We start from the raw sequence: 57,671 nt of genomic DNA, 5'->3' as shown, positions 1-57,671 counted from the left end.
CGGGACGGCGTGGAGCGCGTCGAACCGCTCCGGATGGCACAGCCGCATCGTGCAGCGCAGACCGTTCGTTTTCGAGGCCGCGTCGAACCCCGCCGCGATGGGCAGTTGGGCCACGGCCACCAACCCGCCGAGGTTCGGCATTCCGGTCGGGGGGACGGCGCGCCGACAGCGTCCGTGGTCCGGGGGCGTCCATCCGCGGGGAGTCGGCACTGCGGGCGCGAGGGGCGCGAGGGCGGCCCGTACACCGGCGTGGCGGGGCAGCGCCACGGCTCGTATCCGCAGGGGAGCCGGACGCGGGGCGGCGGCCCGTCCCGCAGCTCGGCGAGGAAAGGGGGCTGATGCCGTCCGGCCGACGCAGCGGGAACTCCGTCAGCGGTGCGGGCGAGTTGACCATCAGTGCCCCTTGAGGAAGTTGCATCACCAGGAGCGACGCGTTCGACCTTGAACTCTCAGCCCCCCCAGGCGAAAATGACAATCGCCTTTATCTACAGCCCGGAGGGTGACCGTGCTCGATCCGTACGAACGCTCCGCCGAGTACCTGCACCTGCTGATGGCCGGGGCCTGGCAGTCCCTTGCCCCGGCGCTGACCGGACTGCTCCGCGCGGTGGAAGCGGAAGCCGGACCGGTGGTGGACCTCGGAGCCGGTTCCGGCCGCGGGGTCGCGGTCATCTGCGACGCGCTGCCCGGCGACGAGCCCGTCCTCGCGGTCGAACCTTCCGCCCCCATGCGCGCGGTGCTCCTCGCCCGTGTCCACGACGCCCCCGAACTCCGCGGCCGGGTCACCGTGCTGGCGGAGGACGCCGCGCGCGCCGCCCTCCCGGAGGGTCTGCGAGCGATCGTCGCGCTGAACATGCTGGGCCACCTGCCGCCGGCCGAGCGTCGGGCCCTGTGGGCGAGCGCCGCACAGCGGCTCGCGCCCGGCGGCGCCCTCATCGTCGACGTCAGCCCGCCCACGCGGCCGGAGCGCGTTCCGCGCACCCGGATGGCTTCGGCCACCGTGGGCGCACTGCACTACGAGGGGTGGGCGAGCGCGGAGCCCTCGGGCGACGACGAGGTCACCTGGCGGATGGACTACCGGGTGCTGCGGGACGGTCTTCCGCTGTCGGAGGTCACGGTCGACTACCGGTGGTGGGTGGCGAGCGAGAGCGAGCTGGCCGAGGAGGCCTCCGAAGCCGGGCTCGTCATGCGACCCGCCGGCGATCCCCAGCTCGGGCTCCAACTCCTCACCCGTCAGGGCGATTAGGGCGTGTTTCGAAAGTAGCGTCGTCCGCCCGGTGGGCGGAGCCTGCGGCGTCTGGTGCGGTGCATCGCAAGGCGGAGGGCCGTCCGCGTACTGGGCGTACGCCGATGATCCCGACAACGCGGCGTGGGGGCACCTCCCGGCCGAAGGCTGGGGGAGTGCCGTGCCAGGCGTCGCGGGCCAGACGGGACTTTCGAAACACGCCCGCGCCCCGGCATCCGCCGACCGAACACGCCCCTGTCGGCCCTGAGCCCCGAGTCGTTCACCGCCGGCCGGCTGCGTCGGCGGATCCGTGAGCGCGCGGTCCAGGCCGCGACCCGCACAAGTGGTGACCGCCCACGTCATCCGGCACGCGCAGGAGCAGCGACCACGCCGCGCCCGCGCGACGCACGCCGCTCGGCACGCGGGCCTTCCGCCCCCGCTCCCCCTTCGGACCTCATGGATCCCACACAACTCCTTGGCAGATCTTTTGAAAATGATTACCATGTGACTTGTCTGTGCGCCTTCAAGCAGGTGCGCCTTCTGTCCCCGGGGGGGGGAGCTGTCTTGCATGCCATCACACGCACCCTGACCGTGCGTCGTCCTCTCCGTGCCGAAGGCCGCCGGCGGAACGGTGTCCACGCCGGACTGAGCATCTGCGCCGGAGGCACCTCGAAGTCCGTCACAGAGATCTCCACCTTCCTCGTGACGGACTGACCACCAATCCTTCGCTTCTCAACGATCCTTAGGGGGATCATCTTGCGTACCCTGACCCGCGCTCTCACCCTTTCGGGTTCCCTCGCTGCGGCCGTCGCGCTCGGCGGCCTCACGGCCACCCCGGCTCTCGCCGCGACCACGCTCAGCAGCGGCCACGTCGACGTGGTCGACGCCGAGTGGGACGGCACCGACCTGCACCTGCACGTCCACGACGAGGAGAACGACACCGAGTACGAGCCGGCCGACGTGACGCTGTCCGTGCCGGCCGCCGCGAGAGTCACCAACCCGGGCTACGGCTTCCTCGGCACCGGCAGCCAGATCTGGCTGCTCCCCGACACCGAACTGGAGGCCGACGCGGCCGGCGTGCTCTTCCCGGGCATCTCCGCCGAGCACCTGCCCACCGGCGTCTTCGCGAACGACTCGGTGTCGTACAGGCTCGTCAGCGCCACCCGCAACGGCGCCCCCACCGACGACTTCAGCGTCTACGAGGGCGCCGGCACCCGCTGGTACGACAGCAACACCGCCACCACCAGCTTCAAGTCGAAGACCTTCGGCGTCGGCACACACAACCACGCCAACTGGGCCTTCGAGGAGGCCGGCACGTACCAGCTGACCTTCCGTGTCCAGGGCACGGTCGGCGGCGTCACCGAGTCCGCCACCGCGACGTACACCGTCGTCGTCAGCTCGTGATGGGAGCCCTGACGCGCGGAAGACGCGCCTTCACGGCCGCTGCTCTCACCGCGGCGACCGCGGTGCTGTTGGGCGCGGCAGGGCTGGTCGTCGCCGGCGGCAGCGGGGCAGCCCGCGCCGCCGGCGGTGCCGTCGTCCTCGACGAGGGCGAGATGGACTTCGTACCCCGACTGGTCGACGGCGGGCTGCAGTTGCAGATCGATGACCGCAGCGGGGCCACGACGGTCACGCATGAGCCCTCGACCGTCGTCCTGCACGCCGTGCAGGAGTCCCTGCAGACCACCCTCAGCCCGGTCGCGGACGCGCTGGGCACCACCGACCTGGCCGCCTGGCAGCTCAACGGCTGGAAGGCCGCGGACATCTTCGCGCCCGAGCCCGGCTGGAAGGGCACCGAGGCGGGCGCGGACACGGAGGTGACGCTCGCGGGGTACGACGGCCCCGGGGACTTCGGCTTGGCCACATACACCCGGGAGATGGACTCCTCGGACATCCCGGCCGAAGCCCATCTCGGCAACACCGCCACGGCGCCGCGTTCCTTCACCCTGTCCGGCGGACAGGAACGGATGCTGCCCACCTGGTTGTTCACGGCAGAGGGCGTCCACCGGCTCACCTTCACGGTGACCAGCGGCGGCGCCACCGACACCGAGACCCTCGCCGTGGTCGTCGGCGACGACGTCGACCCGGCCGACGTGCTGCCCGGAGACGGCTCCACCCCGACAGCCACCCCGACCAGTTCGCGGCCCACGAGCCCGTCAGCCACCGCCCCGGCGGCGCACGTCATCGCCGAGGGCCATGTCGACATGGCGGCCCGCCCGGTGGACGGCGACCTGGAGTTCCAGTTCAAGGAAGGAACCGAGACCCAGTACGAGTGGTACGAGCCGAGCAAGGTCGTCCTTCATGTGCGGCCCGCAGCCAAACGGAAGATCCAGGAAGGGTACGAGTTCCTGGGGACCGCCGGTGACGCCGTGTGGTGGCTGCCCTTGCAGCAGCAGGCCGGCCTCCTGTGGCCCGGCTGGAACACACAGGAGTACGCCAGGAACGACATCGCCGACAGGATCTCCTTCCGGCTCGACTCCGTGCAGGGACCGGGAAACGTCGCGATGTTCCACACCAACGCGACGGCAACCACGGTCGTCTCGCTCAACAGCGGTGACGGGCTGCCCGACGCGCACACCCTAAAGCCGGGCACCCACAGCCACTTCAACTGGGCCTTCACCGCCGAGGGCGTCTACCGCACCACCTTCACGGTCAGCGCCACCCTGGCCGACGGTACGAAGGTGAGCGACAGGGAGACCATCGCCTGGGTGGTCGGGGACGATGTCGACCCGGGGACCGTGACGCCGGGAACGGGCGACGAACCGACGGCGACGCCGACGACCACGCCCTCGGTGACACCGAGCACGACGGCGTCCGCATCGTCATCCGTATCGCCCACGGCGCCTGACTCGGCAACGCCGAGTGCGTCGGACGACGGCAACTCGCCAGTGAGCGACGGTGGTTCAAGCGCGGCCGGCGGTGCCGGCAGCGGTGTCGACCCGTCGGCGTCCGGCCCGCTCGCCTCCACCGGCGCTCAGGTCGCCGTACTGGCCGCCGTGGCCGCAGCCGCCGTACTCGCGGGTGGCGGCGCGGTGTTCCTCGCCCGCGTACGGCATCGGCGTACAGCCCCGTGAGAGCGCGGGGACGGCGGACCGCCACCGGCAGCCACCCGGTCCGCCGTCCACGCACCACCCTGTTCGAGAAAAGGAGGAGCCCCATGCGGGGCCACCCCACAGGCACCATGACGGCCACGCTCACCACGGCCTGCGCACTGCTCGCCGCGGCGGCCACCGGGTGCAGCGGCGTCCGGTCCGGGTCGTCCGACGCCGCATTGACCGTTTCGGCGACCACAGCGATCATCGCGGACCTGGTCGAGCAGGTGGGCGGCGACCGGGTGGACGTCACCTCGATCGTGCCGCGCCACGGCGATCCGCACTCCTACGAGCCGAGCCCGGGCGACGCCGCCAAGGTCGCCGACGCCGACATCGTGTTCAGCAACGGGCTGCTCCTCGAAGAGCCCGGGATCATGAAGATGGTCCACAACAACGCCCCCAAGGACGCTCCGAAGGTCGAAATCGCCGAAGAACTGGAGCAGTACGGCGGCACGGTCATGAAGCTGGAGGAGGACCTCGGGCTCGATGTCCTCTGGCTCGGCTGGGCCGTCGAGGGCCAGGTCGCGGGCGACGGCTCCCAGGTGCGCACGACCGCGACGAAGCTGGAAGGTCCCGGTGAACTGCGCGTGTACCTCACCGATACCCTCGGCAGACCGAAGGTGTACGTCGACTCCGCCGACGGCCTCGACGCCAAGGACTCCTTCGCCCTGCCGCCCGAGGCACACACCCACGTCAACTGGGCCTTCAGCAAACCCGGTACCTACGAGCTGACCGTCGAGGGCCGGACCGAGACCCTGGACGGGAAGACCGAGAGATTCGGCAGCGGCACCTTCACCTTCACCGTCGGCGACGCCGCCGAGGCCCCCAAGGACGCGACCGTCCTCGACGGCGGGCACGCCGATGTCGCCCTCAACGCCGAGACCGGGAAGGTGTACGTCCGCGCGGACGAGGACAAGAGCGGCGAGCGCACCCGGCACCCGGCCTCGGACGTGGTGCTCAACGTGCCCGACCGGGCCAAGGAGTCCGTACCGGAGGAGAAGCCGTACGCCTTCCTCGGCAAGCCCGGTGAGGACCTGTGGGTACTCCCCCAGGCCGTCATCGGCAAGCACGTGCACGGCGACATGGACCCCCACGCCTGGGAGGACGTCGCCAACGCGGAGGCGTACGTCCGCCGCATCGAGGCCGAACTGATCAAGGCCGACCCGGACGGAAAGACGACATACGAGAAGAACACCGCGGCATACCTGAAGACGCTCGGCGCGCTCGACCAGGAGGTGGCACGCACACTCGCGACCATCCCTGAGGAGAACCGCGAGCTGATCACCACGCACGACGCCTTCGGCTACCTCGCCAGGGCGTACGGCATGCAGGTCGCCGGCTTCGTCGTGCCGGTGCCGAACCGAGAGCCGAGCGCGGCCGAGGTGGAGGAACTCGGCACCACCATCCGCGAGAAGCGGGTCCCGTCCGTGTTCCTGGAGCCCAACCTCGCCGCACGCGCCGACGTGCTGAAACGGGTCGCTCAGGACCAGGACGTCGCGGTCTGCACGATCTACGGCGACTCCTTCGACGACAAGATCCACGACTACCTGTCGATGATGCGGCACAACGCGAACGAGCTGGCGAAGTGCCTTGGAAAGGACGCCTGATGAGACACATGCCGACAGGACGCCGGGAACGCGTCGCCGTGGCCGTGGCACTCGCGGCCACGCTCGCGGGAAGCGGAGGCGGAGTCGCGGTGGCCGACGAGGGCAGTACCGGGCCCCGGCTGGGCCGGATCGCCTATACGGACGGCGCGTTGAGCCTGGATGCCGTGGCGGGGTCCGACGGTGCCACCGCCCACGTCGTCGAAATCCCCGACGCCCGTCCGGCGGACGCACCGGCACCCGGCTGGGACACCACCGGTGTGCCCGAGGCCGCCGTGGACCAGGGCACCGTGCGCTGGTCGCTGACCGGGCTGGACGGGCCGGGCGATCTGAAGGTGTATGCGAAGGCCGGCAACGGCGAGACGGATCCGCTGCTGTTCGACAGCGCGGACGGGCTGCCCGACGGCTACGAACTTCCTGCGGGGCAGGAGGGTTCCACTCGCTGGGCGTTCACCGCCGAAGGGACGTACCAGGCCATTTTCACCGCCGAGGCAAGGACGGTCGACGGACGGGAGCTGTCCGTGGGAACCGTCTACACGGTGCTGGTCGGGGACGCGGCCGTCACACGGGCAGCCGAACCCCCGGTGGAGGGCACGGACAACGCTCCCCCCGGCCCCACCACGGCGCCGACGGCGGGGCCGAAGGCGGGGCTGCACAACCTCATCGCACCGGCCGCCAGGACGGCATCCTCCGCCCCGGTCCCCGAACGTGCCGCCGCGGACACCGACACCGTTGTCTCCACCCCGAAGGTCATCGACGAGGGCCACATCGACATCGCCGCGCGGGTCGTCGACAAGCAGATGCAGATCCACATCAAGGACGGCACGGTCTCCGGCAAGACCACCTGGCGCGAACCCTCCTCCGTCGTCCTGCACGTCAAGCCCGCCGCCAAGAACACCCTGCCTGACCGGGACGACTTCGCCTTCCTCGGCAAGCCCGGAGACACCGTCTGGCTGCTCGACCAGGTGCAGCAGGACGGGCTGCTGTGGCCCGGCTGGTCCACCGACAACATCAAGGCCGGGGTCACCCGGGGCGGGGTGAAGTTCTCCCTCACCGCGGTGAAGGGCCCCGGCACGGTCGCGCTCTACACCTATGACGCCATGTCCGGCGCGAACGTGCTGTTCAACAGCAAGGACGGAGTTCCGGACGCCTTCGACATCCCGGCGAACACGCATGCGCACGGCGGCTGGGCCTTCACCAAGGAGGGCACATACCGGCTGACGTTCAAGATGAGCGGCACACTCGCCGACGGCACGGCGGTCAGCGACACCGAGACCGTGGCCTTCGTGGTCGGCGAGGAGAACCCGAACGCCGTGAAACCCGGGGCCGGATCGGGCAACGGCACCTCCTCCGACACGGGCGGAACGGACACGGGGGACGACAGCTCGTCCGGCACCGGAGCGGCCGGCGACGACGCGTCCCGGGCCGGCGGTTCATCGGACGGCGACGGCTCCATGGCCTCGACCGGTGCCGGGAACGCCGTACTCCTGGGCGGCACCGCGGCCGCGCTCGCCGCACTCGGGACGGCCTTCGTCGCCGTCACCCGCAGGCGCTCCAGCCGTACGGCCGAAAGGACCACCGCGTGACCGCCGCGGAGCCCCTTCTCCAGGCCCGGGACGTGAGCGTCGTCCTGGGCGGCAGGCCCGCCGTCCAGGAAACCCGGCTGACCGTGCACCGGGGCGACCTACTGGGCCTGCTGGGCCCCAACGGCGCGGGCAAGACCACCCTCCTGCGCGCCGTCCTCGGCCTGGTCCCCCTCTCGGGTGGCGATGTGCTGATCGACGGCCTGCCCCCGGGCCGCGCCCGGCACCTCGTCGGATATGTGCCCCAACGCCACGAGTTCGCCTGGGATTTTCCCGTCGACATCGCGGGAGCGGTGCTGTCCGGCCGTACTCGCTCCATCGGCTGGCTGCGCCGGGCGCGGCCCGCCGACCGGGCCGCCGTCGACGAGGCGCTGGAACTGGTCGACCTCACCGCCCTGCGCCGACGCCCGATCGGGGAGCTGTCCGGGGGGCAGCGCCAGCGCGTGCTCGTGGCCCGCGCGCTCGCGAGCGAGCCTCGGCTGCTGCTGCTGGACGAGCCGTTCACCGGCGTGGACGTGCCCACACAGGAACTGCTCAACGACCTCTTCGGCCGACTGGCCGCCGACGGCAAGGGCCTGTTGATGACCACCCACGACCTCGCCGCCGCAGCCCGCACCTGCACACGCGTGGCCCTTCTCAATCGCACGGTCGTCGCCGAGGGCGGCCCCCAACTGCTCGCCGACCCCGAGCAGATGCTGCGCGCGTTCGGCCTGGACACCGCGATCGGAGCGGCCGCGTGACCGTCCTGGACTTCCTCACCGACCCCTGGCACCTTCCCTTCATGCAACGGGCGTTCGGGGTCGCCGTGATCACCGGCCTGGTGTGCGGGGTCGTCGGCGTGTACGTCGTCCTGCGCGGCATGGCGTTCATCGGCGAGGCCGTCTCCCACTCGGCGTTCCCCGGCGTCGCCCTCGCCTACGCCTTCCAGGGCAACCTCCTCCTCGGCGGCGCGATCGCCGGCCTGACCACCTCCCTTCTCATCGCGCTCGTCTCACAGAACCGCCGCCTGAAGGAGGACACCGTCATCGGCGTGTTCTTCTCCTGCGCGTTCGGGCTCGGGATCGTGCTGGTGTCCACGCAGGACAGCTGGTCCACCGACCTGTCCTCGTTCCTGTTCGGGCAGGTACTCGCGGTCGGCCCGGAGGACGTGTGGACGGCGGCGTGCGTCGGCGCGGTCCTGGTGACGGCCTTGCTGCTGCTGAGCAAGGAGCTGGTCGCCGTCAGCCTCGACCGCGAGACGGCCCGGGCCGCCGGACTCCCCGTCATGCGGCTCGACCTGATCCTCTACACGGTGGTGACCGCCACGATCGTGATGTCCCTGGAGGCGGTCGGCAACATCCTCGTCCTGTCCCTCCTGATCACCCCGGCCGCCGCGGCCCGCATGCTCACCGAACGACTGTGGGCGATGACCCTGCTGGCCTCGCTGCTCGGCGGCACGGGCGCGCTGGCCGGGCTGTACGTTTCGTACGCCTATGACCTTGCCGCCGGCGGCTCCATCGTCTGTGTCCTGACCGCCCTGTTCGCCCTGACCTGGTGCCTGGCTCCGCGGCACGGGCTGGTGGCGCGGGCCCGGCGCCGGGGCGACTCCGAGACCTGGCGACCGGCCCGGGAAGAGACGGTCTCGGCCTGACCTGCCATCTGTTGACCACGGGACCCATTTCATATGGCGGCAAGGATCTGCGGCCGGGGCGGCGAGCCGGCCATGACACAGCACGCGGTACGCCCGGACACGATCCAGGAGACGCGCAAGGCGGTGGCGGCCCGTGCCAAGTACCGTGTGCAGACGCCGGTGGTGGTCGGCGGGGTCGCCGCCAACTCGCGTGTGCGCTCCGCTTCCTGACGGAGGAACACTGCCTGGCCGCGGGCATCGAACTGCGGGTACCGCCGCTCAGGCTGTGCACGGACAACGGCCCGATGAACCGCCGCTGTCGGCGACCTCAACGTGGCCGAGCAACCGGGCACGACAGGCGGTGTGTTGATTGTCGACGGCACCGAGGCCGTGTGCTGTGGCGAGGCAGGCCGTACTCGTCGACGCAGGGCAGCCGGATCGTTGGCCCGGACGGACCGCCCGGCAGGGTCAGAGCGGGACCGAGGTTTGCGGGTCGCCGAGTGTCTTGAGCCGGTCGGTCACCGCCCGCATGAAGAACCCGGGCAGCCCAAGTGGGGCCGCTTCAAGTCGCCGTAGCCACCCGCGAGTGTTATCGACGAATTCACGCCGCACTCGCCCGGGTTGGAGAGGATCACCTCCCCGATTCGGAGGTAAGCGTGAACACGCGAAGATCGACCGGCCGTGTGGCCTTGGTCCTGTCCATCGTGGTGGCTGTGTTCGTCAGCCTGATATCCCCGGCGGCAGCGGCAGACGACCGGGGGCTCAGCGAGGACTTGGTCCTCACCCTCAACGCCTCGGACATCGGCGCGGATCCTGCCGACCTGCGGGACATCGTTCCCGAGATGCAGGCGGATATCAGCGAGCACGGCGGACTGGGCAACGCGCTCAAGCAGGCGCTCGCGGACAGCCATGTGAACACCACCGTCAATACCTCGGAGTGGCCGAACTTCCAGGGCACGGTGGACGTGACCTCCAACGGCGCCGGCCTGGCCATCACCATCCCGAAGGGGGAGGTCACCACCGCCGGCTTCTGGACGGGGATCGCCGCGTCACTGATCGGCTACGCCGCGGGGTACGGGCTCAGGGTGCTCTGCATCGCAGGCTTGACGGCCACCGGGGTGGGCGCCGCCACCATTCCGCTGGTCTGCACCCCCCTCCAAGGCGCCGTTACCGGCATCGTGACGGCGATCGTGAACCACGGGTTCGCCGGGGACCTGGGCTCCCCGGAGTCGATCAGGGACATCATCATCGGTGGGCTGATCGGAATGTCCATCGGCGCCCTGTGGGAGAAGTATTTCTCCCCGTGGGCGAAGACCCATGTCGCCAGGGCCTTCAAGGACCTCGGTACCTGGATCAGGTCCAGGGTGCCCTGGGTCGACTCCTGGCTCGGAAGGGAGGCCGCCGACGGGGCGGATCATCTCGGCCAAGAGCTTGAGGACCTGGAGAACCTGCTCAACGAAGCGATGAGGGACTGGGGTGGGCTGCGTCCGCCGGTGCGGCTGATGCCCCTCGGAGACTCGATCACCTACGGGATAGGTGATCCGGACCAGAACGGCTATCGCGACCACCTGGCCACCTCACTCAACCGGCGCTCGGTCACTGTGGACTTCGTCGGCTCGCAGACGAGCGGCACCATGGCGGACCGGGAGAACAACGGGTACCCGGGATGGACCATCGACGAGATCGCCGGGCCTGCGCTCAGAGATGTTCCGGCGATGCGTCCGGACGTGGTCACGCTCATGGCGGGTACCAACGACATGATCCACGACGTCGACCCGGGCAACGCGATCAACCGGCTGCAGCGCTTGATCGATGGCGTGCTGGCGGCGAACCCGGACGGGTTCGTGGTCGTCGCGACGCTGACTCCGTGCACCGATGCGGCGGTTCAGGCTCGTATGGACTCCTACAACGCACAGGTCCGGGAGCAAGTCGGAGCGCGGGTGGCGCGCGGCGACCGTATCGTCCTGGTGGATATGTCCGGGGTGTCGACGCAAGGGTGGGCGGACTTCGTGCACCCCAACGATGCGGCGTATCAGCAGATGGCAGCGGTCTTCTCCAACGGCGTCGCGGACGGTGTCAAGCGAGGGCTGCTGCCCGGCGTCACGGTGACCGGCAGTGCCGAGGAGACCGGAAACACGGTCTCGCCGGGCTCGGGCTCGGGCGGTACCGCAAACACGGACTCGGGCGGGCTCGCCACGATCAACACGGCGGACTACACGCTCAACGATGTCGCCAGGTGGCTCGGCACGGGAGTCCACGCGCTGGGCGGCCTCGCCCCGGCGGCCAACATTCGCCTGATGGACTTCGACGGAGACGGCGATGACGACTACGGGATCCTCGGCCCCGCCGGTGAGCTGAACGTCTGGCGCAACGACGGCGGCGACATCCCCGGCGGGAACGGCTGGAAGAGCATCGGAAGGGTCGCGGCCGGTACCGGTGACGGTTCCAAGGTCCGGTTCATGGACGCCGACAAGGACGGTGACGACGACTACGTGACCCTCGATCCGACAGACGGTCAGATGCAGCTCTGGGTCAACCGCATCGCCCACTGAACCGCGCACGCGGCGGGCCCGGCCGACGCCGACCGCCGTGAGCCAAGCGGTCGATCACAGTGAGCGGCCCGGTGCGATACTCGTTGCACCGGGCCGCTTTCGCCACGCCTACTCCGGCGACCTCAACAACGACCCGGCCGGCTTTGGGAACGTGCCTACGGAGGTGGCGGTGGGCATCTGCTATCGGCCCAGGAAGCCGGTGTTGCGACGACCGGTTGAGTCCAGGCTCAGTACGCGCCCGTCAAGCTCCAACGCGGCTGCCGAGAGCGGGAATTGAGGCGTCCATGAGTTCCGTGCGGGACTCGTACGACAACGCTCTCGCAAAGAACCTGTGGATACTGATCAAGACGGAGGGCATTCGCGGCCGCGCTTTCGCCACCCGGGCCGAGGCGAACCTCGTGCTCTTCGAGCCAACCAGGCAACGGTCGAACGAGCGAACCTGGCATCCCTTCAACCTGCACTGACCAGCTGATCAGCACCTCCCGTACAGCGGGGGAACCTCAGTTCAGGAGCAGGTGCGGGCCGGCCGCTATCTCAGCGACGTGAGCCCCGAACTCGATGCGAACCTGGAAGTGGCCGCCGGCAGGCCCGCGACTCTCCTTGCCGGGCTGATCCAGCAGTGCGGGCAGGTCTTCAGCTCGGGTGCATGCGAGATTTCAGCCGCGGTCGCCGGTGAGACACGAGCCAAACTCCTTGGACTGAAGGCGGCGGACCCCGTCCTCCTCTTCGTTCAACTGGCTGAGTTCGAAGGGACGCCCGTCTACCTCGCCAAGTGCATTGTCACCAGCAGGATCGGACACCTGTCGCTCGTCCAGTCCGGATAGGCCAAGGCTTCTGCGAACCGGCATCTCGCACGTCCAGCCTTGACCGTTCATCACGCCCGCTGTTGGTTCCAAGTGCGGCGGCGTCCGGCTGCCCGGCTCTCCAGACACCTCCGACTCAGCCACACTGCGAACGCAAGCCCTGCAACCACCCGGCCCCCTCGGTCTCGCAGCAGCCGGAGGTGACCCGGGCCGTGCTGGAGCGGGCCCTCGTAGCCGAGGCGACTAGCCACCTGGGTTACGAGAAACACGATCCTGCGGGCCGCGGCTCGGGCGACAGCCGCGACGGCACTTCGCCCAAGACGGTGCTGCCCGACGCTGGAGCGGTGACGGTCGCCGTTCCCCGCGACCGCAACGGAGCGTCAGCCCGTCGACCCGGTGCCGACGCGGCGGTGCTGCTCGGACAGGCCCGGCACCTGCTCGACGGACGTCCTGCGGGAACAGCTCTTCCGGTCACAGAAGTAGCGGCGCACCCGTAGCCCCGAAGCGACTCGACGACGCGGTGGGCCGGATCTTGAAACTGAAGATGGAGACTGGGCCTGTTCGAGCGGCCGCGATGCCGGTGCTTCCGGCAATGCGGCCCCGGCGCCTTCGGCGCCGCGAACAGCAACGCGCTGCAACGCCTCGCGGCGGAGGAGTCACATCTCGGAATCCCGCTGCTCTTTCGTCGGTGCCGTCAGCGCCGTCGAATCCCCCCTGCCGGTCGATCCGCCGTCACCCCTTGAGCGTTCCCTGGGCGAGCGCTCTCTCCATGCGCCGGTTGAGGACGACGTGAACTGCGGACAGAGCCCTGCTCGGACAGTTGATGCGCTCGGTGCCGGTGGAGATGGAGGAGAGCGCTGTCAGTGACAGACCGAGCAGGCTGCGGATCATCCGCGGTATCTACCTGCCACTGGCCTGGCCGAGCGGTTGCCTGCTGGAGGATGGACGGAGACCTTCGATGCCGCTGCCGTAACCGCCGATACGCTGTGCCGTCTGGTCGGCGGCGCCATGACCGAGCCACCGGCGCAAGGAGCCGCAGGCAGGCCGTTCGGGCCACATCCGGCCCAGGCTGCCGAGCTTCATCTACCGCATGCGGTCGATCCGCGGCCACATTGGCCCTGCGCCCGCTTTCAGTCAACTCCCTTGCCGGGCATCATCGTTGCATGTCACGTCTCAGGGAGATGGCACGGCAGGGTGCCACGGCGGCGGGGCCGGTGGTGGCTGTGGACACCGACGACATCCTGGCGCCGGACCGCTTCGGCTGGTGGAACGACATGGTCGGCGACGAGGTCATGCCGGTGGCGATCCAGAGTCCGCACGCAAACCGTTTCCGGGGCCGGGTAGAGTCCGTCGGGCTCCCGCGCAGCCAGGTCGCGGCCTTCGACTTCTCCCCGCTGACCGCCCGGCGCTCCCCCGCCCACATCCGCCGTCAGGACCCCGAGGACTATTTCCTGCTGCTGGTCCGGGAGAGCGCGATCCGGCTGGAGCAGGCGCGCAACGTCGCGTGCCTCGGCCCCGGCGACATGGCGCTGTTCTCCTCCTCGCAGCCGCTGACCTGCGACTTCCTGGACAGGGGTGGTCCTGTCCGCTTGACCCTCCTGCGCCTCACCCGTGCCCTCCTCCCCCTGGCCGACCGCCGCGCCGACCGCATGCTGGCCGAGCCGCTGCCCCACAAGTCCGGCTCCGGCGCCCTGCTGGGCCCGTATCTGACCTCCCTGTCCGCGGCCGCCCGCACCTCGGGCCCTGCCGAGCTTGCCCGGCTCGGCTCCATAGGGGTGGACCTGGCCGTGTCCCTCCTCTCGGCGCGGCTCGGCGACCAGGGCTTGCCGCCCGTCGAGACCCACAGAACGGCACTCCTTGCCCGGATCAGCGCCTTCATCGACCACCACCTCACCGACCCGGCACTGGGCCCGGCGGCCATCGCCGCCCACCACCACGTCTCCGTACGCACCCTCCACCAGCTCTTCCAGGGCGAGCCGGAGTCCGTCGCCGCCACCATTCGGCGCCGCCGTCTGGAGCGCTGCCGCGCCGATCTGACCGAGCCATGCCTGCGCCACCGCACGATCGGCGAGACCGCCCTGCGCTGGGGATTCCGCCACCCCGCGGACTTCAGCCGGGCCTTCCGCAGGGCGTACGGGCTCTCGCCGAGCGAGGTCCGGGCAACCCTGCGCTGAATGTATGCGCTCATGGCTAAAGACCGGGCCGCACAGCACGGGTGACAGTGGGACTGCGGCATCCCAGCGGCTTCAGGGGCGGGCCCTGCGCAGCGTGAGCAGGTCGGCGAGACGCACGCCGGGCCGCCGGGGGAACCTGAAGCTCTGGGGTGCTTCCTGCCTGCGTGGACTCCCACGCCGTACGAGATCTGGGGGACTCTTGCGACAGGGATCACCTCGCCCGTGGACGGCCACGGCCGCCGCCCTGCTCCTGCTCCTCGTCGGCTGTGGCGGCGGCTCGGGCAAGGCCAGGTCCGGCGTGCCCTCAAACCCGCCCCGTGCCCACGACCCGGTGACCAAGTTCGCGGCCGCCGAGACAGGGCTTCACGACGACGGAGAGTTCGCCCTCGACGGCACCACCGTGTGGGTCTCCACACAGGAGGGCCTGAAGTACAACGACGTCGCGACCGGCGACTCCGGGATCGTAAAGGTCTACGCAGGACGGCCGGTGCTCCAGAAACCGCAGCTGGGAGCCCCCGTCGTCGCGCGGGTCGCTGAGCGGACCGTGGTCCTGAGCGTCGCGCCGGTGACCAGACCCGGCACCGGCACACGTGTCACCACGTACACGATCATGCTCCTGGCGGTCGACGCGCGCACCCACGAGGAGGTGTGGCGCACCGAGATCCCCAGCGACGCGTTCGCCACGGGGGTGGACTTGAAGATCGCCGGCGTGGACGGCGACACGGCCGTCGTCACCTACGGGGCCGACATGACGACCGTCGACCTCACGACGCATCGAATGGTCTGGCGCAAGCCGAACGCCCCTTCCGTCGTCGCCGTCGGCGTTGGAACCATCGCCGTGGTCGCCAGCGACCGGTTCCTTGAGCGTCAGGTGTACGGACTGAGCGTCGCGAACGGTGAACGGACCTGGACCTAGGGGGATCGCGCCGGGAACCTGCGCGCCACCCCGGCCCGGCCGGGTGCGGTCCTGGTGACGCGCGGCAGCGACTACGGCCGCGTCGACGCCGCCCTTGTCAGCCTCGCAACCGGCCGCCCGGTGGCCAGGACCGAGCTCGGCGCGACCCCGGACCGGTGTCTGTACGACGAAAAGTCCACGATCGTCTGCATCAAGGACGAACTCGGATACAGGGTCGTCGCCGGGCTCGACGCGACCAGCGGCAAGAAGCTGTGGGAACTGCCCGCGAACGATCGCCTGGCACCGGTGGTGACCGCCGTCCGGCACGGCATCGTCTACGGCAAGCTCCGCGGCCAAGCGCTGATGCTCGACGCTCGCACCGGCGAGGACCGGCCGGGCGTCCTGCCGGACGCCCCCGACCTCGTCAACGAGTACATCGGCGTCTTCCTGGACGACGAGCGCGGGCGGTCGAGCGATTACGTGCCCGAGGCGGCCGGCGTACGGAGGACCGCAGGATGAGATCGCATCACACCGCGCGGGGTGCCTGCAGCCGTCGCGGGTGCACCGCTCCTGCTCCTCAGCTCAAGTTGACACACACCCATGGCCGCTCGGTGTTGCTGATGAAGGCCAGTGGGTCTCCGCCGACTTGAGGCCGCGGGTCAGAGTAAGAATCCGTGTTCTGGCTCGGCGGCCTCGGTCGGGGAAGCGCGGGTAGACGGACGGGGCGGCGATGCCGACCTTTCGGGCGACGGACCGCAGCGTGATCGCCCAGCCGGGGCTGTTCGCCCGCCGGCGGATCTCTTGGACGGCTTCGCGGCCGAGGCGGGGTGTGCCGGCGGACTCGATCGACGCAGCCGGGGCCGGGTCCGCCCTCGGGCGCGGATCATCCGGGCGGACCGCCCGGACGGTGAGGGCGAGGAGGAACACGACGACGAGCACCGACGACCGGACTGTCCCCCCGGAGGGGCGACGGGGTCATACGGTCAGTACCGTCCGGGAGAGACATGGCGCTGCTCGTCCAGTCGAGCCCTGCCGGAACGCCGGTACGTGACACAGGCCACAGGAACTCCTCTGGTGTCGCGGAGAGAAGTGGTCGTGAGGGATTCAGAAAACGATGTGCGCCGCCGCGTGCGCGAGGGGGACCGCGAGGCGTTCGCCCAGCTGTACGAGGAGTTCGCCCGCGCCGTGTACAACCACGGGTTGCGGTTGACCGGCGACTGGTCGACAGCCGAAGAGATCATGTCCGAAACGTTCCTGGCCGCGTGGCGGACCCGGGCCCGGGTGCGCGAGGACGGCGGCTCCCTGCTGCCCTGGCTGCTGGGCATCGCCACCCACAAGGCGGACAACGCCCGCCGGGCACAGCGCAGACGCCGGCTGTTCCTGGCGCGTCAGCCGCAGCCACGTGCGGAGGAGGACTTCGCGCCCCGGACGGTCGGGCGCATCGACGACGCCCGGCGCCTGCGGGCCGTGCATGCCGCCCTGGGCCGGCTGCGGCGCCAGGAACGGGAGGTACTGGCCCTGTGCGTGTGGTCCGGCCTGGACTACCGGCAGACGGCCGAAGCCCTGGGCATCGCCGTCGGCACCGTACGTTCCCGCCTTTCGCGTGCCCGCAAGAAGCTCGCCCATCTCGCGGAAGAAGACCGGGAACCATCCGCCACCCGCGGAGAGATGACAAGTGCGGCCGCGATCGCGGCCCTGCCCGTACGGGAGGAGCTCACATGAACGACAGGACCACCGGCGCTTTCCCTGAGCAGAACGGCGACCGCGAAGAGATCGCCCGCCTGCTGCCGGCCCCGGCCGACTGGGACCTTCCGCGCGAGCAGCACCTTCGTCACAAGGACCTGCTGATGCACCACATCGACCGAGACCAGGCGACCCGTACCCGCCCGGCCGGCCCCCCGGCCCGCCGACTGCTGCGGCCCGCGCTCCTGGCACCGGCGACCGCGCTGACCCTGGCCTGCGCGCTGGCCGCGGGCATCGCCCTGAACGGCGGCGGCCGGGAGCCCTCCGGCACCGACTCGCACCGTGCGGCCACGGACATGCGGCCCGCCGCGGCTCTCCTGGGCCGGATCTCCGCCGCCGCCGGGGAACGCACCACGCTCCCCGTGCGGGACGACCAGTTCGTCTATACCCGGGAGAAGACCCGTGGGGCCGACCTGACCAGCGGGAAGGCCGTCCTCGGCCCACTGACGGACCGAGAGGTGTGGGCCGCGCAGGAACCGGGGCCCCTGCACAAGCTCGGCCTGATGCGGGAGAACGGTGAGACTCTGCCGATCAACGCCCAACTCGGTGACACCGACGGCACCCCGGCCGGCATCAGCCGACCCACCTACCGCTGGCTCAGCTCGCTGCCCACCGACCCCGACAAGCTGCTGGCCTATCTGTACGCCAAGACCCCGCAGGCCCAGGGCCGGGAACGCGACCAGGCGGTGTTCGAGCAGATCGGGTCCCTGCTCGGCGGGATGACACCGCCCCGTACGGCCGCCGCCCTCTACCGGGCCGCGGCGAAGATCCCCGGCGTCACCCCGGCCCCGCAGGCCCACGACGCGATCGGCCGCCGGGGCCTCGGTATCGCCCGCGACGACACGCGCTACGGCGTCCGGACCGAGTGGGTCTTCGACGAGAAGGACTTCTCCTTCCTCGGCTCCCGCAGCTATCTGACCAAGGACACCTCGTACGGAAAGGCCGGGACGCTGCTGTCCAGCGCGGCCGAGCTGGAACTCGCCGTCGTCGACAAGGCCGGCCAACAGCCCACGGACCGGACATGAGGTCCGAGACCACACGATGACCAGAGTCCCGGCCCCGGTGCGGCCAGGACGGGAAGGGGCAACTGCTTGGCCACCGCAAGCCGGTCCCGGTCACGCCCCGACGCCCGCCCTTGCCCGGACGGCACCGGACACCGAGGCACGCCGTAGGCTCCCGGCCGGCCGGGATCTGCTACCGGGACGGCACGCTGCCGCAAGTGGCGAGGGCTCTGGCGGACTGTGGCGGGAACATGGACCTCAGCGATCCTCGTTCTCGCCGGTCAGCAGTCCAGCGCGCCTTCGGCGCGCGCCGGGGCCGTCCGGCGGGGCTTCGATTGCTGGGGACGGCATTGCGGATGCGGTCGCGCGCCGTGTGACCCGCGTGGCCGCGGGACCGTTGTGCGGGTCTGTTGGGGGCGCTGATGTGCTGCGGGCGTGCCCAGCGGCCTTGCCCCTGCCGCGGGTTCACGTGGGCGGCAGGGGCAGGACGGCTCACATGCCGAGGCGGGCGCGGATGGCCGCGGAGAGTTCCGCGATGCCGCGTTCCTTCAGGACGCTGTAGTGGTCACCGGCGAGCTCCACCGTGGTCGGCGCGGTGGTGGAGTACCCGGAGTGGGTCTCGATGAACGAGTAGTCGTCACCGGTGGCCTTGAAGACGGTCACCGGTGCGTTCAGGCTGCGTTCGGTGAGTTCGCGGAAGGTGTACTCGAACTCGTAGGTCTCCGCGACGATGTGGATGATCCGGCGGATCAGCTGCTCGTCGAGGCCGGGCAGGCGGTCGTGGACGAAGGTCACGAAGCTGTCCTCGTCCCGCGTGGCCGCGAGGCAGGCATCCGCGTCGGGGCCGCTGACGGTGCCGGTGAACACCGAGTACAGGATGGCGACGTAGACGGGGTTGCGGTAGGTCGCCTCGCGGCCGAAGCGGTCGGCGCCTTCCGTGCGGACCTTGGGGTTGCCGGGGCAGATCAGCAGCAGGTGGTCGATCCGCTGGCCGGACTGCTCGAGCTGCCAGGCGGTCTCGAAGGCGACTCGGGCGCCGAAGGAGTAGCCCCAGATGCTGTAGGGGCCCTCGGGCTGGGTGTGCAGGATCTCGGCCACGTCGGCGGCCGCCATCTCGCGGATCGTCGGGTAGGGCGTCTCACCGGCGTTGATGCCGTGCGCCTGGATGCCGAAGAACGGCCGGCCGGCGCCGGCCTCGCGGGCCAGCAGGCGCAGGTTCATCGGGTAGCCGCCGAGCCCCGGCCAGCAGTACACCGGGCGGCCGGTGCCCTCGGCGTGCAGCGGGACGAGGCGTGAGGAGGGTGCGGCGCCGTCGTCCTCGATGCGGGTGGCGAGATCGGCGAGCTTGGGGTGTTCGAAGACGACCTGGAGCGGCAGGCGGAGGCCGAACTCCCGGTTGATGCGGTTGACGAGCGCCACCGCGATCAGCGAGTTGCCACCGGAGGCGAAGAAGTCGTCCTCCGCGGACACGTCCTCGTACTTCAGCGCCTTCGCCCATGCCCCTGCCAGCCACCGCTCCACCGGGGAGGCGGGGGCGACATAGGGCCTGCCGGTGTCGGCGGACCGCACCTGCTCGCCGGCGGCCAGGGCGTTGACGTCGACCTTTCCGTTCGCGGTGAGCGGCAGCCGGTCCAGCACCAGGACGCGGTTGGGGATCATGTAGTCGGGCAGCCGCTCCACCAGGTCGTCCCGGATCATCTCGGCCGGGCCCTTCATGTGCACCGCGTCCTCGTTCATGCCCTCGCTGCGGATCTGCTCCTCGCTGACCTTGCCGCCGAGGAAGAAGTACGACGGGCCGGTGGGTATCGCGCAGGAGGCGAGGATGTCGTCCACGCGCCGTGCGGCGGGCAGCGGGTGGCCGGTCTTCGAGCTGTAGCCGGAGGACATCAGACCGATCCGCCGGGTGTTGCGCTGCAGGTGGTGCAGTGCGGTGCCCATGGCGATGTACTGCAGCCACTCGTCGGTCGCGCGGCTCACCGTGGTGATGCCGAAGCTCGCCCGCTCGTAGACCTGCTGGTTGATGGCGATCACGTGCTTGGGCAGGACGAGGGCGTCGGAGATGTGCGCCAACTCGCTGCCGGTCCACCGGTACTGACCGGCCGGCAGACCCTGCACACGGCCCGGTTGGGTCTGCACATAGATTTCGGTGGGGTCGTGCGGGGGCAGGCAGTCATGGCGGTCGATGGTGAAGGTGCCGAGGTAGTAGTCCTCGGCGGCGATGTGCAGGATGTCCTTGACGGTCGGCTGGTAGGCGGCGGGACGGATGGTGAGGCCGTACTCCGGCAGTATCTCCTCGAAGACGCCGAGCATGTGGCCGGTCTCGAACTCGAGCACCTCGCGGATGTTGTTCTTGTAGACGGGCTCGATGGCCCGCTTCTTGCCGATGAAGTGCGCCACCAGCCGTGCTCCGGTGCTCTGCCGGGCATCGGCGATCCGCACCAGGGTGTGGTCGGCGGGGTGGTGGTAGTACACGCCGGCGTCCAAGCCGTCCAGACCGCCCGTCTCCAGGTACAGCTGCGTGGCGTACAGAGCGCCGGGTGAGGCGTAGGAGTACTTCGGCAGCAACCGCTCGTCGCTGCGGAACTGGCCGAACCAGCGCAGCAGTTCGCCGAGCTGATCGAAGGTGAGGTCCGCGAGGCCGCGGGAGTCCGCGCGTGCCGGGCGCGGGGTCAGCAGGGCGAGGATGTCGTCGCGCGTGACCTCTCCGCCGTCGAAGAAGCGGTACGTCTTGCGGGCGAACGTCTCCCGCCGCTGCCGCGCCGTCTCCTGCCGGCCCGGCAGCGGCAGCACGGGCCTGCCGTCGAGTTCATGAGCGTCTCGCAGGCCCGGGTTCGCCAGCTGCGCCTTCACCTGGAGCTTGCTGGCCTTGGACTGGTGGTGCGCACCGGCGTCGCCCTGGTCCATCAGGGCGGCTTCCTTCGGGTTCAGCTCGATGCACGCCAGCAGGTTGGTGGAGCCGGTGCGCGGGTCCTGTGCGGTGATCGCCGCGGCCCGTCGCACCCAGGTGTGCTCCTCGATGGCCAGGGCGATCTCGTCGAGTTCGACGCGGTAGCCGCGCAGCTTGATCTGGTTGTCCGTGCGGCCGCTGAACTGGATCGTGCCGTCGGGGTTCCAGTACGCCAGGTCTCCGGTCCGGTAGAGCCGCTCGGTCGGTACGAACGGCGAGGGGACGAACCGCTCCTTGGTCTGCTCGGGCCGGTTCAGATAGCCGCGGGCCAACTGCACACCACCGATGTAGAGTTCACCGGTCTCCTCGATGTCCACCGGCGCCAGGTTCTCGTCCAGGATGTAGCAATGGGTGTTGTCGACCGGCACGCCGATGGCGACCGAGCCGGGGCCGTCGCCGAGCGCGTCCGGGTCGACCAGGTGGGCGGTGGCGTTGATGGTGCACTCGGTCGGTCCGTACAGGTTGACCAGCGACGCCCACGGGACCTCGTCGAGGAAGGTGCGGGCCAGTTGCCGGGAGAGCGCCTCGCCGCCGGAGAACACCCGGCGCAGCGTGGTGCACGAGCCCAACTGCTCGGTGTCCACCAGCGCCTGCAGCAGCGTCGGCACGCACTGCAGCGTGGTCACCTCATGCCGGGCGATGGCGGTGATCAGCGCCTCGGGGTCGCGGTAGCTGCCCGGCGCTGCCATCACCACGCGGGCGCCGACGGCCGGGGCGAGGATCTCCCACTGCGCCGCGTCGAAGCTCATCGGCGTCTTCTGCAGCACGGTGGTACGCGGGCCCAGGTGCCCGCACATCTGCATCCACTGCATCTGGTTCAGGATGCTGCGGTGCTCGATCAGCACACCCTTGGGCCGGCCGGTGCTGCCGGAGGTGTAGATGACGTAGGCGAGGTTGCGAGGTGCGGGTGCCGCCGGCCTCGTAGCCGGGGACTGGGCGGTGTCGGTGACGGTGACGATGCGGGTGCTGCTCGGGACGAGGCCGCGGAGCCGGGCGGCGAGGTGTTCCTGGGTCACGATGACGCGGGTTCCGCTGTCCTCGATCATGTAGCGCAGCCGGTCCTCGGGATACTCCGGGGACAGCGGCAGATACCCGGTACCGGCGAACAGGATGCCCCACACTCCGGTCATCAGATCCAGCGACGGTTCGGCGTACAGGCCGACGCAGTCGTCGAGTGACACGCCCAGGGCGTTCAGGCGGCCGGCCAGCCGGGCTGCCGCGGCTTCCAGTTCCCGGTAGGTGAGGCTTTCGGTGCCGCTGGTGACGGCGGTGGCATCGGGCTGCACGATGGCCTGCTCCCTCAGCAGGTCCGGCAGGCATCCGCTCAGGCGTAGGTCGTGGACGCGGGCCGTGGAACGTGCGGTGGGCTGTGCTGTGGTCACGATTTCCCCTTGACTGCGGGTGCATGGTCGCGAGCCGACGCCGAGGACGAGCGGTCAGTCCGCTTCCCGGCGCGTGACGGCGGTGGGATCTGGGCCAGCGCGACGGCGGCGACGACCGCCGCGGCGCCGGCGAGTTGGAGAGGTGTGAGGCTCTGGTCGAGGACGAGGTATCCGAGGGCGGTCGCGGCGAGCGGGCTGGCGAAGCCCAGGACGGACACCGCCAGGGCCGGAAGCCGTCCGATGCCCCGGAACCAGACGGCGTAGGCGAGCAGCGCCCCGATCAGGCCCAGGTAGGCGAAACCCGCGATGTTGTCGCCGGTGACGCGGGTGGGCAGCCCTTCGGCGGCCAGGGTGACGGGGGCGAGCAGCAGGCCGCCCGCGGTGAGCTGCCAGCCGGTGAACGTCAGCACGCCCAGGCCCTCGGGCCGTCCCCAGCGTTTGGTGAGCACGATGCCGGCGGCCATGCTGACCGCGGCGCCGACCCCGGCAGCGATGCCGGTGAGGTCGACGTCGGCCTGCGCGGTCAGGGCGAGCAGTGCCACACCTGTGACGCCGAGCAGACAGGCGGTGACCTGAAACGGGCGGATCGGCTCCGCCAGCAGCACGGCGCCGAGGAGCAGCACGAGGGTCGGTTGAGCCGCGATCACGAGCGCGGCCACCCCGCCGGGCAGGTGGTACGCGGCCACGAACAGCAGGTAGAAGAAGATGCCGATGTTCAGCGCGCCCAGCACCGCGGCACGCCACCACCACGCGCCCTGCGGGAGCCGCCGGCCGAGCGCGAGCAGGACCAGCCCGGCGGGCAGCGCCCGCACGCTGGAGGCCAGCAGCGGCCTGCCGGGCGGCAGCAGTTCCGTCGTCACCAGGTAGGTGCTGCCCCACACCGCGGGAGCCAGCGCCGTGAGCACGGCGTCGAAAGTCCGTGCCAGTCCAGGAGCCGATGGGGAAACGCGCAGGGCGGAATGCATGCGTGGACCACCTGTCGGTCGGGTCGGATGTGTCGCTGCCTGATCGACGGGATGTCAGCGGACAGCAGCGGGCAGCAGAACGTCTTGGGGTGCGAACATCAGGTCGCGCAGCGGTTCGAGGAAGACGGGGCCGTCGTACCGGACGGTCCCGCGTCGCACGCTGGCACGGGTGAGGGTGTCGTCCACGGTGGTGCCGGACACCGCGAGTCGTACCACCGTGGTTCCGCCCGGGGTGTCGACGACCAGCTCGTCCAGCCGGCTCCAGCCCCGCTGGGCCAGCCGCTGCGGGATCGTGCCGTCGATCACCGCGGCGGCGGCGACGGTGATGGCGTCGGCCGGCGGAAGCGGAGCGGTCCAACCCGGCGCCGGAAGGGCCAGCACCGCCAGGCGCCGGTACTGATACTGGCCGACCGCGGCGACCTTCGGGAACACGCCGCCCTCCGGCCGGCCCAGGCGGCGGGCGGCAGCGCGGCGGATGCCGGTGAGCCGCTGCCGCACCGCCGCGTCGTCGGCGAACAGGGCCTCCTGCTCCGGCAGTTGGAGGTCGGCGGCATCGACGAAGACATACGGATTGCCTGCGGACACCAGGGATACGGGCATACCGTCGAGTTCCTCGTGCGGCGACCCGGTGGGCAACAGGTCACGCAGGCGTCGAGGGGGCCGGTAGGCGAATTCCACGGCGAACGTCAGAGTGCGGCTCGTTCCGTCGACCTCGCACTCGACTCGGTCACCGGTGTTGAGTACGTTGACGCGGAGCCGGGACGCGGCGGTCAGGCGCGGCAGCCAGGCGAGGCGGTGTGCCACGGCGACGGAGGAGAGGATCGAGTGCCCGCAGGTGCCGCGCAGCGAGAAACGCGGCGGTGTGCCGGGCAGGTACTGGGCGAACTGGTAGTCCAGGTCGGCATGCGGGTCGGCGGACGGCTCGATCATGGCGATCGTGGTGATGTCGGCCCCGTGGTGATCGGCCAGCCAGTCACGTGCCATCAGAAGTGTGGTGCTGAGGAGTTCCCGCCTGTCGGCGGGCAACGCTCTGCGGTCCAGCACAAGCGTCGGTTCGCTCTTTCCCGCGGTATGGCACAGATGGCCGATCATCGGTCCCTCCATGGTTGGTGCCTGCCATGGCGCTCGGACGGTGCCGTCGGCGCGCGAAGCGGCTGGCGGCGGTTGCCCGGTTGGGGGGAGGCGATTGCAGCTTGAAGGGGGACGTTGCGGCTCACAACAACTCATGGGTGAACGGGGGCGGAACCACGCGTTCGACGAGGTGAGACGGTCGCCGGTGATCACTGTCACAACTCGCTCTTACTTACGGGTGAGTTGACGGGATGCCACCGAAAGCCCCTTTGACCTGGCCTGCTTCCAGCATTGGCTGACTGTTCGCCGGATGGACGTCTGCATGCGCGTGCATTCATGTAGCGTCTCGCGTCGCCAGGCGGGTGCCACCGGCCGCGGCTGATCGCTGCCGCCGTCCCCTCCCCCACGCAGTGCATCCGCGATCGCACATCCCCATTCCCCCTGCAGTGAAGGGCTGAGGCTCATGTACCGCTCTGTCGAGTCCGTCGGGATCAAGGCTGCCGGTCCCGTGCAGTCACTTGTCCGTATCGTCGTCGGGTTCCTCTTTGCCTGCCACGGCGCCGCGTCCCTGTTCGGGGTGCTGGGCGGAGCCGTCGGCACGCACGGCGGGACGGTCCCGCTCGGGGCCTGGCCGGGCTGGTGGGCGGCCGCCATCCAGCTGCTCGGAGGAATCCTGGTGGCGCTCGGCCTGTTCACCCGGCCGGCGGCGCTGGTCTGCTCCGGATCGATGGCGTACGCCTACTTCATCGTGCACCAGTCGACCGGCCTGCTGCCCATCGTGAACAACGGTGAGCCGGCCGCCCTGTACGCCTGGGTATTCTTGCTGCTCGCCGCTTTCGGTCCTGGGCCGTGGGCCCTCGGGCGGCTGCTGTCGGTCGGCGGGCGGCAGACGCAGCCGGCGGCTGCCGTCGACCAGGCCGCGGCGAACGCGTAACGCGCTCACCCGAGTTCGTGCGCCGGTGGCGGCCGCCGCCACCGGCCACCCCCGACAGACAGGAGGCCTCATGCCAGTCCCCGTCATCACCGTGTGGTCGGACATCGGCTGCCCCTGGGCGACGCTGGCCCTGCACACTCTGCACGCCGCGGCACACCGGCGAGGACGGGAGATCTCCATCGACCACAGGGCCTTCCCGCTGGAGCTGTTCAACAGACAGCCGACTCCGAAGGACATCCTCGACTCCGAGATCGTGATGATCGCCGCCCACCGCCCCGAGTTGGGCTGGCGGCTGTGGAGCGGCCGGGAGTCGCACTACCCGGTCACCACACTGCCGGCCCTGGAGGCCGTCCAGGCCGCCAAAGCGCCGGAAGTGGGCGGACTGCGGGCCGGCGACGAACTCGACACCGCGCTGCGCAGAGCGTTCTACGCGGACAGCAGGTGTATCAGCCTGCACTCGGTGATCCTCGACATCGCCGAGCAGTGCGAGCACCTGGACGTCGACGCCCTGGCGGACGCACTCGCCGCCGGGCGTGGACGCGCCGAGGTGTTCCAGCAGTGGCGAACCGCCCAGGGACCGCAGATCCAGGGCAGCCCACACCTGTTCGCTCCCGGCGGCTACGCCGCCCACAATCCCGGCGCCTCCTACGCGTGGACGGGCAAACCCGGCCAGGGCGGCTTTCCGCGCCTGGACCACTATGACCCGTCTTGGGCGGACGGGTTGCTCGACGCCTTGAGGAACGCCGACTGAGCTCCGGGCTCTTGTGGAGAGGTTCGGTCGCCGCTGCCTGGTGGGTGCCCGGTGTCGCGCCGGTTCACGTTCACGAAGTCGTTCGGCTGACCGCTGGCGAAGGCCAGACACGTCGTGCGTGCCTGTGCCGTAGCTGATGTCGGCCGGCGCCGTCCCGCAGCTCTGCCAGCCGCCCGTGTCGGCCACCGCGAAGCTGCCGATCGGCGCGTTGCTCCGGCCGTCGATACGCACCTTGACCAGGCCGCTCACGCTGCCCGCCGCATCGCTCGCGACCCGGCCGTAGAACGCATCGACGACTTGGGCTCGGTCCCGTGATCGGCGGTAACGCTGTGCGGTGACCAGTGGAGGCGGATGCCATGGCGGAGCAGGAAGAACCCGCTCGGCCGTCCATCTGCCTCATGATCCTCTTGGTTCGTCGGTCGACGCCCTCGGTGCGGCCGTGGCGGTGGGGAAGAGGGATCATTTCCGGACGGGCCGTACGGCCCGGCGTGGGCGCACATCCGCAGCCCGGCCGCCGTCTCAACGCGTCGCAGCCCCGCCCTTCACTGTCTCGGCGGTCCGCACCGGCGGGATCGGAGCGGGTGCCGGGAAGACGCCGGGGCCGGGCGGCAGGAGGTCGGCGGTCGCCGGAAGGCCGAGGCGGGCCCGGAGGCTGCTCCGGGCGGGGCCCGCATCCGGGGTCAGCCGGGCGGCGAGGCGGATCGCGGTGGTCGGGTCGGCGTCGGCCGGGCGGAGCACCAGACCATCGGCGCCGGATGCGAGGAGGGCGTCGGCGGCGGCGCGCAGGGCCTGCGCGGTGGCGTCGGCGGCGACGGCGAGCGGGGCGAGCACGAGGGGCCGACGGCCCGGGTCGGCGAAGTGACCGCGCGGAGCGGTCTCGACCGCCCGGCGGGCGGCGGCCGTCGCGTCCCGGCCGGCCGGGGCGACGAGGACATCGGCGACCTCCGCCGCCGCGGGGAGTTCGTCGGCAGCGTTGATCCACCACGCCAGGACCGACGCCCCCTCGGGTGTGGCGGGCAGGGTGAGCGGGCCCGCCGTCGGGAAAACGCCGTCATGGTGGGCGTGGCGGATGAGGTCGCCCCGGGCGAAGATGCGCCGCTCGCGGTCGGCGACGATCGCGTCGTAGGGCCAGGTCTGTTCAAGTTTCTGCACGGCCAGCGCGAGGTCCCGCACGGCCTGTGCTCCGGGCGGCCCGGTGAGTACGGGGGCGTCGCCGCGGGCGCGTCCCGCGCCTCGGGGCACATAGGGGTCGCAGCCGCCGACCACGACACCCGTGCGCCGGCGCGAGAGGTGAGCGACAGAAGTGATCCGGCGAGCCAGGTTGTAGGGGTGGTCGCGGGTCGGGGACGCGGCCACGAGGAAGGCGGCGTGGTCCGTGCGGCCGGTCAGGACGGCGACCGCCGTGGCCGCGTCGACGGTGGGCCGGCCGTCCGGCGCACCCGCCGTGACACGGTCCACGCCCACGACGGTGAACGCGATCGGCGCGGTGTCCAGGAGGGCGAGCGCCGCCGGGTCGGCGAGGGCGGCGAGGACCTGTTCGCCCGTGAGCGCCAGGGCCACGGTGCGGTGCGCGGGGTCGGCAGATGTCATGAGAACTCCATAATTCGCTGTGGTTTGCGCATCTTTGAAATGGTTTAGTGGCTTACGTCGAAAGGATTTCGTATGCCCACTGAACGAACCGGCCATGTGCTGCTCGGCGTCAACGTCCTGGTTCTCGGTTATCTCCCGTCCGCTTGGCAGTCGCCGCGCCTGGGAGACGACGCCTTCGTGGACCCGGACTACTGGCGCCGAATAGGGCACCTGGCCGAAAAGGGCACGCTGGACGCGCTGTTCCTCGCCGATGCACCGGCCCTCGGGGACCCGTCGCACGACGCGAACGCGGGGCGCCTCGAACCCACCGCGACCTGGGCGCATGTCGCGACGGCGACGGAGCACATCGGTCTGGTGGCCACCGCGTCGACGTCGTTCAACGACCCCTATGAGCTGGCCGAACGGTTGCTCTCGCTGGACCTGTTGTCGGGCGGCCGGGCCGGATGGAACTTCGTGACGACGCGGGGGGCCGCCGCGGCCCGCAACTTCGGTCTGCCCGACGTCCCGGGCCGCGACGACCGTTACGACCGGGCTGAGGAGTTCGTCCGGCTCGTCCTCGATCTGTGGCGGTCCGCGGCCGGTGGACCACAGGTGGCCCACCACGGGCCGCTCTTCGATCTGGTGGGCCGCCTGCGCGTGCCGCCGTCGCCGCAGGGACACCCGGTGGTGTTCCAGGCCGGCGGTTCGCCGAAGGGCCGGCGGCTGGCCGGGCGGTTCGCCGAGGGTGTTTTCGCGGCGGAGCTGACGAAGGAGGGCGCGATCGAGCATTACCGGCAGGTGAAGCAGTACGCCGTGGATGCCGGACGGCAGCCCGACGACGTGAAGATCCTGCCGGGGTTGCTGCTGAGCCTGGGCAGCACGGAAAAGGAGGCCCGGCGGCGCAGCGACGAACTGCACGACACCTCTGCCCCCGCGTACTCCACGCAGTGGCTGTCGCAGTCCATCGGTTTCGACGCCTCGACACTGCCACTGGACGAACCGTTCCCCGAGGACGTCCTGTCGGCCCCGGTGGATCCCCAGACGTTCACCGGGAGCATCGGCTTCCGTGAGTCGATCGTGCGGCAGATCCGCCGCACCAACCCGACGGTCCGTGAGTATCTGAGGCAGACCCGGTACACCGGTTCCGGCCACGCGGGTTTCGTCGGCACGCCCGAGCAGTTGGCGGACCGCATCGAGGACTGGTTCCGCTCCGGGGCGATCGACGGTTTCAACCTGCAGCCAGACCGGTTGGAGGACGGGCTGGAGGTGATCGTCGACGAGGTGGTCCCGATCCTGCGGCGCAGGGGGTTGTTCCGGCACGAGTACGCGACGCACACGTTGCGTAAACACTTCCGGGCGTCTTCGCCGACGCGCGGCGCCGCGGCGCCGGCCCGCTCCGCCTGACCGGTGTACGGCCGGCCTGCCGGTGCGGCCCGGTGACCACGGGCCGCACCGGTCGGGCGGCCGCCGTCCGAGGACCGGCCCGATGGCACCGGCGTAGGTGTCGAGGCGGGCCTTCGCGTGGTCGGGGTCGAACTCGTCGCGGCAGGAGAAACCGGCGAAGTCGCCGGCGGCGGTCGCCGGGTCCGGCCGCGACGCTCTCGGCGGCGTCGTCGGCCGGCCCGTAAAGGGGACGAGGTCGGGGTACTCGTGGGCGAGGCCGATCCGATGTGGCTGTCGGGACATGGTCGTTGCCTTGGCCGTCGCGGCGGTCAGTCGCCCTGCCCGCCGCGCCCGATGGCCGCGAGGTCGGGGACCGGGTCCTTGCCGTTGACCAGCCAGTCGCCGAGGATACGGGCCTTGTAGACGCGCGGGTTGTGGGAGGCGAGGGTGCGCGCGTTGCGCCAGTGCCGGTCCAGCAGGAGGGTGTCGGAGACACCGGAGGCGCCGAGGGCGTCGAAGACGGTCGTGGTGGCACGGAGCGCGGCGTCGATGATGGTCAGCTGGGCCTGTGCGACCGCGACTTCCGCTTCCAGCACGCGCTGTTTGCGGGTGTCGTGGTCACCGGCGGCGTGTGCCTCGGCGATCAGGTCGAGCGGGCGGGCGGCGGCACGCAGGGCGGCCTGTGCAGCGAAGGCGTCGGCGGACACCTGGCCGAGGACCTGGAGGAGTTGGGCGTCTGAGGCGGGCACCGGGTCGAGGCCCTGCGGGTAGTTGCGTCCACGGGCCTTCAGGGCGCCGATGCCGTCGCGGAGCACGGCACGGGTGATGCCGGTGAGCACCGACAGCATGGCGGTCTGGTAGAAGTGCCCCTGGTAGACGAAGCGTTCGGCGGCAGGGAAGACATCGCCGCGCTCGGCGGGAACATCGGTGTAGGTGGCGCTCCCGCTGGCGGTCGTGCGCTGACCGAAACCGGTCCAGTCGTCGTCGAGCCGCACCCCGGGGTGTTCGCGCCGGACAAGGGCGGTGAGGACGGTGTCGCCGTCGCCCTTGCCGAGGACGTCGAGCCAGTCGGCGTAGAGGCTGCCGGTGGCGTAGAACTTGGCTCCGTTGACCAGCCACCGGTCGCCGTCCTGGCGGACGGTGGTCCTGAGGTTGGCGAAGGTGCCGTTGTTGGCCTCGGTCCAGCCGCCGCCGACGAAGTCGCCGTCGAGGAAGCGCCGTATCCAGCGGTCGTTGCCGGGGGACGGGGCTGCGTTGAGGCGGTCCTCGACGAAGGCGAGGTGGTTGCGCCAGATGTGGCCGACGTTGGCGTCGGCCGTGGCGAGTTGGGCGAGCAGCGTGAACGTCTGTTCCAAAGAGGCTCCGAGGCCCCCGAGTTCGGCGGGGATCCGCAGCGTGCCGAGCCCCGCGTCCTTGAGCCACTGGACCTGCTGGTGGGGGAAGGTACGGGTCCGCTCGCGGTCGGTGTTGCCCTCGGCGATGCGGTCGAAGAGCGGCTGGAAGCGGGTGGCGAGTTCGGCGTCGGTGGCGGTGGGCTGCCGGAGGTTGCTGGAGGTGGCGGGGGCGATGGTGGTCATGGTGATGCCTTTCATGGGAATGGTGCGGGCGGGGTCCGGTGTGCCGGGGCGGGGCGCGGACCGTGCCGGGCGGGGGCGTCACGCGTCGGGGACGAGCGCGTGCTCCTCGCCCGGGGCGGTGCGGCCAGGAGCAGGCCCGATCGGCAGGACGGAGTCGATGAGGTCGCGGGTGGCCGGATGACGGTCGGCGGCGAACAGGTCGTCGGCGCGGAACGTTTCGAGCAGCGTGCCCTGCCGCATGACGCCGATGCGGTCGCAGAGGAACTCGATGACGGCCAGGTTGTGGCCGATGAAGAGATAGGTCAGATCGAGTTCGTCGCGCAGGTCCAGGAGCAGGTTGAGGGTGGTGGCCTGGGTGGACACGTCGAGGGCGGAGGTGGGTTCGTCCAGGATCAGCAGGTCCGGTTCCAGTGCGATGGCGCGGGCGATCTGCAGCCGCTGTCTTTGGCCACCGGAGAACTCGCGGGGGTAGCGGTCGGCGTGGTCCGGGTGCAGGCCGACGAGGCTCAGGGCTCGGGCGGTCCGTTCCCGGGCCTCCTGCCGGCCTGCGGCCCGGCCGAGGCGGACGAGGGGGCGGGCGATCTGGTCGCCCGCTCTGACCCGGGGGTTCAGGGCGGTGACGGCGTCCTGGAACACGTACTGGAAGCGACGGCGCAGCGCGCGCAGGCTCCGCTGGTCGGCGCTGCCCACGTCGAGGCCGTCGAAGGTGACGGATCCGGTGGTCGGTGGCAGGAGCCCGCCGGCGAGCCGGGCGAGGGTGGACTTGCCGGAGCCGGACTCGCCGATGAGGCCGAAGACTTCGCCGCGGTGCAGGGTGAGCGTGACATCGTCGACGGCGCGCACGGCGGTGCGGCGGCGTCCGGTGCCGAGGCCGCCGACCGTGAACTCCTTCGACAGCCCGTCGAGTCGCAGCAGGGGGTCACCGAGCGTACGGTCGGGGGCCGGGGCGGGCCGGCGCGGCGCCGGGACGGTCCGCGGGACCGCGGAGGCTCCCACAAGCAGTCGGCGGGCGCGGCCGTCCGGTCCCCGGCGCTGTCCGGGTTGCGGCACGGAGTCGATGAGGGTCCGGGTGTAGGGGTGCGCCGGGGCGCCGAGGACCTGGGCGGTGTCGCCGACCTCGACGACGCTGCCCTCCCGCATCACGGCGACCCGTGAGCTGGTGTGGGAGACCACACCGAAGTCGTGTGTGATCAGCAGGACGGCGGTGCGGGTGCGGACGGACAGGTCGAGCAGCAGGTCGAGGATCTGCTTCTGGACGGTGGCGTCCAGTGCGGTGGTCGGTTCGTCGGCGATCAGCAGGTCCGGTCCGGACAGACCGGCGAGCGCGATCATCACACGCTGCCGCATGCCGCCGCTCAATTCGTGCGGGTAGCAGCGCAGGACCCGGTCGGGGTCGTGGATGCGGACGCGGGCGAGCCAGTCGCGGGCGACGTCCAGGGCTTCTTCTCTGGTGACGCGAAGGTGCAGCCGTGCCGTGTCCCGAAGCTGGCTGCCGACGGTGAACGACGGGTCGAGCGAGGTGCCCGGGTTCTGGAAGATCATCCCGATGCCCGAGCCCCGGTGGACGTTGAGCCGCTGCTCGGGGAGGCCGAGCAGTTCGGTGTCCTCGAAGCGGACGCTGCCGCCGGTGATGCGGGCTCCGCGCGGCAGCAGGCCGAGAATGGCCGAGGCGGTGACGCTCTTGCCGGAGCCGGACTCGCCGACGAGGGCGAGGACCTCGCCCGGCGCGATGTCGAGGTCCACGCCGCGGACGGCGTGCACGGTGCCGCCGGGCAGGGCGAACTCGACGCGGAGGTCCTTCACGGTGAGCACGGCTGTCATGGGGTCACCTCGGGGTGCGGGGGCGGTGGGGTCACGGGTCGAGGACGTCGCGCAGGCCGTCGCCGAGCCAGTTGAAGGCGAGGGAGACGAGGAGGATCGCGACGGCGGGGAACGTCGCCACGCCGGGGCTGCCGTTCACCAGGACCTTGGCGCCCTCGGAGATCATGCGGCCCCAGTCGGCTTCGGGAGGCTGGACGCCGAGGCCCAGGGCGCTCAGGCTGGCGGTGAAGACGATGTTCACGCCGATCAGGCTGGTCCCGTAGATCACCACCTGGGAGAGCAGGTTGGGCAGCACCTCGCGCCACAGGATCTCGGCCCGGGATGCGCCCAGCGAGCGGGCGGCCTCCACATAGTCCTTCTCCCGTTCCACCTTCGCCTCCGCGAAGACGACGCGGGTCACGTAGGGGACGGCGGCGAAGACGACGGTGCCGATCAGGACGGCCGGGCCCGGATGGAGGACGGCGGCGAGGGAGAGCGCCACCAGGATCACCGGGAAGGCGAACATGAGGTCGACGGCCCGCATGAGCACGGCCGAGGTACGACGCCCGGCGAACGCGCCGAGCAGGCCGAGCACGGTGCCGATGAGCAGGGCGGCGGCCACCGATGCGGTCGAGACCAGCAGGGCGGTCCGTCCGCCGGCGAGGAGTCGGCTGAGCACGTCCCGCCCCTGGTCGTCGGTGCCCAGCAGATGACCGGGGGACCCGACGGCGGCGAGCACGTTGTCGGCGTCGCCTGCGTCGGGGTCGTACGGGGTGATCCAGGGGGCGAGCGCGGAGACCGCGACGACCACCGCCAGGACGGCGAGGCCGAGAACGGCCTCCCGGTTGCGCAGCAGTCGTGCCGTCGCCGAGCGGCGTCCGGGCGGCGCCGCGGGCCGGAGTCCGGTCGTCGTCATGCCGCACCGCCGTGCCGGAGCCGGGGGTTGAGGAGATCGAGGAGGATGTCGGTGATCAGGTTGACCAGGACGAAGGCGATCGCGACGAGCAGCACACCGGTCTGGATCACGGGATAGTCGGCTCCGGCGACGGCGTTGAACAGCACACTGCCCAGTCCGGGCCAGGAGAAGATCGTCTCGACGAAGACAACTCCGGTGATGACCGAGCCGACTGTGAGACCGGTGGTGTTGACGATCGGCGGAAGGATGTTGCGGCCGATGTGCTTGCCGAGGATCGCGGCCCGACCGAAGCCCTGGGACCGGTAGGTGCGGATGTAGTCGGACTGTTCGCTCTCGATGACCGCCGCGCGGACGAACCGGGCGACGATCAGCATGGACACCAGGGACGCGACGAAGGCGGGCGCGACCAGGTGCAGCAGGAGGTCGCCGAAGCCTCCGTCGCCGCGCAGGTCGTGCATGCCGCCGGCGGGCAGCCACTGCAGGCTCACGGCCGTGATCCAGATGACGATCAGACCGAGCCAGTAGACCGGCAGATTGCTGCCGACCTGGACGAGCAGCATCGCGGCACGATCCGCGAGGCGGCCGTGCCGGATGCCCGAGACGAAGCCGATCGCCACGCCGAGCACGACCGTCAGCAGCGTGGCCGCGGCGCCGAGCAGCAGGGTGTTGCGCAGGGCCGGGAAAACGATGCCGGAGACGGGGCTGCGCAGGCTCAGGGAGATGCCGCCGCCGTCGGTGAACAGGCTCCTCAGCCAGCTCAGGTACTGCTGCCAGGCCGGGCGGTCCAGTCCGTAGGCCTGGCGGATCGCGGCGATCTGGGCCGGCGTCATCTTCTGGCTGAGGGCGTCGCGGACGGGGTCGGCGGGTCCCGCCTGGGCGATGAAGAACACCAGCAGGCTGATCACGAAAAGCAGCGGGACGGTGGCGGCGAGCCGTCTGAGGATGTGGCGCGTCATCGTCAGCCCGCCACCCAGACACGGGACAGGTCGTAGTGGTTCTGCCGCGGCCAGACGAAGCCGCCCACGGCGGGGGCGACGGCGTAGTAGCGGTTGAACGACAGCAGCGGGAAGATCGTGGCGTCCTCGGCCCATGTCCGCGCCGCGGCCTGCCACAGCTCGGTCGACCGGCTCGCGTCGGCGTTGTGGGCGGCCGTGTCGATGGCCTCGGCGGTGGCCTCGGAGGTGTGGGAGTGCCGGGCGCCGTCCTGGGCGGCGACGTACTGGTTGTGCGCGATCCGCACCCAGTTGGCGGCGATGTAGCCCCACTCCCCCAGGACCAGGCCGTCGGTCGGCTTGAGGTTGGCCGCCCGCGTCCCGTAGGTGATCCACTCGAAGGATTCCACCGAGGCGTCGATGCCGACCGCCTTCAGCTGCTGCTGGATGAACTCCGCGGTGGGCTGTCCGGTGGTGTCGGTGAGGATGGTGAACTTGAGGTCGCCGGAGGCGAGTCCGGCCTCGCTCAGCAGCTTTTCGGCGGCGGCCGGGTCGTGGGCGTAGTCGACAGCGGACGCGTCGTACGCCTCGTTGCCCTGGTTGATGATCGAGGTGGCCGCTTCGGCGTAGCCCTTGTAGATCTTCTTGGCCAGTTGCTCGCGGTCGACAGCCCTGATGATCGCCTGACGGACCCGCTTGTCCTGGAGTGCCTTGTTCGCCAGGTTGAACTTGTAGTAGATGATCTGCGGAACGTGTTTGTTCTCCGGCACGTCGTACCCGTCCTTCTCCAGCGAGGCCACCGAGTCGGCCGGGACACGGCTGATGAGGTCGACGGCGCCGCTGCGCAGTGCGGCCACCCGGCCCTGGTCGTCGGCGATCGGCTTGAAGACGACCTTGTCCAGGTGCGGCCGGGTGCCCCAGTACTCCGTGTTGCGTACCAGGGTGGTGTGGTCGCCGCGGACCCGTTCTTCGAAGGTGAACGGTCCCGTGCCGACGGGGTGGTCGGCGAGGCCGTCCTGCCCGTACTTCTTCAGGGCGGCGGGGCTGAAGAAGCCGGACGCGGCGTTACCGCTGTTCGGTATCTGACGCAGGAAGTCGAGGAAGGGGTGGTTGAAGGTGTACCGCACGGTGTGGTCGTCGACCACCTCGAACGACTTCAGGTCGGAGTAGACCAGCGACATGGTGGCCGCGCTGGTCTTGTCGTAGTACTCGAAGTCCTTGTCGGTGAAGCGGCGGACGTTGAACCGTACGGCCTCGGCGTCGAAGGGTGTGCCGTCGGTGAACTTGACGCCGCGGCGCAGGGTGAAGGTGTATGTGGTGGCGTCGTCGCTGATCTTCCACGACGTCGCGAGCTTGGGGATGATCTTCGGTACGCCGTTGGCGGAGGAGAGGTCCTCGTCCACGAGTGTCTCGTAGATGTTCCGGTCGATCCGCCAGGTCTCCCAGGAGTACTGCCGGTTGGGGTCGAACTGGGTGACCTCCTGGTACTGGCCGACCATCAGAGTGCCGCCGTTACGGGCCTTCGAACCGGCGGTCCGGCCCGTGCCGGTGGCGCCGCAGGCGGCCAGGAGACCGGAGGCCGCCGTCGCGAGAACGCCTCTGAGCACGGTGCGTCGGGTGTGGATCACGGGTGGTGCCCTTTCGGTGGTGGGCCACGGGCGGTGTGCGCGGCCGAGGTCGGGGGGCACACCCCGGCCCGGCGGCGCGGGCCGGGGTGTGCCGGGGTGTGCCGGGGTGTGCCGGGGTGTGCCGGGCGTATGGGCGGCGGTCAGAAGACGGTGCCGGAGAACGGCTGGGTATCGACGGCGAACAGGGTGTCGGCGCGGTGGACGGCGTCGGGGCGGTGGGCCCGGACGCGGCCGGTCGCGGCCAGGTGCCGCCAGCGCGTGCCACCGAGGTAGGCCGCGGCCAGGGTGGACACGTCCACGTCGAGGTCGGCGGCGGCCGAGGTACGGGCCACCCCTGCGGGTCCGACCTCGTAGCTGCCGGTGTTCGCCGGCAGCAGCGGGTCCTCGACACGCAGCACGACCGGCTCCCCGCTGCCGTAGGCGCGCGCCCTGAGCGCCTCCTCGACATCGATGAGGCGCAGCCATGTCTCGTCGTGGACGCCGCCGATCGTGACGGCGCGGCGGTCCAGGACGGCGAGCGGCAGCGGGTCGTCAACGGCGAGGGAGGTGAACTCCAGGACGTCCACGAGGTCCAGGGAGAGCAGGTGGCGCCAGAGGCCGGCCCGGGCCCGGTCGTTGAGCGCCACGAAGTCCGTGACGGTGACGGTGCGTTCGCTGCTGGTGAACCAGGACTCGGTGTTCTCCGGGTGGTAGACGGCGTACCCGTCGTCGCCGTGGACGACGACGTAATGGGGCGTGGGGCTCGCGGCGCGGCGCAGTTCGTCCAGCCGCCACCAGCCTTCGGGGCGGTGCACCGCCCCGGTCCAGGCCGCCCGCTGGTGGATGCCGCCGAGCAGGTCGGTGGTGGCCGCGGCATCGACCAGACGCACGCTGCCCCCGCCCGGCACCCCGGGGCGCAGTCCGGCCCGGCTGACGGTGACGCGGCCAAAGGCGGCGCAGGTCGCGACGCCGTAGCCGAAGCGTTCGTAGATGACGGCCTCCGAGGCCCGCAGCGAGGCGACGATCTCGCCGCGCTCGGCGAAGTCCTTCAGCTGCCGGGTCAGGAGGTCACTGACGATGCCGCGCCGGCGGTGCGTCGGCAGCACGCCGACATGGGTGACGGCCGCGTGCGGCAGCCGTGACCCGCCGGGCGCGACGAGCCACCCGGCATACGAGTCGGCGCCGGCGACCACGACGCCGTCGTCAAGGGCACCGAGGTAGCGGCCGGGCTCGGTGATGCCGACGGCGTCGATGTCGCGGAACGGCAGCCCGACCATGGCCCGCAGGAAGACGCGGAAGGCGGCGTCGACCTCGTCGGGGCTGGTCAGCGTCCTGATGTCGATGCTCATGCGGGTGCTTTCTCGGGTGGGCGGGGCGGCGGTGTCGGTGTGCGGGGTCAGGAAGCGGCCGGGCCGGGCCCGCCGATCGGGGGGACCAGCCCGCGGCGGCGCAGCTCGGCGCCGGCCCCCTCCGCGAAGTGGTATGCCTCTTCGAGGTGCGGCTGGCCGGAGAGGATGAAGTGGTCGATGCCGAGGTCGTGGTACTCCTCGATGCGCTCCGCCACCTCACGGTGGCTGCCGACCAGGGCCGTGCCGGCGCCGGCGCGCACAAGCCCGTATCCGGCCCAGACGTTCGGATAGATCTCCAGGTCGCGGCGGTCGCCGCCGTGCAGGGCCACCATTCGCCGCTGGCCGACCGATTCGCTGGCGGCGAGCGTGCGCTGCGTCTGGCGGATGCGGGAGTCGTCGATGCGGTCGAGAAGCCGGCCGGCCTCCGCCCATGCCTCGGCTGCCGTGTCCCGGCTGAGCACATGGAACCTGATGCCGAAGCTCAGTGTGCGGCCCGCCTCGGCCGCCAGTTTCCGGACGCGTCGGAGCCGTTCGGCGATCTGCGGGGGCGTCTCCCCCCAGGCGAGATAGGTGTCGACGGTCCGGGCGGCGACCTGCTCGGCGGCGGGGCTGGCCCCGCCGAAGAAGACCTCCGGCGGCTCGTGCGGGGCGAACGGGATCGACGCCTGCTCGATGTCGTAGTACTCGCCGTGGAAGTCGAACGGCTCCCGGGCCGCGCTGACGCCGCGCAGCACGGTCAGGAACTCCGCCGTACGGGCGTAGCGCCGGTCGTGGTCGAGGTGGTCCCCGAAGCGGCGCTGCTCCACCGAATCCCCTCCGGTGACGACGTTGAGCAGCAGCCGTCCGCCGGAGACGCGCTGGAACGTGGCGGCCTGGTGGGCCGCGAGAGTCGGCGAGACGAGGCCGGGCCGGAAGGCCACCAGGAACCTGAGCCGGGTGGTCACCGCGGTGAGCGCGGCGGTGGCGATCCAGGCGTCCTCGCACCACGTCCCGGTGGGCGTGAGTACGGCCTCGAAGCCGAGTTGTTCAGCGGCGCGGGCGATCCCCCCGAGGTATTCGACGGTGGGGGCGCGGAAACCGGAGCGGACGGCGGCCAGGGTCTGCTGCGAGCCGTCGCCGGAGCCGACGATGTCGCGGTTGTCGCCGTTGGTGGGCAGGTACCAGTGCAGGTGAATGGTCATCGGTCCTCGGAACGGCCGACGAGTGTGTCGACGGCGTCGTCGGCGAGGTGGCTGCCGCGCACCGCGTCGAGAAGCCCCAGCTCGGCCAGGCGCTCCTGTTCGGCCGCGGACAGCGTCTGGATCGAGCCGACGCGGGCGGCGACCTCGGGCCGGGCCGCGCGCAACCACAGGTACCGGGCCAGCCCGATCAGCAGCAGGGCCACGAAGACGTACGGCAGGTACCGGTAGGCGCCGGTCGGCACGGGCACGAGGTTCTTGTAGATCACGTAGAGGATGCCGAGGGTGGCCAGGACCGACGCCACCAGGCTGCCGGGGGTGAGTACCTTGATCCTGCGCAGCCACAGCGGCGTGGCGACCGCCACCAGCAGGTACGCGAAGAGATAGCCGTAGCTGGAGACGATGCCGACGTACACGTCCCACTGGAACCGGCCGACGTCGGTGACGGTGCCCACCAGTCCGAGCGCGAAGCCGATGACGGTGACGAGGACGATGGCGATGTGCGGGGTGCGGAAGCGGGTGTGGACGCGGCCCAGCGGGGCGGGCAGGGCGCGCTCCCGCGCCAGGGTGAACAGGCTGCGGGCCCCGGAGTTGATGACGGCGGAGGAGAACACGATCATTGCGGTGCCGAGCAGCAGGTTGACGGGGTAGGTGGCCCACTCGACGTCGGCGTTCCGCGCGACGACGGGCAGCGGCGTGCTGTCCGCGTCGAGGGCGTGCGGGCCCTGGAAGCCGAGCACCTCCGGGTAGGTCGCGAACAGGTAGAGCAGTGACAGCACCACGACCAGCCGCAGGATGGCGCGGGGCACATTGCGATGGGCGTCGCGCGCCTCGTGGCCGAGGGAGGCCGCGCTCTCGAAGCCGGCGTAGGAACCGACGGCGGTGACGGCCGCGATCATCGTGGTGCTGTCGCCCAGGTGGCTCAGGCTGAACTGCGCCGAGTCGAGGCGCGCGCCGTAGTGGAGGTAGGAGGCGACGAGGACGATGGTGACGGCCGCGGCGGAGGCGACCTCGAAGACGAGGCCGGTCTTCGCGGAGATGCTCACCCCGCGGAGCGGAATGTAGCACGCCACCGCGGTGGCCAGGACCAGCAGGAACACCTTGAACACCACGTGGTCGGTGTGGAGGCCGATCTGCTGGAGGAACGAGTTGAAGTAGAGCACCGCGCCGAGCACACCGCCCGCGGCGAAGCCGATGTAGCCGATGATCAGTCCCCAGCCGGTCACAAAGGCCGCGACCGGCCCGAGGCCATTGCCGGCATAGGTGCCGAGCGAACCTGAAGAAACGGTTCTTCGGGCTTGTAGCGAGATCACCGCGGCGATCAGGTAGACGATGACGCCGCCGACGATCGCCGCCCAGAAGGTGCCCTTGCCCGCGACGAGGAAGAGAGAGCCGGGCACGCTCGCCACGGCGACGCTCGGTGCTGCCGCGGCCAGACCCTGGGCGAAGACGCCGAGTCCCGAGACGGCGTCGCGCGGCAGCCCTGCCGCGCCGTCCGCCGGGGGCGTCGGCGCCGGTGTGATGTCGCCGTCGATGACGGCTCTGTCAGTGGTCATGGTGCTGGGGAGGCCTTTCGAATCAAACCCGGGGATGGGCGGTTCCGGTCCCGCCGCACCGCGTCGGGGCGCGATTCAGCGCACCGGGGCGGGACGGGCTACGCACACGAGCACAGGACAGGGGACGCGGATGCGCGCCACTGTTGCGAGCCTGGACGGGCCGCCGCGCCAGGGGGGTTGGCGGGGCGCCGGGCAGGCCGCGCCGACGGGAAGGGGAACCTGGTGGGGACGAGAGAGAGCGGCACATGTGCTCGGCGGCGGACCACCGGCTCGCGGAACCGCGTGGGGAGGGCGGAGCGGGTCGGGACCGCGGGGGCAGTCCGACGACATCTCACTGCGGCGCAGGAGGAGACACCGAGCGTGTCAGAGGCCAACGGGCAGGGTGTCGGGTGGCGGTGTCAAGGACGTACGGTGGCGGAACCGCGTCCGCGCCGGGATGCGCTCCGGTCGTTGCGGGAGCCACGGCAGGCCGTGGCGTTGTCCTTGCCGGCGGCGGCGACGCGAGTCAACGACGACAGAACGCGCTGGCAACGTGCGCCAGGTCGATATGGCGCCGTCGGGTGAGGTTGAGCTGCGCGTTCATGCAATGAACCTCACCAGACAACCGAAGTACGGGTCAAGACGTCTCGAACAGCGTTCACGTTGCGGACACACGAGACGATCTCCGCGCAGCCGGGCGGTGACCGGCCCATTCCAGATCCCGCCCGCCATCCGTTCACGGAGAAGAGCAGCCGGCCGCCGTGGCGCGACGGTCCCGGGCTCCGGCCCGGTCGAGTTCGGCGACGGCCGTACGCGGCACGTCGACGGGCCTGTGCCGGGCGGCCGTCGGCGATCAGTGCTTCGCCGTGGCGCAGCGTCGCCGAGGGCGGCGGCACCGGCGCGCCCTGCTCAACCCGGGCACTGCGCGCGAACGGGACCTCCGCCGCGTCGATGTCGTCACCCTGGCCGCCGGGGACGTCCTCCTCGTCCAGACCGCGGGCGGCGGCGGCCTCGGTCACCCCACGACCGGCCCGCCGACGCGGTCGCCGCCGACGTGGCCCGCGGCCTGCCGTGGTCGCGTCTCGGCCCGAGCCGACCGGTTCACCCGGGGACGCCTGCCGTCGCGCGCTGACCCCGTACCAGGGGCGCCTGTCCGCCCCCCTGAGCCGAGAACGTCGCACTGCGCGCCTTGGGCGGGGCCGTAGGCGGCGAGCCTGGCGGTTGGTCATCCTGGCCGCGGGCAGACACGTTTCCCGCCGTCGCCCATCAGCCGCAGCCCGCGCCCTGACGGCGGTCTCGGCAAGGATGCGGAACGGACGCGGCGGCGGGCGGAGCAGTCGGCGGCGATCGATCCGACTGACGTTCTCACCGGCCTGTGGACCGGCAGCGCACCGGGGAGGCGGACGCAGCGGACGCCTCCGCGCTCAAGGCGTACGTGCCGGTCAAGCGGGTCGCCCTGATGGCGTGCCTGGCGCACAAGGCGAGAATGCGGGTCCGTGACGAGCTGGCGCTGATGTTCTGCAAGCGCATGGGCACGAAGCTCAAGAGGGCGAAGGAGGAGCTGGAGAAGATCCGACTCGCCGAGCGGGAGATGACCGAGGTGCTGATCGGCAACTACCGCAGTGTCCTCAAGGACATCGACGACGGCGGCCCAGCCCAGAGCGCGCTAGCGAAGGCCGCCGGGATGACCGCCGAGGCCGTGGCCGCACTTCAGGGGCTGGACGAACAGGCGCCGGTCGAGGAGGTCGCCCGGCGCCTGAACGGCGAGGTCTCCCCGTCCGTCCTCGCCCTGATGAAGGCACTGCTGATGCAGGCCGGCGGGCTCGGTACGGTCACGAAGACCGTGGAGAGCTTTGGCTGGTTCGCCAAGCAGTACGAGCAGATCGAGAAGGTCTCCGCCCACCATGGCAACTTCTGGGAGGTGCTGCTGTACGGGCAGATCGGCCGGGACCGGGCGCTGATGTTCGACCTGGCCGAGAAACTGGAGTTCACCGCCACCTCGGAGGACGGGCGGGTGCTGGACGCGCTGGGGCACGCGCAGCGCAACGAGGCCGCCCGCGGCGAGTACATCAGCGTGATCGGCGAGGACGGTGAGCGGGTCGACATCTCCTTTGCCACGCAGAACTGGCAGAAGGCCGTGGTCGACAAGAGCAGGCCGGAGCAGTTCGTCCGCCGGCACTTCGAGGCGATGGTGTTCACCTGCCTCGCCGAGGAACTGCGCACCGGCGACGTGGCGGTGGTCGGCTCGGAGGAGTACGCCGACTGGTCGGATCAGCTGCTGCCGTGGGAGGTCGTCGAGGAGAAACTGCCCGCCTACCTGGTGGAGGCCAGGCTCGCCGAGGAGGGCGAGGCCGACGGGTTCGACGCCGCGTCCTTCCGCCGCCAGATGGAGGACCGGCTGCGCGCCGCCGCCGCGGCGGCGGACGCCGGATACCCGGACAACGAGAGCCTCGTGATCGACCCGTCCACCGGTATCCCGTCGCTCAAGCGGCATCGCTCGGAGGGGCAACGGCCGTCGGCGAAGCGGCTGGAGCAGGAGATCAAGGCGCGGATGCCGGAGCGCACGCTGATCGGGATCTGCGCGCGGACCGCGTACTGGGTGGAGTGGTGGCGCCGTTTCGGCCCGCCCTCGGGCAACGATCCGAAACTCGCCGATCCGTTCGGCCGGTACGTGCTCACCACCTTCGTCAAGGGCACCAACATGGGCCCATACGAGGCGGCCCGCCACATCCCCGGCGTGAGCGGGCACGAGCTGGCGTACACGGCGAACCGGCACTTCTCCCTGGTGCTGCTCAACGAGGCCATCGCCGACCTGGTCAACGCGCATGCGCGGCTGGACATCTCGCAGGCGTGGGGCGACGGCACCGCGGTGGCCGCGGACGGCACGCACATGGACACCTACCTCGACAACCTGCTCGCCGAGACGTCCGTCCGGTACGGCAAGCCCGGCGGCATCGCCTACCACCACATCTCGGACACCTACATCGCGCTGTTCACGCACTTCATCCCGTGCGGGGTGTGGGGGGCCGTCTACATCATCGAGGGCCTGCTCAAGAACTCCGCCGAGGTCAAGCCCACCACCGTGCACGCCGACACCCAGGGCCAGTCGCTGCCTGTCTTCACCTTGGCGCACCTGCTGGGCTTCGACCTGATGCCCAGGATCAGGAACTGGAAGGGCCTGACCTTCTACCGGCCCAGCAAGCAGACCGAGTACGTGCACATCGACGCCCTGTCCGGCGAGCCGGGGAAGAACGTCATCGACTGGGGCCTGATCGAGTCCCAGTTCCGGCACCTGATGCGGGTGGCCGTCTCGGTACGCGAGGGCGCCATCTCCTCGACTACCCTGCTCAAGCGGCTGCGGTCCGGGGCGCACAAGAACGCCACCTACGTCGCCTTCCGCGAGGTCGGCCGCGTCATCCGCACCGTCCAACTGCTGCGGTACCTGACGGACGCACCGCTGCGTCGGCGGGTGACCGCGGCGACGAACAAGGTCGAGTCGTTCAACCGGTTCTCCCAGTGGGTCGGCTTCGGCAACCAGGGCGTCATCGCCGACAACGACCCCGTCGAGCAGGAGAAGGCGATGAAGTTCAACTCTCTGCTTACGAACGCTGTGATCTTCCACAACGCCTTGGACATCGCCGAGATCGTCCGACAGCTCCTGGAAGAAGGATGGGAGATCGACCCCGAGGACCTGACCCACATCTCGCCGTACTTGACCGAACACATCAAACGCTTCGGCGAGTACTCCACGCACGAACTCGGCATCGAACCCGAGGCGTACGACCCGAAACTCGACGTCGACTTCACCGCGCTGCGCGAGCATGACCTGACCACCGCGGGCCTCGACCAGGCCGCCTGACATGCCGAAGGACTCCGCCATGTCCGCCCCCGTACGCACGGGCCGCTGCCTCTACTGCACCGAGCGGGCCTACGTCGATGGCAACGGCGTCGGACACGAGGTCCTGCACCTGTACGCCACCGGCCACACCACCACCGGCGCCGGGCCCGACCACGGCGGCGCACGGCACACTCCTCACCCACCGGTCGACCGGTCCAGCGCATCGCCGGTGTTGGCGTCGCCGGCGAACTGCTCGTGCTCCTGGTCCTCCTCGTCGCGGCCATCGTCGGCGGGCCAGCTCCCGAACGGGCCGGGCAGACCGGGGCCCACGGCGCCGATCTGGCGGCGCCGCCCTTGAGCCGGTGGTGGGCACGGATCACGGCGTGGTTCTCCTCGTCGACGGGTCGTACATCGCCATGGTGGTCCGGCTCGCGGGCCGGGCGGCGGGATTCGGCCCGGGGACGCCAAGGCCCCGTCCGCGATTTACGGACGGGGCCGGGTTGGGCCTGTTGGGCCTTAACGGGTCTGACTGGTGCTGACGTGGTCCGTCAGCCCTGGTCGAGGTGATCGAGGGCGCGCTGGCAGAACCGGCCAGACTCCTAACGACTTGGCGTCAACTCACGGAATGGTTCGCCCCACGTCATCCGCCGGAGCAGGGTGTTTCGATCGTCGACTCGCCCTTGATGTTTCCCCCGTAAATCCAGCCGTACGGCGCCGCGCCTCCGGTGCTGACGTAGTACCACTTGTTTCCCGCCGAGTTTTTGTACCAGCACCAGCCGCCAAGGCGTTGGCCCACGATCAGCGAGGGGCCGTTGTCGTCACAGGTTGCGCTCGGACCGGTCCTGAGCGGGATGGACTTCGTCACGTCGGCACCCCCAAAACCGTTGCTCTCAGGGTCCCAATCGCAGATGGCCAGGGCGCCGGTGGGGGCGTTCGACGGTGTGAAGTTCGGTGCTTCGTTCGCCACGCTTGCGGATGCGTCCGTCGATGCCGCATGGGCGGGCGCGATTGTCGCGCCGAGGGCAAGCATGCTGCCGAGAGCAGCGGTCACAAATGTGTGCCGCGTACGCATGGGTGTGCTCCTTCACGCTTGGTTTCCAGTTCAGGTCCATCCCGCTGCCTTGGAGCTATTCATCAACGCGGCGGGCTGTGCCGTGGCGACCGTTTGGCCAGCCAGGCACCACACAGACTGCTGACCATCGACAGGCTGAAGCAACGAGAGCCGGCTGTCCCGGACAGTCGCCGACTGTCCGGGCTGGTCCGGGCCTTGTCCGGATTACGTCCCGGACAGGGCCGCCGCTGTAAATGCCGGATTTACTGCGACGGAGCCCCTACCGTGATCACCGCGACCTGCGGTGGGGTGACCCGGCCGTTGGGGCGAGGTGTACGCATTTACTGCGGCAGAGCCAGGGATGGGCGGAGCCGGCATGGCGATCGGGCCAGTGACCGAACTCGGAAACGGGGGCGCGCTCCGGCTGCCGCGCGCCCGGGTCGTACCCCTGTCCGCCCCGCCTTCCTCGTACACCGCGGCGGTCGAGCGGTACCTCACCGGCGCGGGCATCGCGAAGTCCTCCGCGCGGATCTACCGGATCTCGCTCACGACGTGGGGGTGGATACTCGCCGGCGAACCCGCGCCGACCGGACCCACACGCCGGGGCGCGAAGCCGCCCGTCTTCCCCGTCACCGCGATCGACGACCCCGCGCTGCCGGAGGCGCTGGCCGAACTGGCGGCAGCGCGGGCGGACGAGATGGACGCCGACACCGTCAACCGGGAACTGTCCATCGCACGCAAGGCGATCGGCTGGTGGCAGCGCCAGGGCTGGATCGAAGGCGACCCGACGATCGGCATCGAGCAGCACCCGGCACCGCCCGACCGCACCAAGGCCCTGGCCGAGAACCAGATCACCGCCCTGTGGCGCCTGGACGTCGCCCTGCGGGAGAAGACGTTCTGGAAGATGCTCTACGAGTCGGCGGCCCGCGCCGATGAGGTGCTGTGCCTGAACGTCGAAGACCTGTACCCGCAGGACAAGCGCGGGAAGATCACCGCCAAGGGCGGGGCGACGGAGTGGATTCACTGACAGTCTGGCACTGCCCAGCTTCTGCCCCGGCTGATCGCCCGCCGCACCCGCGGCCCGCTGTTCCTCACCGACCGCAAGGCCCCGGCCGGAACGCCGACGCTGGACGTGTGCCCCGAGACCGGCCGGGCCCGGCTCTCCTACCGCCGGGCTGAGGAGATCTTCGAGGAGAACACCCGGCTGCTGGCCAACCCGCTCGCCTCACCCGAGGACATCGAGGACCTGGACGGCTGGACACTGCACCGGCTGCGGCACCCCGCGTTCACGCACGACGCTGAGGGTGGCACCTCCGCCCCGATGCTGCTGGCCCGTTCACGACACGCCTCTGTCCGCTCCCTGGAGCGGTACGCCCGGCCCGGCGTCGACGCCGTCGCCCGACACGTCGCCGAGCGCGACCCCGCCGTCCGCCGCCGCAGGTGAACCCCCCGAGGACTCCATGCCGATCCGCCCCGAAAACCGTGACCGCTACCCCGCCGACTGGAAGGCGATCAGCCTGCGTATCCGCACGGTCCGCGCCGCCGGCCGGTGCGAATGTCTCGGCGAATGCGGACGTGGCACGCCGCAGAGATCGAGCAGGTCCTGCGCAGGGTGCGGGAAAGCGGCGAACCAGATCTTCACGTCCAGGTGCGTGGCCGCCCGCCGCTCGACCCCCGCCGCGAGCATGTGTGGTCGGCCGCGTCGTTCCGGCTGACCGACCGTGCCGGCCGGGTGCTGGGCGTGTGCCAGACATTCTTCGACGTCACCGAGGGTGACCGGGCACAGCGGCGGCTGGCACTGCTGAACGAGGCGAGCGCACGCATCGGTACCACGCTGGACGTCGGGCGGACCGCGCAGGAGCTGGCTGAGGCGGCCGTTCCCGCACTGGCGGACATCGTCGTCGTCGACCTGCTGGATGCGACGATCCGCGGCGAGGAGCCAGCCCCGGGGCCGACCTATGAAAAGGTTCTGGCCCACAGGTCCGGCGTCTGCTCGATCCTGTCGACTCCCGGCGAGACACCCGAGGCTGCGTACGCGGTCGGCGAGACAGTGACGTATCTTCCGGGCACACCCCAGGTGCGTTCTCAGGCAGCCCGTCCTCGTACCGGCCGTGGAAGCCGAAGAGCCGCTCATCCGGGATACGCGACGTGCCGAGAAGATCCGGGCGTTCGGGATCCACTCGATCATGGCGGTTCCGCTGCGGGCACGCGGGATCACGATGGGCATGGCCAGCTTCAGCCGCTATCGGCAACTCGAGCCCTTCGACGAGGAGGACCTGGCCCTGGCAGGGGAGTTCGCCTCCCTTGCAGCGGTGTGTATCGACAATGCCCGGCGCTACACGCGTGAGCACACCACGGTCCTGGCCCTGCAGCACAGTCTGCTGCCTCATGATCTGCCGCGGCACCCGGCAGCCGAGACCGCGTACCGCTATCTGCCCGCCGTGGCCCATGCCGGAGCAGGCGGGGACTGGTTCGATGTCCTGCCCCTGTCCGGCGCGCGCATCGCTCTGGTCGTCGGCGACGTCACGGGCCACGGCTTGCATGCCGCGGCCGTCATGGGACGGCTGCGCACCGCCGTTCATACGCTGGCCGACCTCGACCTCACCCCTGCCGAAGTCCTCACTCAACTCGACGACCTGGTCATCCGCCTTGTCGAGGAGGACCCCGACTGCCAGGGCGCCACCTGCCTGTACACCGTCTACGATCCCATCTCGCGTATCTGCGTCTTCGCCCGCGCCGGTCATCCCCCACCCGCGCTGGTGAGCCCCGACGGCACGGCGGAATACCTCGACATTCCCGCAGGCCCGCCCCTCGGCACGGGCGGGCTGCCCTTCGAAGTCGCCGAACTCCGACTCGCCAAGGGCACTTTGCTGGCCCTCTACACCAATGGCCTCATCAAGTCCTCAGGTCGCCATGCCGACATCGGTCTCGACGTGCTGACCCGCGCGCTGGCCGACCCCGGCCGACCGTTGGAGGAGCTGTGTGACGCCACGGTGCGCTCCTTGCTGCCCGAGCGTCACTCCGAGGACGCCACACTGCTCCTGGCTCGTACGCGCGCCCTGGGAGCGCAGCAGGTCGCCTCGTGGGATCTGCCCACCGACCCTTCGCTCGTCGCCCACGCCCGTGCCCTCGCCGCGGACCAGCTGGCGGACTGGCACCTGGAATCTCTGGCCTTCACCACCGAACTCGTCGTCAGCGAGCTGGTCACCAACGCCATCCGATACGCGCGCGCCCCCATCGCGCTGCGGCTCATCCACACCGACACCCTGATCTGCGAGGTGTCCGACGGCAGTCTCAGTGCACCGCACCTTCGCCGCGCCCGCACCACCGACGAGGGGGGGCCGGGGCCTGTTCCTGATCGCCCAACTCACCTCCCACTGGGGAACCCGCTACCACCCCCACGGTAAAAGGGGCACCGACGAAACACTCGTCGTACGGGGACGAGTTGACGGACGCTCTGACCAGGTCGCGAGCGAGGGGCGCCTCGTCCGGCGGGAAAAGATCTCCGGCAGCGTGGGAGACGATCTCCGCGCAAGGGTGCATCGTCCCTGGTCAGAGAGTTCCGTCGGTGCGCCTAAAACCATCTGGACCGAACAGCCCCTCTCCTGACGGCAGTTCAGCCAGCTCATGTGAGTCCCCCGGACGCACACGTCGGGGGGACTCGCATCCTGGGCGGGGCGGCTGGAACGCCGCCGCACCGCTTCGGGATGCTCTCCCGACGGGGTTGCGCTCAGGCCGGACACCTCTGGTTCTCGGCGTACTCGTCGATCGATGCTCTTGCGCGTCAAGTCCCGCCCTTCAGGGCGTGGTCAGCGCATCCTCGACTTGCGGCCCAGCCGTCTGCGGGTCGGCGACGGGGCGAGGGCGCCAACCACGTGCCGAACGGCTCGAACATCTGGGCCGCGTATCCTCCAGATCACACCGGACCGCGGTCGGCTCCCCCACCATCGCTCTGACACATCAGGTCTGTCCATGTCGTTCCGGGCACCGCGGCCCGCCGCACCTCAGCGCGGCGCGGTTGTCGGTACCTGCTGATACAACTCTTGCGTACCGACCCAACGAGCAGAGGAGGCCCCGTGGGCGACCGGGGACCGGCAACAATGAGATCGATGGAGCCTTTCCGCGACGAAGCCCGCAGCCGTGGCTTACCGCAGGACCAGGTAGAGGGGTGGCTCGACACCGTCCGTCCCTGCGCGACGCTGAGCCCCGCCGGCCAGGCGCCGCCCGACGGCCCGGTGGCCGGACGGCTCGGCGGACTGCCGCCGATGCCCGAGGACGAGCCCGTTCCGGACCTGCCGTTCCTCGCCGCGGTCGACCTCGCGGCCATCCCGCCGGGCGCGACGGGCCTCCCGCTGCCGAAGGACGGCACGCTGCTCTTCTTCGCGGACACGGAGGACCCGTGGAGCGGCGACGACTGGTCCCGGCTCGTCCACGTCCCGGCTGGCACGCCCGTCACCGAACGCGGTCCGGGCGGCGAGTGGCCGCCGCAGGTCCACCCGGCCCGAGACCTACATCTGACGATCGAGCCCTCGCTGCCCAACCGCGGCTCGGACACCGAGGAATTCCCGCACGGCAGCGAACTGGGCTCGGTGTGGTGGAAGACCTGCGGCGAGATGCAGAGCGACGGACCGGTGCAGATAGGCGGCTACCCCTGGGTCTGGAACGCAGATCCCATCACGGAGCACGACCACGGCCCGGGCGACTGGGTGCTGCTCGCGGAGATCGGGGGCGAGGACTTGACCGAAGGCGAACTGGGCATCGTCTACTGGGTGATTCGCCGGGACGACCTGGCCGGCGGCCGCTTCAACCGGGCCCGGGCCTGCTTCGACATGGTGTGAGCCTCAGCCGGGGCACACACCCTCGCGCCGGCCGCACAGCTCGGCTCCGCCCATGCGCCCGGCGCGATCAACTCATTCAGCCCACACGTGTGCGACCACACCCGGCCCGCAAGGCTACAGCGCACCCTCTATGAGGCCAGCACAGCAGCCGACCCGGGCATCGCGCCCGACTTCACCACAACCGACATCAGCACCACGAACGCTCCGCTACGGTGCGGCCGACTGTGAAACTCAAAGTGGCCAACCGGCGTGGGAGATCGTGTGGGATCGCGCGGAGCGGGTGGATGCTCGGGACTTCATGGGGTGGATGGCGATCACTGGTCGGTCGTCAACCCGTTCCCACTGGATCGGGCGCGACGTTCGGGTCGGGACCATGCCGGTCACCGGCCCGGGCAGCTCTTTCGGTCGGAGCGGCAGGGTCGCTACCGGCCGAGCGTGTCGGCCAGGGCGCCGCGGCGGATCCCGGACGAGATGTTCAACGCGTTGTTCGCCGCACTGAGGTACCACCGGGGCCGTGCGCTGGTCGCGTTCTGGGTGTCCAACGGGGCGCGGCGGAGGAGTTGCTGACCAACTGTCGGCGGGACGTGCTGCCCGGTGAGCAGTTGCTCGGTGTGGTGCGCAAGGGGAACCGGGCGTATCAGCAACTGCCGTGTTCGACGGACGCGTTTGTGTGGCTGCGGCTGTATCAGGAGGAGAGCCGGCGGGCGGGAGTTCCGCAGGACGTCGACGAGGCGCTGTGGTGGACGCTGCGCCGCCCGTGGCGGCCGCTGGCCTATGTCTCACTCCCAGGTGACGGGCCGCAGCAGGGGACCAGGGCTTCCTGTATTGACGTTCATTGATGCAACCTTGCGCCTTGAATCGAAGAACGTCAATATAGAGGTATGTCAAAGCAAGAGCTTGAGGTGATCGGACAGGACACGGCCTGCTGCCCGGGGCTGACCTCCTCGCCGCTGGACGAGGGACAGGCGGCGGACCTGGCAAAGGTCTTCAAGGCCCTCGGGGATCCGGTCCGGCTCCGCCTGCTGTCGCTGATTGCGTCACGCGGAGAGGGCGGCGAGGTCTGCGTGTGCGAGCTGACCCCGGCCTTCGACCTGTCCCAGCCGACGATCTCCCACCACCTCAAGCTCCTCCGGCAGGCCGGCCTCATCGACTGTGAGCGCCGCGGCACCTGGGTCTACTACTGGGTGCTGCCTGGCGTCCTGGACCGGCTCGCCGCGTTTCTGACCACCACGCAGCGCGCCGGGGCCACCGCGTGAACGCTTCCCTCGGCCGCCGGATCGCCGCCGAGGCGATCGGGACCGGGCTGCTCGTGGCGGTGGTGGTCGGCTCCGGAATCCAGGCCGCCGAGCTGTCCCGAGACGTCGGCGTGCAGTTGCTCGCCAACTCCCTCGCCACCGTCTTCGGCCTGGGCGTGCTCATCCTGCTGCTCGGGCCGGTCTCCGGCGCGCACTTCAACCCCGCCGTCACCCTCGCGGCCTGGTTCACCGGCCGCCGCGAGGGTACCGGCCCGAGCCCGCGGGAGGTCCTCGCGTATGTGGTCGCGCAAGCGGGCGGGGCGATCGGCGGCGCAGTCCTGGCCAACGCCATGTTCGCCGAGCCCCTGGTGAAGTTCTCCACCCACGACCGGTCCGCCGGGCACCTATGGCTGGGCGAGGTCGCCGCCACCGCCGGGCTTGTCCTGCTCATCTTCGGCCTGGAGCGGATCGGACGCACCACTCTGGCCCCGGCCGCCGTCGCCTGCTACATCGGGGCCGCCTACTGGTTCACCTCCTCCACCTCCTTCGCGAACCCCGCGGTGACCGTCGGCCGCGCCTTCACCGACACCTTCGCCGGCATCGCCCCCGCATCCCTCGCCCCGTTCATCGCGGCCCAACTGCTCGGCGCCGCAGTCGGACTGGGGACGGTGACGCTCATGTACGGACGCCCGGCCCGCACCGCGGAGGCCGTCGTACCCCACAGCGAACCCGAACTCGCCTCCTCCTGATCACCGATCCCATCCGCAAGGACACCCACCATGAGCACTGCCATCCCGCGTCCATCCGTGCTGTTCGTCTGCGTCCACAACGCCGGCCGCTCCCAGATGGCCGCCGCCTTCCTCACCCACCTGGCCGGCGACACGGTCGAAGTCCGCTCGGCCGGATCGGCTCCCGCCGCCGCCGTGAACCCGGCCGTCGTGGAAGCCATGAAGGAGACCGGGATCGACATCTCGGCCGAGACTCCCAAGGTTCTCACCACCGAGGCGGTCCAAGCCTCCGACGTGGTCGTCACCATGGGTTGCGGGGACACCTGCCCCGTCTTCCCCGGCAAGCGATACCTCGACTGGCGGCTCGAAGACCCGGCCGGCCAGGGCGTCGACGCCGTGCGGCCGATCCGCAACGAGATCGAACAGCGTGTACGCGGTCTCCTCGCCGAGCTAGGCATCCCCACCGCCACGTGACCCCGCGAGGCTCCACGACGCGCCAGTTCAGAGAAGGTCAGCGTCCCGATCACCGTCCTCAGCGCCACCGACGACCACAGCTGTGCACCTCCGACGCATCCACACCGCCCATGCGACCGGATACGCAACCGGTACCGGTGCGAAGCGGAACACCGCGAGGTCACCTACGGGGAGGCAGGGCGCGGCTACGAGTTGCCGGACGGCCGGATCATCCCCGTCACGGAGAAGGAGCTGCGATCCCTGCCGCTGACCACGGCACGCGCCATCGAACTGGTCGCATTCATGCCGGCCGCGGCCGTCGACCCGCTCCTATCGGCCCTGGCTACTGCCTTCAGCCGCAGGGCCCTGCGGCCGCGAAGCCGTACGTACTGCTGCTCGGGGCACTTCGGCGCGCCTCGAAGGTCGCGCTCGCCACGTCCGCGTGGCACGGCCGCGAACGGCTCGGCCCGCTCAGAGTCCGTGGCGAAGTGATCGCCCTGGATGCCTTGCTCCGGCCGGACGAGATCCGCGATCCCGCCCCCGCGGCCCCGGCCCCGGCCCGGCCACGCCCCGGTCGGACTGGATGATGACGAGGTCGCCCAGGCCGCGGCCCTGATCGAGGCCATGACCCGCGACGACCTCACCAAGCCCCGAATTCACCGACCACTACACCGACGCCCTGCGCGTAGTGGTCGAGGCCGAGCAGGAAGGCCACCGTCTCCCCGATTCACCCGTTCCGGCCCGGCCGGGGCAGATGGTGGACCTGATGGCCGCTCTCAAAGAGTCCGTGGACTGGGCCCTGGGGGCTGTCCCATGACCCCGTCGCCCGGGCCGGGCGGGACGTCCGTGCAACGGGCGCCATGGGTCCGGGACCTCAGTGCCCTCCACCACGCGGCGGTGAGCAGAACAAGTGATCGGCTGCCCTGCCGGTCAGTCCTTGTAGTCGGGGGCGATGCGCTCGACGAGCCGGAGCAGGGCCGACCAGGCGAGGTCGTACGCCTTGTCGTCCTGGAGGTCGGAGCTGTCGTCCTCGCCGGCCAGCTGGCGTGCGGTGAGTTCGCAGATCTCGGGGTCGGGCAGGACGATCTTGGTGCCGCCGGCCGTGGCCGTGGTCTGTATCTCGCAGGCCTTGTCCAGGTAGTACATGCGCAGGAACGCCTGGGCGGGGGTCTCGCCGACGGTCAGCAGGCCGTGGTTGCGCAGGATCATCGCCGGGTGGCCGCCAAGGTCGGCGACGAGCCGCCGCTGTTCGGCGAGGTTGAGAGCGACGCCCTCGTAGGCGTGGTAGCCGAGCCTGCCGTAGAACTCCATGGAGATCTGGTTGAGGGGGAGCAGGCCCTCCTCCTGTGCGGCAACCGCGCAGCCGGCCTTGGTGTGGGTGTGCAGAACGCACTGTGCGTCGGGGCGGGCGGCGTGGATCGCGCTGTGGATGACGAAGCCGGCGGGGTTGACGGGGTGAGGTGTCTCCTCCACCGGGTTGCCGCTGAGGTCGATCTTGACCAGGTTGGAGGCGGTGATCTCCTCGAAGAGCAGGCCGTAGGGGTTGATCAGGAAGTGGTGCTCCGGCCCGGGGAGCCGTACCGAGATATGCGTGAAGATCAGGTCGGTCATCCGGAAGTGCGCCACGAGGCGGTAGACGGCGGCGAGTTCGCGGCGCAGTCGCAGTTCTTCTGGGTGGATGGCGGGCGCGGACATCAAGGGGCCTTTCAACGAGGTACGGATACGGGGGGATACATGCGCGTGCGGGCGGGTGTGGATACGTGCGCGTGCGGGCGGGCGCTGTGTGCGGCTCAGACCGCGCTGAGTTCGGGGGCCGCGGCAGCGGGTGCCTGCTCGCCCGCCAGGCGGCGGCGCCATGCCTCCAGGACCGCTGCGTCGGTCGGCCGGCTCAAGAGGCTGGCCGCCACGTACGCCACAAGGCTCACAAGCAGGCCGTAGTAGATCGGCTCGTTGGCAAGCAGGCCGTCGGTCACCATCAGGACGATCACCGTCGTACCGCCCGCGATCATGGCGGTCAGCGCACCCTGCAGATTTCCGCGCCGCCAGAGCAGGCCGCCGAGGATCGGGACCAGAAGGCCGCCGACGAGCAGGTTGTAGGCGACGGTGAGTGCCTCGATGACGTCCCCGAGGACGCAGGCGATCACCATGGCGACGATACCGAGGACGACGATGGCGAGCCGGTTGGAGGCGACCTCGTCGTGCTCCTGGGCACCGAGTGGAACACGGCGGCGCAGCCGGGCCCAGATGTCGTTGTTCGCCACGGTCGCGGAGGCGATCAGGGCGCCGCTCGCAGTGGACATCATCGCGGACAGGGCGGCGGCCAGGACGAGGCCGCGGACACCGGTGGGCAGGACCTGCTTGACGATCGTGGCGAACGCCTGGTCGGCTGTGGCCAGGTTCGGGTAGAGCGTCTTGGTGGCCATACCGATGAACGCGCCGGCCAGGGCGTAGACCAGGCAGTAGAGCCCGGCGACGGTGCCGCCCCAGGCGGCGACCTTGTCGCTGCGGGCGGTGAAGACCCGCTGCCAGATGTCCTGCCCGATAAGCATGCCGAAGGTGTAGATCAGCACGAAGGTGACGATGGTCTGTCCGCCGATGGAGGTGGGAGAGAAGTAGCCGTGCGGGAGCCGGTCGGCCATCGCGCCGAACCCGCCCGCCTTGACCACCGCGATCGGCAGCAGCAGGAGGAACACGCCCAGGCTCTTGACGACGAACTGCACCATGTCGGTGAGAGTGATGGACCACATGCCGCCGAGCGCCGAGTAGCCGACGACGATCGTGCCGCCGACGACCACCGCGACCCAGCGGGGCACGTCGAACAGGACGTCGAAGACACTGGCGTACGCAATCGTCGAGGTCACCGCCAGCATGAGGGTGTAGATCCACATGACGACACCGGAGATCACGCTCGCCGCGTCGCCATAGCGCAGCGACAGCATCTCGGCGACCGTGTAGACGCGCAGCCGGGCGATCCGGGCGGAGAAGAAGACACTCAGCGCCAGCAGCCCAAGCCCGATGGCGAAGACCATGGCGGCGCCCGAGACGCCGTAGGAGTAGCCGAGGCGCACGCCCCCGATGGTGGAGGCGCCGCCGAGGACGACGGCGGCCATCGTGCCGGTGTACATCAGCGGGCCGAGGCGACGGCCGGCGACCAGGAAGTCGCTCTTGGAGGCGGCACGCCGTTTGCCCCACCAGCCGACACCGATGATGCCCAACAGGTATGCAGCCATGACGAGGTAGTCGACGGTCACGGGTTTTCTCCGGGGAAGGAAGTGGGCGGAGCGGGGAATGGGGGGTGACAGAACCGTAGCCACGAGGTCTACTGGGGCTGAAGTGCCAGTTCTGTCCAATCTGGAGATACTCATTGGATGAATCCGCCAACGCCGAGCAGCAGTCCGTGCGTCTCGGCGTGCTGCTCGCCGATCCAGGGCTGGGCCTCGCCCAGGTCGCAGGTCCGGCTGCCGGGGACCGCCCGGTCAGCACGGTCGGCACCACAGAGATCGAGGACCCCACCCCCTACCTCGTCGGCGGCGAACTCCTGCTCACCGCGGGGGTGCGGCTCCCCGACGACGCGGACGGCGTCGACACATATGTACGGCGGGTCGTCGCAGCCGGGGTTGCGGCGCTCGGTTTCGGCGTCGTTCCCGTGCACCCGGAGGTGCCGTCCGAACTCGTCCGGGCATGTGACCGGCACGGTCTGCCGCTGTTGCGTCTGCCGCCGGCCACTCCCTTCGTCGCCGTCGGGCAGGCCGTGTACGCGGCGATCGCCGAGGCCCGCAACCGGGAGCTGCGGGAGACCTCCCGGGCACAATCGGCGCTGGCCTCGGCCGCCGCCCGCCCGGATGCCCTCCGTGCCGTCCTCGTCCAGCTCGCCACCCACACCGGGGCCTGGTCGGTCCTCTACGACGCCCAGGGCACCGAACTCTTCTCAGCGGGCCCCCGCCCCGCACCCCCCGACGCTCCACAGCTCCTGCGCGACCTCGCGGTCCGCTCACTGCGGCGGGAAGGCGCCCCCACGGCGGCAGCGGACCACAAACCCGAGCGGGGAATCCACCTGGCCGTCCACACCCTGCCCGGCGCTGACCGCACCACCGCGACGCTGGCGCTCGGCCAGGCCGCCACCGCGCCCCCGACCGTCGTCCACCGCCGGGTGACGAGCACGGCCATGGCCCTGCTGGCTCTGCTCACCAGCCCTCGGCACGCCCTGAGCACCGACACCCATAGCGTCGGCGCGCTGGTACGGCTCATGCTCGGAGCCACACCCGCCGAGGTGGCGTCCGCCCTCGTGCCCACCGGCGGGGCGCAGGGCGGCCACTGGACGGTGGTGCACGGACGGCATCTGCCCACACGGTCCGCCTCAGCGCCGCCGACCGACGGTGACCCGGCCCGACTCGCCGCCCTGAGCACCCTGCTGGGCACCCCCTACGTCCATATGGACGGTCCTCGCCTGAAGGCGCTGATCCCCAGCGAGCCCGACGCCCGGCCGAGCGTCCCCGCCCAGGCCGCCGACCTCGGGTGGGTCCTCGGTTACAGCGCGCCCGCGTCCGCGCAGGAGCTGCCGCACGCCGACAGCCAGGCCGATCGCGCCCTGCAGCGGGCGATCGCCGCCGAGGCCCCCGCCGTCGTCCACACCACCGACGCTCTCACTCTCCACGCGCTCGTCTCCCCCGCCGACGCCCGGGAACTCGCCCGCACGCGCTTCGCCCTCCTGGACCGGGTCGGGGCGCCGGGGCCCGCGGTCCTCCTCGACACCCTGCGCACCTGGCTGACCCTTCACGGCAGCTGGGACCGTACCGCGGCGGCTCTGCAGGTCCACCGCAACACCGTGCGCCACCGCCTGACCCGGGTCGCCGACCTCCTCGACGTGGACCTCCAGGACCCCGGCGTCCGCATGGAGCTCTGGTTCGCCCTGCAGTGGCTCCCCGGTGAGCCGGCCGACGCCCGGCACACACGTTCCTGAACCCGTGACACAACGGTCGTGACACCGGCCGGAGCGACCCGCCCCTGGTCAGACAAGCGGTACTGACGGAACCGCACACTGCGCGGGTCGCCGGGAGCCTTGCGAGTTGCTGACCGCAGGCGCGCTGGAAGGCGGTGACGCGTCGCCGGCCGACGGTCCGTCAGAAGTCGTACGGCTTCTTGGTGCTCCAGTTCAGCACGTCGGCCTCGTTCCAGCTGAACTGCGGCTTGTCGCCCTTGATGGCGACGGAGTAGAAGGGGCCGTGGTGACCGTCGGCGCCGCGCAGCGCGAGGGCGAATGAGCGCGCCGTGTGGTTCTTCGAGCCGTAGTCGAAGAGGTTCACCGCGCTGTATACCTTGCCTCCGGGCGGGAGCGTGATGTGCTGGTCGCCGCC

At 70.6% G+C, this 57,671-nt stretch carries 49 protein-coding genes and 5 pseudogenes (1 of these 54 running past the window's edge); 32 read left to right on the top strand and 22 right to left on the bottom strand.

What is annotated here, in order from left to right; translation table 11 throughout:
- A protein-coding gene (locus ABT245_RS19765; protein WP_351735239.1) for a cytochrome P450 family protein crosses the window boundary here: on the bottom strand, positions 1-141 show its 5' end (the start). Its footprint begins 162 nt before the window's first position; the window shows 141 of its 303 coding nt (coding positions 1-141); the start codon lies at positions 139-141; its stop codon lies off the left edge, out of view.
- Between the two features lie 358 nt (positions 142-499).
- On the opposite strand from ABT245_RS19765, the gene ABT245_RS19760 reads away from it, so the two are divergent.
- The 12 genes and pseudogenes from ABT245_RS19760 to ABT245_RS19705 all read left to right on the top strand — a co-directional run.
- Positions 500-1,243 (top strand): class I SAM-dependent methyltransferase, encoded by a 744-nt coding sequence (locus ABT245_RS19760; protein WP_351735237.1) that lies wholly within the window; start codon positions 500-502, stop codon positions 1,241-1,243.
- Positions 1,244-1,978: 735 nt separating this feature from the next.
- Positions 1,979-2,626 (top strand): choice-of-anchor M domain-containing protein, encoded by a 648-nt coding sequence (locus tag ABT245_RS19755; protein ID WP_351735235.1) that lies wholly within the window; start codon positions 1,979-1,981, stop codon positions 2,624-2,626.
- Complete coding sequence (locus ABT245_RS19750; protein WP_351735233.1) at positions 2,626-4,296, top strand: choice-of-anchor M domain-containing protein; 1,671 nt, start codon at positions 2,626-2,628, stop codon at positions 4,294-4,296. The genes ABT245_RS19755 and ABT245_RS19750 overlap by 1 nt, the downstream gene beginning before the upstream one ends.
- Positions 4,297-4,379: 83 nt before the next feature.
- Positions 4,380-5,921: an anchored repeat ABC transporter, substrate-binding protein gene (locus ABT245_RS19745; protein WP_351735231.1), complete on the top strand. Its 1,542-nt coding sequence runs from the start codon at positions 4,380-4,382 to the stop codon at positions 5,919-5,921.
- Entirely contained in the window at positions 5,921-7,504 is a 1,584-nt protein-coding gene (locus ABT245_RS19740; protein ID WP_351735229.1) for a TIGR03773 family transporter-associated surface protein, read from the top strand. The genes ABT245_RS19745 and ABT245_RS19740 overlap by 1 nt, the downstream gene beginning before the upstream one ends.
- Positions 7,501-8,241 carry an anchored repeat-type ABC transporter ATP-binding subunit gene (locus ABT245_RS19735; protein WP_351735227.1) on the top strand — a complete coding sequence of 247 codons (741 nt, stop codon included), beginning with the start codon at positions 7,501-7,503 and terminating at the stop codon, positions 8,239-8,241. Before ABT245_RS19740 ends, ABT245_RS19735 begins: the two co-directional genes overlap by 4 nt.
- Positions 8,238-9,131, top strand: coding sequence for an anchored repeat-type ABC transporter permease subunit (locus ABT245_RS19730; protein ID WP_351735225.1), 894 nt, complete (start codon positions 8,238-8,240; stop codon positions 9,129-9,131). Before ABT245_RS19735 ends, ABT245_RS19730 begins: the two co-directional genes overlap by 4 nt.
- Positions 9,132-9,242: 111 nt before the next feature.
- A pseudogene (locus tag ABT245_RS19725) lies at positions 9,243-9,446 on the top strand (tRNA (adenosine(37)-N6)-threonylcarbamoyltransferase complex transferase subunit TsaD); the annotation flags it as partial.
- A 320-nt stretch (positions 9,447-9,766) separates the two neighbouring features.
- On the top strand, positions 9,767-11,662 hold the full coding sequence (locus ABT245_RS19720) for an SGNH/GDSL hydrolase family protein (protein WP_351735223.1): 1,896 nt from the start codon (positions 9,767-9,769) through the stop codon (positions 11,660-11,662).
- Positions 11,663-11,946: 284 nt separating this feature from the next.
- Entirely contained in the window at positions 11,947-12,126 is a 180-nt protein-coding gene (locus ABT245_RS19715; RefSeq protein WP_351735365.1) for a hypothetical protein, read from the top strand.
- A 78-nt stretch (positions 12,127-12,204) separates the two neighbouring features.
- Positions 12,205-12,486 carry a UTRA domain-containing protein gene (locus ABT245_RS19710; protein WP_351735221.1) on the top strand — a complete coding sequence of 94 codons (282 nt, stop codon included), beginning with the start codon at positions 12,205-12,207 and terminating at the stop codon, positions 12,484-12,486.
- Between the two features lie 176 nt (positions 12,487-12,662).
- Positions 12,663-12,839: pseudogene (locus tag ABT245_RS19705) on the top strand (transposase); the annotation flags it as partial.
- Between the two features lie 358 nt (positions 12,840-13,197).
- Here the strand turns inward: ABT245_RS19705 and ABT245_RS19700 are convergent.
- The gene (locus ABT245_RS19700) at positions 13,198-13,356 is read right to left on the bottom strand and encodes a hypothetical protein (RefSeq protein ID WP_351735219.1); all 159 of its coding nucleotides are present in this window, start codon (positions 13,354-13,356) and stop codon (positions 13,198-13,200) included.
- Between the two features lie 272 nt (positions 13,357-13,628).
- On the opposite strand from ABT245_RS19700, the gene ABT245_RS19695 reads away from it, so the two are divergent.
- The 5 genes from ABT245_RS19695 (at position 13,629) to ABT245_RS19675 (ending at position 18,302) form a co-directional block, all read left to right on the top strand.
- Positions 13,629-14,639 carry an AraC-like ligand-binding domain-containing protein gene (locus tag ABT245_RS19695; RefSeq protein WP_351735217.1) on the top strand — a complete coding sequence of 337 codons (1,011 nt, stop codon included), beginning with the start codon at positions 13,629-13,631 and terminating at the stop codon, positions 14,637-14,639.
- Between the two features lie 199 nt (positions 14,640-14,838).
- Entirely contained in the window at positions 14,839-15,555 is a 717-nt protein-coding gene (locus ABT245_RS19690) for an outer membrane protein assembly factor BamB family protein (RefSeq protein WP_351735215.1), read from the top strand.
- Positions 15,556-15,609: 54 nt separating this feature from the next.
- A complete protein-coding gene (locus tag ABT245_RS19685) occupies positions 15,610-16,053 on the top strand; it encodes a hypothetical protein (RefSeq protein WP_351735213.1) in 444 nt (147 codons plus the stop codon).
- A 597-nt stretch (positions 16,054-16,650) separates the two neighbouring features.
- Positions 16,651-17,256, top strand: a complete 606-nt coding sequence (locus ABT245_RS19680; RefSeq protein WP_351735355.1) for an RNA polymerase sigma factor — start codon at positions 16,651-16,653, stop codon at positions 17,254-17,256.
- On the top strand, positions 17,253-18,302 hold the full coding sequence (locus ABT245_RS19675) for a CU044_5270 family protein (RefSeq protein WP_351735211.1): 1,050 nt from the start codon (positions 17,253-17,255) through the stop codon (positions 18,300-18,302). Before ABT245_RS19680 ends, ABT245_RS19675 begins: the two co-directional genes overlap by 4 nt.
- Positions 18,303-18,770: 468 nt before the next feature.
- On the opposite strand, the gene ABT245_RS19670 is transcribed toward ABT245_RS19675, so the two are convergent.
- From ABT245_RS19670 to ABT245_RS19660, 3 genes are read right to left on the bottom strand one after another with little or no spacing between them, the layout of a single operon-like run.
- Complete coding sequence (locus ABT245_RS19670) at positions 18,771-22,607, bottom strand: non-ribosomal peptide synthetase family protein (protein ID WP_502982153.1); 3,837 nt, start codon at positions 22,605-22,607, stop codon at positions 18,771-18,773.
- On the bottom strand, positions 22,604-23,572 hold the full coding sequence (locus ABT245_RS19665; protein WP_351735209.1) for an EamA family transporter: 969 nt from the start codon (positions 23,570-23,572) through the stop codon (positions 22,604-22,606). The genes ABT245_RS19670 and ABT245_RS19665 overlap by 4 nt, the downstream gene beginning before the upstream one ends.
- A 54-nt stretch (positions 23,573-23,626) precedes the next feature.
- Positions 23,627-24,664, bottom strand: coding sequence for a PrpF domain-containing protein (locus tag ABT245_RS19660; protein WP_351735207.1), 1,038 nt, complete (start codon positions 24,662-24,664; stop codon positions 23,627-23,629).
- 442 nt (positions 24,665-25,106) lie between these two features.
- Here ABT245_RS19660 and ABT245_RS19655 point away from each other — a divergent pair, with 442 nt between their 5' ends.
- Positions 25,107-25,577 carry a DoxX family protein gene (locus ABT245_RS19655; RefSeq protein ID WP_351735205.1) on the top strand — a complete coding sequence of 157 codons (471 nt, stop codon included), beginning with the start codon at positions 25,107-25,109 and terminating at the stop codon, positions 25,575-25,577.
- A gap of 70 nt (positions 25,578-25,647) precedes the next feature.
- Positions 25,648-26,328: a DsbA family oxidoreductase gene (locus ABT245_RS19650; protein WP_351735203.1), complete on the top strand. Its 681-nt coding sequence runs from the start codon at positions 25,648-25,650 to the stop codon at positions 26,326-26,328.
- 44 nt (positions 26,329-26,372) lie between these two features.
- On the opposite strand, the pseudogene ABT245_RS19645 reads toward ABT245_RS19650, so the two are convergent.
- Both ABT245_RS19645 and ABT245_RS19640 read right to left on the bottom strand, forming a co-directional pair.
- Positions 26,373-26,613 (bottom strand): annotated as a pseudogene (locus ABT245_RS19645) (carbohydrate-binding protein); the annotation flags it as partial.
- Positions 26,614-26,847: 234 nt separating this feature from the next.
- Complete coding sequence (locus ABT245_RS19640; protein ID WP_351735201.1) at positions 26,848-27,918, bottom strand: LLM class oxidoreductase; 1,071 nt, start codon at positions 27,916-27,918, stop codon at positions 26,848-26,850.
- A 72-nt stretch (positions 27,919-27,990) separates the two neighbouring features.
- On the opposite strand from ABT245_RS19640, the gene ABT245_RS19635 reads away from it, so the two are divergent.
- On the top strand, positions 27,991-29,301 hold the full coding sequence (locus ABT245_RS19635) for an LLM class flavin-dependent oxidoreductase (RefSeq protein WP_351735199.1): 1,311 nt from the start codon (positions 27,991-27,993) through the stop codon (positions 29,299-29,301).
- 308 nt (positions 29,302-29,609) lie between these two features.
- Here the strand turns inward: ABT245_RS19635 and ABT245_RS19630 are convergent, their stop codons facing one another.
- The 9 genes from ABT245_RS19630 to ABT245_RS19590 all read right to left on the bottom strand — a co-directional run bounded on the left by ABT245_RS19630 (position 29,610) and on the right by ABT245_RS19590 (position 40,778).
- Entirely contained in the window at positions 29,610-30,857 is a 1,248-nt protein-coding gene (locus ABT245_RS19630; protein WP_351735197.1) for an acyl-CoA dehydrogenase family protein, read from the bottom strand.
- Between the two features lie 78 nt (positions 30,858-30,935).
- Positions 30,936-32,678, bottom strand: a complete 1,743-nt coding sequence (locus ABT245_RS19625; RefSeq protein WP_351735195.1) for a dipeptide ABC transporter ATP-binding protein — start codon at positions 32,676-32,678, stop codon at positions 30,936-30,938.
- A 31-nt stretch (positions 32,679-32,709) separates the two neighbouring features.
- Positions 32,710-33,573 carry an ABC transporter permease gene (locus ABT245_RS19620; RefSeq protein ID WP_351735193.1) on the bottom strand — a complete coding sequence of 288 codons (864 nt, stop codon included), beginning with the start codon at positions 33,571-33,573 and terminating at the stop codon, positions 32,710-32,712.
- Positions 33,570-34,529, bottom strand: a complete 960-nt coding sequence (locus ABT245_RS19615; RefSeq protein ID WP_351735191.1) for an ABC transporter permease — start codon at positions 34,527-34,529, stop codon at positions 33,570-33,572. The genes ABT245_RS19620 and ABT245_RS19615 overlap by 4 nt, the downstream gene beginning before the upstream one ends.
- Before the next feature lie 2 nt (positions 34,530-34,531).
- On the bottom strand, positions 34,532-36,133 hold the full coding sequence (locus ABT245_RS19610; RefSeq protein WP_351735189.1) for an ABC transporter substrate-binding protein: 1,602 nt from the start codon (positions 36,131-36,133) through the stop codon (positions 34,532-34,534).
- Between the two features lie 140 nt (positions 36,134-36,273).
- A complete protein-coding gene (locus tag ABT245_RS19605; RefSeq protein ID WP_351735187.1) occupies positions 36,274-37,461 on the bottom strand; it encodes a GNAT family N-acetyltransferase in 1,188 nt (395 codons plus the stop codon).
- A gap of 47 nt (positions 37,462-37,508) precedes the next feature.
- Positions 37,509-38,642 carry an LLM class flavin-dependent oxidoreductase gene (locus ABT245_RS19600; RefSeq protein WP_351735185.1) on the bottom strand — a complete coding sequence of 378 codons (1,134 nt, stop codon included), beginning with the start codon at positions 38,640-38,642 and terminating at the stop codon, positions 37,509-37,511.
- Positions 38,639-40,195: an APC family permease gene (locus ABT245_RS19595; protein ID WP_351735183.1), complete on the bottom strand. Its 1,557-nt coding sequence runs from the start codon at positions 40,193-40,195 to the stop codon at positions 38,639-38,641. The genes ABT245_RS19600 and ABT245_RS19595 overlap by 4 nt, the downstream gene beginning before the upstream one ends.
- Positions 40,196-40,700: 505 nt before the next feature.
- Positions 40,701-40,778, bottom strand: coding sequence for a putative leader peptide (locus tag ABT245_RS19590; protein WP_351735351.1), 78 nt, complete (start codon positions 40,776-40,778; stop codon positions 40,701-40,703).
- Positions 40,779-41,549: 771 nt separating this feature from the next.
- On the opposite strand from ABT245_RS19590, the gene ABT245_RS19585 reads away from it, so the two are divergent.
- Entirely contained in the window at positions 41,550-44,033 is a 2,484-nt protein-coding gene (locus ABT245_RS19585) for a Tn3 family transposase (RefSeq protein WP_351735181.1), read from the top strand.
- Positions 44,034-44,207: 174 nt separating this feature from the next.
- Here ABT245_RS19585 and ABT245_RS19580 read toward each other — a convergent pair whose 3' ends face one another.
- Both ABT245_RS19580 and ABT245_RS19575 read right to left on the bottom strand, forming a co-directional pair.
- Positions 44,208-44,342, bottom strand: coding sequence for a hypothetical protein (locus ABT245_RS19580; RefSeq protein ID WP_351735179.1), 135 nt, complete (start codon positions 44,340-44,342; stop codon positions 44,208-44,210).
- 310 nt (positions 44,343-44,652) lie between these two features.
- Entirely contained in the window at positions 44,653-45,084 is a 432-nt protein-coding gene (locus tag ABT245_RS19575) for a hypothetical protein (RefSeq protein ID WP_351735177.1), read from the bottom strand.
- A gap of 355 nt (positions 45,085-45,439) precedes the next feature.
- Between ABT245_RS19575 and ABT245_RS19570 the strand changes: the two genes are divergently transcribed.
- Positions 45,440-46,090: a site-specific integrase gene (locus ABT245_RS19570; RefSeq protein ID WP_351735175.1), complete on the top strand. Its 651-nt coding sequence runs from the start codon at positions 45,440-45,442 to the stop codon at positions 46,088-46,090.
- Positions 46,091-46,195: 105 nt separating this feature from the next.
- Positions 46,196-46,507, top strand: coding sequence for a site-specific integrase (locus ABT245_RS19565; RefSeq protein WP_351735173.1), 312 nt, complete (start codon positions 46,196-46,198; stop codon positions 46,505-46,507).
- A gap of 45 nt (positions 46,508-46,552) precedes the next feature.
- Here ABT245_RS19565 and ABT245_RS19560 read toward each other — a convergent pair whose 3' ends face one another.
- Entirely contained in the window at positions 46,553-47,041 is a 489-nt protein-coding gene (locus ABT245_RS19560; protein ID WP_351735171.1) for a hypothetical protein, read from the bottom strand.
- Positions 47,042-47,174: 133 nt separating this feature from the next.
- Here ABT245_RS19560 and ABT245_RS19555 point away from each other — a divergent pair, with 133 nt between their 5' ends.
- The 8 genes and pseudogenes from ABT245_RS19555 (at position 47,175) to ABT245_RS19520 (ending at position 52,904) form a co-directional block, all read left to right on the top strand.
- Complete coding sequence (locus tag ABT245_RS19555; protein ID WP_351735169.1) at positions 47,175-48,470, top strand: ATP-binding SpoIIE family protein phosphatase; 1,296 nt, start codon at positions 47,175-47,177, stop codon at positions 48,468-48,470.
- A gap of 702 nt (positions 48,471-49,172) precedes the next feature.
- The gene (locus tag ABT245_RS19550; RefSeq protein WP_351735167.1) at positions 49,173-49,901 is read left to right on the top strand and encodes a DUF1963 domain-containing protein; all 729 of its coding nucleotides are present in this window, start codon (positions 49,173-49,175) and stop codon (positions 49,899-49,901) included.
- Positions 49,902-50,461: 560 nt separating this feature from the next.
- A complete protein-coding gene (locus tag ABT245_RS19545; protein WP_351735165.1) occupies positions 50,462-50,740 on the top strand; it encodes a hypothetical protein in 279 nt (92 codons plus the stop codon).
- Between the two features lie 42 nt (positions 50,741-50,782).
- A complete protein-coding gene (locus ABT245_RS19540; RefSeq protein ID WP_351735163.1) occupies positions 50,783-51,157 on the top strand; it encodes an ArsR/SmtB family transcription factor in 375 nt (124 codons plus the stop codon).
- The gene (locus ABT245_RS19535; RefSeq protein WP_351735161.1) at positions 51,154-51,885 is read left to right on the top strand and encodes an aquaporin; all 732 of its coding nucleotides are present in this window, start codon (positions 51,154-51,156) and stop codon (positions 51,883-51,885) included. Before ABT245_RS19540 ends, ABT245_RS19535 begins: the two co-directional genes overlap by 4 nt.
- A 30-nt stretch (positions 51,886-51,915) precedes the next feature.
- Positions 51,916-52,338: an arsenate reductase ArsC gene (locus tag ABT245_RS19530; RefSeq protein ID WP_351735159.1), complete on the top strand. Its 423-nt coding sequence runs from the start codon at positions 51,916-51,918 to the stop codon at positions 52,336-52,338.
- A 42-nt stretch (positions 52,339-52,380) separates the two neighbouring features.
- Positions 52,381-52,638 (top strand): annotated as a pseudogene (locus tag ABT245_RS19525) (Ku protein); the annotation flags it as partial.
- Positions 52,575-52,904 carry a Ku protein gene (locus ABT245_RS19520; protein ID WP_351735349.1) on the top strand — a complete coding sequence of 110 codons (330 nt, stop codon included), beginning with the start codon at positions 52,575-52,577 and terminating at the stop codon, positions 52,902-52,904. The pseudogene ABT245_RS19525 and the gene ABT245_RS19520, both read left to right, overlap by 64 nt.
- A 343-nt stretch (positions 52,905-53,247) precedes the next feature.
- Here ABT245_RS19520 and ABT245_RS19515 read toward each other — a convergent pair whose 3' ends face one another.
- Positions 53,248-54,012, bottom strand: a complete 765-nt coding sequence (locus ABT245_RS19515; RefSeq protein WP_351735157.1) for a class II aldolase/adducin family protein — start codon at positions 54,010-54,012, stop codon at positions 53,248-53,250.
- A gap of 95 nt (positions 54,013-54,107) precedes the next feature.
- Positions 54,108-55,568, bottom strand: a complete 1,461-nt coding sequence (locus tag ABT245_RS19510; RefSeq protein WP_351735155.1) for a sodium:solute symporter family protein — start codon at positions 55,566-55,568, stop codon at positions 54,108-54,110.
- Positions 55,569-55,681: 113 nt separating this feature from the next.
- On the opposite strand from ABT245_RS19510, the gene ABT245_RS19505 reads away from it, so the two are divergent.
- Positions 55,682-57,277, top strand: a complete 1,596-nt coding sequence (locus ABT245_RS19505; RefSeq protein ID WP_351735153.1) for a PucR family transcriptional regulator — start codon at positions 55,682-55,684, stop codon at positions 57,275-57,277.
- A gap of 160 nt (positions 57,278-57,437) precedes the next feature.
- On the opposite strand, the pseudogene ABT245_RS19500 reads toward ABT245_RS19505, so the two are convergent.
- Positions 57,438-57,671 (bottom strand): annotated as a pseudogene (locus ABT245_RS19500) (DUF4232 domain-containing protein); the annotation flags it as partial.

The organism is Streptomyces sp. NPDC001508 (assembly GCF_040298665.1).
In the GTDB taxonomy this organism is placed as follows: Bacteria; Actinomycetota; Actinomycetes; order Streptomycetales; family Streptomycetaceae; genus Streptomyces.
Note: the sequence above shows the minus strand (reverse complement) of the source record. Positions and strands in the feature narration are given on the sequence as shown.

Bases quoted from the DNA above. Each gene is read 5' to 3' on its own strand.
- ABT245_RS19550 (WP_351735167.1), top strand. From the start codon at position 49,173: ATGGAGCCTTTCCGCGACGAAGCCCGCAGCCGTGGCTTACCGCAGGAC.
- ABT245_RS19650 (WP_351735203.1), top strand. From the start codon at position 25,648: ATGCCAGTCCCCGTCATCACCGTGTGGTCGGACATCGGCTGCCCCTGG.
- ABT245_RS19750 (WP_351735233.1), top strand. From the start codon at position 2,626: ATGGGAGCCCTGACGCGCGGAAGACGCGCCTTCACGGCCGCTGCTCTC.
- ABT245_RS19630 (WP_351735197.1), bottom strand. From the start codon at position 30,857: ATGACCACCATCGCCCCCGCCACCTCCAGCAACCTCCGGCAGCCCACC.
- ABT245_RS19635 (WP_351735199.1), top strand. From the start codon at position 27,991: ATGCCCACTGAACGAACCGGCCATGTGCTGCTCGGCGTCAACGTCCTG.
- ABT245_RS19715 (WP_351735365.1), top strand. From the start codon at position 11,947: ATGAGTTCCGTGCGGGACTCGTACGACAACGCTCTCGCAAAGAACCTG.
- ABT245_RS19570 (WP_351735175.1), top strand. From the start codon at position 45,440: ATGGCGATCGGGCCAGTGACCGAACTCGGAAACGGGGGCGCGCTCCGG.
- ABT245_RS19575 (WP_351735177.1), bottom strand. From the start codon at position 45,084: ATGCGTACGCGGCACACATTTGTGACCGCTGCTCTCGGCAGCATGCTT.
- ABT245_RS19530 (WP_351735159.1), top strand. From the start codon at position 51,916: ATGAGCACTGCCATCCCGCGTCCATCCGTGCTGTTCGTCTGCGTCCAC.
- ABT245_RS19675 (WP_351735211.1), top strand. From the start codon at position 17,253: ATGAACGACAGGACCACCGGCGCTTTCCCTGAGCAGAACGGCGACCGC.
- ABT245_RS19595 (WP_351735183.1), bottom strand. From the start codon at position 40,195: ATGACCACTGACAGAGCCGTCATCGACGGCGACATCACACCGGCGCCG.
- ABT245_RS19695 (WP_351735217.1), top strand. From the start codon at position 13,629: ATGTCACGTCTCAGGGAGATGGCACGGCAGGGTGCCACGGCGGCGGGG.
- ABT245_RS19590 (WP_351735351.1), bottom strand. From the start codon at position 40,778: ATGAACGCGCAGCTCAACCTCACCCGACGGCGCCATATCGACCTGGCG.
- ABT245_RS19665 (WP_351735209.1), bottom strand. From the start codon at position 23,572: ATGCATTCCGCCCTGCGCGTTTCCCCATCGGCTCCTGGACTGGCACGG.
- ABT245_RS19640 (WP_351735201.1), bottom strand. From the start codon at position 27,918: ATGACATCTGCCGACCCCGCGCACCGCACCGTGGCCCTGGCGCTCACG.
- ABT245_RS19600 (WP_351735185.1), bottom strand. From the start codon at position 38,642: ATGACCATTCACCTGCACTGGTACCTGCCCACCAACGGCGACAACCGC.
- ABT245_RS19655 (WP_351735205.1), top strand. From the start codon at position 25,107: ATGTACCGCTCTGTCGAGTCCGTCGGGATCAAGGCTGCCGGTCCCGTG.
- ABT245_RS19625 (WP_351735195.1), bottom strand. From the start codon at position 32,678: ATGACAGCCGTGCTCACCGTGAAGGACCTCCGCGTCGAGTTCGCCCTG.
- ABT245_RS19515 (WP_351735157.1), bottom strand. From the start codon at position 54,012: ATGTCCGCGCCCGCCATCCACCCAGAAGAACTGCGACTGCGCCGCGAA.
- ABT245_RS19700 (WP_351735219.1), bottom strand. From the start codon at position 13,356: ATGATCCGCAGCCTGCTCGGTCTGTCACTGACAGCGCTCTCCTCCATC.
- ABT245_RS19745 (WP_351735231.1), top strand. From the start codon at position 4,380: ATGCGGGGCCACCCCACAGGCACCATGACGGCCACGCTCACCACGGCC.
- ABT245_RS19620 (WP_351735193.1), bottom strand. From the start codon at position 33,573: ATGACGACGACCGGACTCCGGCCCGCGGCGCCGCCCGGACGCCGCTCG.
- ABT245_RS19540 (WP_351735163.1), top strand. From the start codon at position 50,783: ATGTCAAAGCAAGAGCTTGAGGTGATCGGACAGGACACGGCCTGCTGC.
- ABT245_RS19660 (WP_351735207.1), bottom strand. From the start codon at position 24,664: ATGATCGGCCATCTGTGCCATACCGCGGGAAAGAGCGAACCGACGCTT.
- ABT245_RS19615 (WP_351735191.1), bottom strand. From the start codon at position 34,529: ATGACGCGCCACATCCTCAGACGGCTCGCCGCCACCGTCCCGCTGCTT.
- ABT245_RS19605 (WP_351735187.1), bottom strand. From the start codon at position 37,461: ATGAGCATCGACATCAGGACGCTGACCAGCCCCGACGAGGTCGACGCC.
- ABT245_RS19740 (WP_351735229.1), top strand. From the start codon at position 5,921: ATGAGACACATGCCGACAGGACGCCGGGAACGCGTCGCCGTGGCCGTG.